Origin of the sequence: Streptomyces sp. NPDC056480 (genome assembly GCF_042795405.1) — a bacterium.
Classification (GTDB): Bacteria; Actinomycetota; Actinomycetes; order Streptomycetales; family Streptomycetaceae; genus Streptomyces.
The window spans coordinates 55,544-100,197 of sequence record NZ_JBHTSA010000017.1 but is presented as its reverse complement, the minus strand read 5'-3'; the positions used below and the strand labels follow the sequence as shown (position 1 = coordinate 100,197).

Annotated in this window: 44 protein-coding genes (1 of these 44 cut by a window edge); 19 read left to right on the top strand and 25 right to left on the bottom strand. The window is 72.9% G+C overall.

What is annotated here, in order from left to right:
- Positions 1–44: 44 nt before the first annotated feature.
- Both ACFQ79_RS10925 and ACFQ79_RS10920 read right to left on the bottom strand, forming a co-directional pair.
- On the bottom strand, positions 45–698 hold the full coding sequence (locus tag ACFQ79_RS10925; RefSeq protein WP_319311540.1) for a DedA family protein: 654 nt from the start codon (positions 696–698) through the stop codon (positions 45–47).
- 195 nt (positions 699–893) lie between these two features.
- A complete protein-coding gene (locus tag ACFQ79_RS10920) occupies positions 894–1,346 on the bottom strand; it encodes a DUF4442 domain-containing protein (protein ID WP_383581331.1) in 453 nt (150 codons plus the stop codon).
- Positions 1,347–1,451: 105 nt separating this feature from the next.
- Between ACFQ79_RS10920 and ACFQ79_RS10915 the strand changes: the two genes are divergently transcribed.
- Both ACFQ79_RS10915 and ACFQ79_RS10910 read left to right on the top strand, forming a co-directional pair.
- A complete protein-coding gene (locus ACFQ79_RS10915) occupies positions 1,452–2,621 on the top strand; it encodes a hypothetical protein (RefSeq protein WP_383581329.1) in 1,170 nt (389 codons plus the stop codon).
- A 175-nt stretch (positions 2,622–2,796) separates the two neighbouring features.
- Positions 2,797–4,251 (top strand): MFS transporter, encoded by a 1,455-nt coding sequence (locus ACFQ79_RS10910; protein WP_383581327.1) that lies wholly within the window; start codon positions 2,797–2,799, stop codon positions 4,249–4,251.
- On the opposite strand, the gene ACFQ79_RS10905 is transcribed toward ACFQ79_RS10910, so the two are convergent.
- Positions 4,213–5,058 carry a spermidine synthase gene (locus ACFQ79_RS10905; protein ID WP_383581325.1) on the bottom strand — a complete coding sequence of 282 codons (846 nt, stop codon included), beginning with the start codon at positions 5,056–5,058 and terminating at the stop codon, positions 4,213–4,215. The two genes, ACFQ79_RS10910 and ACFQ79_RS10905, sit on opposite strands and share 39 nt — an antisense overlap.
- A 34-nt stretch (positions 5,059–5,092) precedes the next feature.
- Positions 5,093–5,830 carry a DNA alkylation repair protein gene (locus ACFQ79_RS10900; protein WP_383581323.1) on the bottom strand — a complete coding sequence of 246 codons (738 nt, stop codon included), beginning with the start codon at positions 5,828–5,830 and terminating at the stop codon, positions 5,093–5,095.
- A gap of 149 nt (positions 5,831–5,979) precedes the next feature.
- Between ACFQ79_RS10900 and ACFQ79_RS10895 the strand changes: the two genes are divergently transcribed.
- Entirely contained in the window at positions 5,980–6,741 is a 762-nt protein-coding gene (locus tag ACFQ79_RS10895) for a TVP38/TMEM64 family protein (RefSeq protein ID WP_383581320.1), read from the top strand.
- 130 nt (positions 6,742–6,871) lie between these two features.
- Here the strand turns inward: ACFQ79_RS10895 and ACFQ79_RS10890 are convergent, their stop codons facing one another.
- Positions 6,872–8,041: a thiolase family protein gene (locus ACFQ79_RS10890; RefSeq protein ID WP_383581317.1), complete on the bottom strand. Its 1,170-nt coding sequence runs from the start codon at positions 8,039–8,041 to the stop codon at positions 6,872–6,874.
- A 135-nt stretch (positions 8,042–8,176) separates the two neighbouring features.
- On the opposite strand from ACFQ79_RS10890, the gene ACFQ79_RS10885 reads away from it, so the two are divergent.
- Both ACFQ79_RS10885 and ACFQ79_RS10880 read left to right on the top strand, forming a co-directional pair.
- Positions 8,177–8,647 carry a winged helix-turn-helix transcriptional regulator gene (locus ACFQ79_RS10885; protein ID WP_383581315.1) on the top strand — a complete coding sequence of 157 codons (471 nt, stop codon included), beginning with the start codon at positions 8,177–8,179 and terminating at the stop codon, positions 8,645–8,647.
- An 81-nt stretch (positions 8,648–8,728) separates the two neighbouring features.
- Entirely contained in the window at positions 8,729–9,601 is an 873-nt protein-coding gene (locus tag ACFQ79_RS10880; protein WP_383581312.1) for an undecaprenyl-diphosphate phosphatase, read from the top strand.
- Between the two features lie 92 nt (positions 9,602–9,693).
- Here ACFQ79_RS10880 and ACFQ79_RS10875 read toward each other — a convergent pair whose 3' ends face one another.
- Positions 9,694–10,287, bottom strand: a complete 594-nt coding sequence (locus tag ACFQ79_RS10875) for a flavin reductase family protein (protein ID WP_383581310.1) — start codon at positions 10,285–10,287, stop codon at positions 9,694–9,696.
- A gap of 79 nt (positions 10,288–10,366) precedes the next feature.
- Between ACFQ79_RS10875 and ACFQ79_RS10870 the strand changes: the two genes are divergently transcribed.
- Positions 10,367–10,813 (top strand): nuclear transport factor 2 family protein, encoded by a 447-nt coding sequence (locus ACFQ79_RS10870; RefSeq protein ID WP_383581308.1) that lies wholly within the window; start codon positions 10,367–10,369, stop codon positions 10,811–10,813.
- A 130-nt stretch (positions 10,814–10,943) separates the two neighbouring features.
- Positions 10,944–12,779, top strand: coding sequence for an apolipoprotein N-acyltransferase (gene lnt, locus ACFQ79_RS10865; protein WP_383581305.1), 1,836 nt, complete (start codon positions 10,944–10,946; stop codon positions 12,777–12,779).
- Here the strand turns inward: lnt and ACFQ79_RS10860 are convergent.
- Both ACFQ79_RS10860 and ACFQ79_RS10855 read right to left on the bottom strand, forming a co-directional pair.
- Complete coding sequence (locus ACFQ79_RS10860) at positions 12,703–13,608, bottom strand: Gfo/Idh/MocA family protein (protein ID WP_383581303.1); 906 nt, start codon at positions 13,606–13,608, stop codon at positions 12,703–12,705. The genes lnt and ACFQ79_RS10860 overlap by 77 nt on opposite strands.
- A 59-nt stretch (positions 13,609–13,667) precedes the next feature.
- Positions 13,668–14,870, bottom strand: coding sequence for an FAD-dependent monooxygenase (locus ACFQ79_RS10855; protein ID WP_383581301.1), 1,203 nt, complete (start codon positions 14,868–14,870; stop codon positions 13,668–13,670).
- A 101-nt stretch (positions 14,871–14,971) separates the two neighbouring features.
- Here ACFQ79_RS10855 and ACFQ79_RS10850 point away from each other — a divergent pair, with 101 nt between their 5' ends.
- The 3 genes from ACFQ79_RS10850 to ACFQ79_RS10840 all read left to right on the top strand — a co-directional run bounded on the left by ACFQ79_RS10850 (position 14,972) and on the right by ACFQ79_RS10840 (position 16,979).
- Complete coding sequence (locus tag ACFQ79_RS10850; RefSeq protein ID WP_383581299.1) at positions 14,972–15,802, top strand: TetR/AcrR family transcriptional regulator; 831 nt, start codon at positions 14,972–14,974, stop codon at positions 15,800–15,802.
- Complete coding sequence (locus ACFQ79_RS10845) at positions 15,799–16,326, top strand: DinB family protein (protein ID WP_383581297.1); 528 nt, start codon at positions 15,799–15,801, stop codon at positions 16,324–16,326. The genes ACFQ79_RS10850 and ACFQ79_RS10845 overlap by 4 nt, the downstream gene beginning before the upstream one ends.
- A 164-nt stretch (positions 16,327–16,490) precedes the next feature.
- Positions 16,491–16,979, top strand: coding sequence for a hypothetical protein (locus ACFQ79_RS10840; RefSeq protein ID WP_383581295.1), 489 nt, complete (start codon positions 16,491–16,493; stop codon positions 16,977–16,979).
- Between the two features lie 40 nt (positions 16,980–17,019).
- On the opposite strand, the gene ACFQ79_RS10835 is transcribed toward ACFQ79_RS10840, so the two are convergent.
- The 8 genes from ACFQ79_RS10835 to ACFQ79_RS10800 all read right to left on the bottom strand — a co-directional run bounded on the left by ACFQ79_RS10835 (position 17,020) and on the right by ACFQ79_RS10800 (position 23,743).
- Entirely contained in the window at positions 17,020–17,601 is a 582-nt protein-coding gene (locus ACFQ79_RS10835) for a dihydrofolate reductase family protein (RefSeq protein ID WP_383581293.1), read from the bottom strand.
- A gap of 111 nt (positions 17,602–17,712) precedes the next feature.
- On the bottom strand, positions 17,713–18,186 hold the full coding sequence (locus tag ACFQ79_RS10830; RefSeq protein ID WP_383581291.1) for a hypothetical protein: 474 nt from the start codon (positions 18,184–18,186) through the stop codon (positions 17,713–17,715).
- 70 nt (positions 18,187–18,256) lie between these two features.
- The gene (gene ung, locus ACFQ79_RS10825) at positions 18,257–18,940 is read right to left on the bottom strand and encodes a uracil-DNA glycosylase (RefSeq protein WP_383581288.1); all 684 of its coding nucleotides are present in this window, start codon (positions 18,938–18,940) and stop codon (positions 18,257–18,259) included.
- A gap of 111 nt (positions 18,941–19,051) precedes the next feature.
- Positions 19,052–20,629 (bottom strand): ABC transporter substrate-binding protein, encoded by a 1,578-nt coding sequence (locus ACFQ79_RS10820; protein ID WP_383581286.1) that lies wholly within the window; start codon positions 20,627–20,629, stop codon positions 19,052–19,054.
- A 148-nt stretch (positions 20,630–20,777) separates the two neighbouring features.
- Positions 20,778–21,545 (bottom strand): SDR family oxidoreductase, encoded by a 768-nt coding sequence (locus ACFQ79_RS10815; protein WP_383581284.1) that lies wholly within the window; start codon positions 21,543–21,545, stop codon positions 20,778–20,780.
- A gap of 28 nt (positions 21,546–21,573) precedes the next feature.
- On the bottom strand, positions 21,574–22,335 hold the full coding sequence (fabG, locus tag ACFQ79_RS10810) for a 3-oxoacyl-ACP reductase FabG (protein WP_319311502.1): 762 nt from the start codon (positions 22,333–22,335) through the stop codon (positions 21,574–21,576).
- 182 nt (positions 22,336–22,517) lie between these two features.
- Entirely contained in the window at positions 22,518–22,901 is a 384-nt protein-coding gene (locus ACFQ79_RS10805; protein WP_073902014.1) for a DUF3037 domain-containing protein, read from the bottom strand.
- Complete coding sequence (locus ACFQ79_RS10800; RefSeq protein ID WP_383581281.1) at positions 22,898–23,743, bottom strand: HipA family kinase; 846 nt, start codon at positions 23,741–23,743, stop codon at positions 22,898–22,900. The genes ACFQ79_RS10805 and ACFQ79_RS10800 overlap by 4 nt, the downstream gene beginning before the upstream one ends.
- Before the next feature lie 349 nt (positions 23,744–24,092).
- Between ACFQ79_RS10800 and ACFQ79_RS10795 the strand changes: the two genes are divergently transcribed.
- From ACFQ79_RS10795 to ACFQ79_RS10760, 8 genes are all read left to right on the top strand, one after another.
- Entirely contained in the window at positions 24,093–25,445 is a 1,353-nt protein-coding gene (locus ACFQ79_RS10795; protein ID WP_383581279.1) for a lysine N(6)-hydroxylase/L-ornithine N(5)-oxygenase family protein, read from the top strand.
- Entirely contained in the window at positions 25,438–25,779 is a 342-nt protein-coding gene (locus ACFQ79_RS10790; protein ID WP_383581277.1) for a cupin domain-containing protein, read from the top strand. Before ACFQ79_RS10795 ends, ACFQ79_RS10790 begins: the two co-directional genes overlap by 8 nt.
- Positions 25,776–27,032, top strand: coding sequence for an ATP-grasp domain-containing protein (locus ACFQ79_RS10785; RefSeq protein WP_383581275.1), 1,257 nt, complete (start codon positions 25,776–25,778; stop codon positions 27,030–27,032). The genes ACFQ79_RS10790 and ACFQ79_RS10785 overlap by 4 nt, the downstream gene beginning before the upstream one ends.
- A complete protein-coding gene (locus ACFQ79_RS10780; protein WP_383581273.1) occupies positions 27,029–27,991 on the top strand; it encodes a class I SAM-dependent methyltransferase in 963 nt (320 codons plus the stop codon). Before ACFQ79_RS10785 ends, ACFQ79_RS10780 begins: the two co-directional genes overlap by 4 nt.
- 55 nt (positions 27,992–28,046) lie before the next feature.
- The gene (locus ACFQ79_RS10775) at positions 28,047–29,264 is read left to right on the top strand and encodes an FAD-dependent oxidoreductase (protein WP_383581271.1); all 1,218 of its coding nucleotides are present in this window, start codon (positions 28,047–28,049) and stop codon (positions 29,262–29,264) included.
- Positions 29,265–29,429: 165 nt separating this feature from the next.
- Positions 29,430–31,043: a class I tRNA ligase family protein gene (locus ACFQ79_RS10770; protein WP_383581268.1), complete on the top strand. Its 1,614-nt coding sequence runs from the start codon at positions 29,430–29,432 to the stop codon at positions 31,041–31,043.
- Positions 31,044–31,256: 213 nt separating this feature from the next.
- On the top strand, positions 31,257–32,531 hold the full coding sequence (locus ACFQ79_RS10765) for an ATP-grasp domain-containing protein (RefSeq protein WP_383581266.1): 1,275 nt from the start codon (positions 31,257–31,259) through the stop codon (positions 32,529–32,531).
- Entirely contained in the window at positions 32,528–33,739 is a 1,212-nt protein-coding gene (locus tag ACFQ79_RS10760) for an MFS transporter (RefSeq protein WP_383581263.1), read from the top strand. The genes ACFQ79_RS10765 and ACFQ79_RS10760 overlap by 4 nt, the downstream gene beginning before the upstream one ends.
- A 249-nt stretch (positions 33,740–33,988) precedes the next feature.
- Here the strand turns inward: ACFQ79_RS10760 and ACFQ79_RS10755 are convergent, their stop codons facing one another.
- The 3 genes from ACFQ79_RS10755 to ACFQ79_RS10745 form a co-directional block, all read right to left on the bottom strand.
- On the bottom strand, positions 33,989–34,930 hold the full coding sequence (locus tag ACFQ79_RS10755) for a hypothetical protein (RefSeq protein WP_383581259.1): 942 nt from the start codon (positions 34,928–34,930) through the stop codon (positions 33,989–33,991).
- Between the two features lie 37 nt (positions 34,931–34,967).
- Positions 34,968–36,467, bottom strand: a complete 1,500-nt coding sequence (locus ACFQ79_RS10750; protein WP_383581256.1) for an APC family permease — start codon at positions 36,465–36,467, stop codon at positions 34,968–34,970.
- A gap of 263 nt (positions 36,468–36,730) precedes the next feature.
- Positions 36,731–37,873, bottom strand: coding sequence for an agmatine/peptidylarginine deiminase (locus ACFQ79_RS10745; RefSeq protein WP_383581253.1), 1,143 nt, complete (start codon positions 37,871–37,873; stop codon positions 36,731–36,733).
- 183 nt (positions 37,874–38,056) lie between these two features.
- On the opposite strand from ACFQ79_RS10745, the gene ACFQ79_RS10740 reads away from it, so the two are divergent.
- On the top strand, positions 38,057–38,695 hold the full coding sequence (locus tag ACFQ79_RS10740) for a TetR/AcrR family transcriptional regulator (protein WP_383581250.1): 639 nt from the start codon (positions 38,057–38,059) through the stop codon (positions 38,693–38,695).
- Positions 38,696–38,729: 34 nt separating this feature from the next.
- Here the strand turns inward: ACFQ79_RS10740 and ACFQ79_RS10735 are convergent, their stop codons facing one another.
- The 6 genes from ACFQ79_RS10735 to ACFQ79_RS10710 all read right to left on the bottom strand — a co-directional run.
- Positions 38,730–39,611: an ABC transporter ATP-binding protein gene (locus tag ACFQ79_RS10735; protein WP_383581247.1), complete on the bottom strand. Its 882-nt coding sequence runs from the start codon at positions 39,609–39,611 to the stop codon at positions 38,730–38,732.
- On the bottom strand, positions 39,604–40,638 hold the full coding sequence (locus ACFQ79_RS10730; protein WP_383581245.1) for an ABC transporter ATP-binding protein: 1,035 nt from the start codon (positions 40,636–40,638) through the stop codon (positions 39,604–39,606). The genes ACFQ79_RS10735 and ACFQ79_RS10730 overlap by 8 nt, the downstream gene beginning before the upstream one ends.
- Entirely contained in the window at positions 40,635–41,489 is an 855-nt protein-coding gene (locus ACFQ79_RS10725) for an ABC transporter permease (protein ID WP_383581243.1), read from the bottom strand. Before ACFQ79_RS10725 ends, ACFQ79_RS10730 begins: the two co-directional genes overlap by 4 nt.
- On the bottom strand, positions 41,486–42,445 hold the full coding sequence (locus ACFQ79_RS10720) for an ABC transporter permease (RefSeq protein WP_383581241.1): 960 nt from the start codon (positions 42,443–42,445) through the stop codon (positions 41,486–41,488). The genes ACFQ79_RS10725 and ACFQ79_RS10720 overlap by 4 nt, the downstream gene beginning before the upstream one ends.
- Positions 42,442–44,115 (bottom strand): ABC transporter substrate-binding protein, encoded by a 1,674-nt coding sequence (locus tag ACFQ79_RS10715; protein WP_383581239.1) that lies wholly within the window; start codon positions 44,113–44,115, stop codon positions 42,442–42,444. The genes ACFQ79_RS10720 and ACFQ79_RS10715 overlap by 4 nt, the downstream gene beginning before the upstream one ends.
- Positions 44,116–44,211: 96 nt before the next feature.
- Positions 44,212–44,654 carry the 3' end of an agmatine/peptidylarginine deiminase gene (locus ACFQ79_RS10710; protein WP_383581237.1) on the bottom strand. The gene runs 571 nt beyond the window's last position, so the window shows 443 of its 1,014 coding nt (coding positions 572–1,014); the start codon falls outside the window, past its right edge — the gene reads right to left on this strand; its stop codon occupies positions 44,212–44,214.

The following is a 44,654-nucleotide window of genomic DNA, read 5'->3' as shown; positions in this document are numbered from 1 at the left end:
GACGGGTGCCGCCCTCCCTCACGTACGTCCTGGTGCGTCCGGCCTCAGTCGGCGACCGCGACCGGCGCCGGCTCCGGGGCCTCGGCCTGCTCCGCCGCCGCCTTCTTGGCACGGTTCTTGATGATCAGCATGGAGGCGACGCCGATCAGCACGGCGAGGACGAGTCCCAGCCACGAGAAGCGCTTGAGCCAGGCCTCCGCGACGATGCCGACCGAGTAGATGACGGCCGTCGTGCCGCCGGCCCACAGGATGCCGCCGAAGACGTTGGCGATCAGGAACTTCCAGTACGGCATGTGCAGGACGCCCGCGAGCGGCCCGGCGAAGATGCGGAGCAGGGCGATGAAGCGGCCGAAGAAGACCGCCCACATGCCCCACTTCTGGAAGGAGCGCTCGGCGAGCCCGATGTTGGCCTCGCTGAAGTGCTTGGGGAACTTCTTCCCCAGCCAGGCGAGCAGCGGCCGTCCGCCCTTGCGGCCGATCGCGTAGCCGATCGAGTCGCCGATGATCGCGCCGGCGGTGGCGCAGGCGCCGAGGACGTACGGGTTGATGTCACCGTGCTGCGAGGCGAGCAGCGCGGAGCTCACGAGCACGATCTCGCCGGGCAGCGGGATGCCCAGGCTCTCCAGCCCGATCACCACGCCGACGAGGACGTAGACCGCGATCGCGGGGATCGTCTCCAGCCACTCCTGGACGTGCAACGCGGCTTCCTCCCGTTTCGACTGCCCTGCCGCGCCCGGCCCCTGGTCGGGGGCGCCGGCGCCGGCGTGCACCGCGGCGGGCACGCCGGGGCAGCCTACCCGGTCGGGGTGGACGGCCCGTGCCGCCGGCCGCCCGGAACGCGGCCGCCCCCGCACCCCGGGAGGGGGTACGGGGGCGGTCCACGGCGTCCCTGGTCAGGCGTTGGGGCGCAGGGTCCAGACGACGGTCATCTCGCCGGTCACGGCGCCGTCCTCGCGGGTGATCTCGATCTTCACCGGGAACTCCGGCCGCTGCCCGGCGTCGAGTTCGGCGACGACCTCGGCGGCCGGGCGGCCCAGCGTGGCGGTGGCCGTGACGACGCCCATCGCGAGCTTCTTGTAGCCGATCTCGGCCTTGACGGCGAGCGGTACGGCGCGGCTCAGCTGGTCGCCGAACGCGGCGAGCACGATGGCACCGCTGGCGGACTCGGCGAGCGTGAACATCGCTCCGGCGTGCGGGCCGCCGACGTGGTTGTGGTAGGCGGGCTGGTCCGGCAGGCGCACGACGGCGCGCTCGGCGGTGGTCTCCAGGAACTCCAGGTTCAGGGTTCCGGCCATGGGCACCGTGGCGGCGAGCATCTCGCCGACGGTCATCTGGTCTGCGCTCATGACCGTGATGTTACCCACGAGTAGCAGCCTTGGCCATCCCTCCCGTGCGCGCTGTGCGGGGGCGGGCGTGGCCGGGGCGCCTCCGCACCTCTATGGTTACTGGCCATGTGGCCAGGACAGCAGCCGCCCGGGGGCGAGCAGAACCCGCAGGACCAGAATCAGAACCCCTATCAGCAGTCGGGGTACCAGCAGCCGAACCCGTATCAGCAGCCGCCTGCCCAGCCCGGGTATCCGCAGCCGCCGACACAGCCCGGCCATCCGCAGCAGCCGCCGACGCAGCCCGGCTACCCGCAGCAGCCGCCCGCGCCGCCCGGCTATCCGCAGCAGGGGTACGGCCAGCAGCCGGGTTACGGCCAGCCGAACCCGTACCAGCAGCCGACGCTTCCGCAGCAGTACGCGGTGCCGGGGCCGGTGCAGCCCGGCGGACCCGACGGCGGCAAGAAGAAGACGACGCTCGTGGCGATCGTCGCCGCGACCGCCGTGGTCGTCGCCGCCGGTGTCACCGGATTCCTCGTCCTCGGCAAGGACGACGACAAGAAGACGACCGCCGACGACCAGAAGCCGAACCCGTCGGCCTCCGCGACCGTGGACCCGTCGGCCGACCCGTCGACGGTCCCCTCCACGGAGCCGAGCGACAGCCCGTCGGGGATCGACAACCCGCGTGACGGCGCGGCCCAGCAGCCGACGATCCCCGGCTGGAAGGTCGTCTACAACCCGAAGTACGGCACCCTCTTCGACGTACCGCCGGAGTGGGAGGTGCTGAAGCCGGGCATGATCACCTTCTTCGAGGACGAGAAGAAGAACGACGGCAGCCCGCTCGTCACCATGTCGTCGCCGTCGCGCCTCAAGAGCGAGTGGTGCACGTACGACACCGACAAGAACGGCACCATGGAGACCTGGGGCCTGAGCACCGCCGGCACCAAGGGCGGCCAGGGCGCCAAGAACACCGCGGACGCCTCGCGCAGCGAAGCCGGCACCTGGGTGTGGGGCGGCTACGCGCAGCACATGCCGCAGAGCACCATCAAGATCACCAAGCCGGTGCCGTACAAGACGAAGTCCGGCCTCACCGGCCACATGGCGATGGCGACGGCGCCGGGCGTCAAGAAGCGCAACAAGTGCGAGACGGACGGCAAGTCGATCGCCTTCACCTTCAAGAACGCCAAGGGCGACTTCTCGACCTGGGTGCTCTACGGGGCCGACGGCGTCAAGGACGAGCTGCCGGACGCCACCATCAAGCAGATCCTGTCGACGGTCCGGCTCGCTCCGGCGTCCTGACCGGACGGCTTTCGCAGGTCCGACCCCGGCACGTGGTCCGTCCACGCGCCGGGGTCGACCCGTCCGGAGCTCCGTACGGCCCCGGACCGGCCTCTCCGGGCGCCGTCCGGCCCCCAGGGCGCCCCGTCCGGATATCGGGTTGGCATACGGACGGCCCGCCAGGGATAGTCCCGGGGTGAACAGTCCCGCCGCCGCCCCCCACCGCGCCCCCCTCGGCTCGCGCCGCCCCGAGTGGGCCGGGCGCAACTACGTCCTCCTGACCGCCGCCACCATCGTGACCAACCTCGGCACGCACGGCGCGCTGATCGCCACGACCTGGGCGGTGTTCGAGACCGGTGGCGACGCCGGCGACGTGGGACTCGTGGCGATGGCGCGGTTCCTGCCGCTCGTCCTCTTCCTGCTGATCGGCGGCGCGGTCGCCGACCGGGTGCCCCGGCACCGGGTGATGGTCGCCGCCAACGTCCTCAACTGCGTCTCCCAGGCCGTCTTCGCCGCCCTCGTGCTCGCGGGTACGGCCCAGATCTGGCAGATGATGGTGCTCACCGCTCTCTGCGGCACCGGCCAGGCCTTCTTCAACCCGGCGGCCGAGGGCATGCTGATGTCCAGCGTCACCGGCGAGCAGGCGAGCCGCGCCTTCGCCGTCTACCGGATGGCCATGCACGGCGCGTCCATCGGCGGCGCCGCGCTCGGCGGCGCGCTCGTCGCGTTCGTCGGGCCCGGCTGGGTCCTCCTGATCGACGCCGTCGCCTTCGCGGTCGCGGGCGGGCTGCGCGCGTTCCTGGACGTGAGCGGCATCCCCGAGCGCGCTCCCGGCGGCGGCCTCTTCGCCGATCTGCGGGAGGGCTGGCACGAGTTCATCGGCCGGCCCTGGCTGTGGTCGATCGTCGCCCAGTTCTCCGTCGTGGTCGGGCTGATCGGTGCGGTCGAGTCGGTGTACGGGCCGCTGGTCGCCAAGGCCGAGCTGGGCGGCGCGCGCCCGTGGGGCATCGCGCTCGCCGCGTACGGGGTGGGAACGCTCGCGGGCGCCTTCCTGATGGCCCGCTGGAAGCCGCGCCGGCTGCTGTTCGTCGGCACGCTCTGCGTCTTCCCGATCGCGCTGCCGTCGGCGGCGCTCGCCGTACCGCTCGACGCGGTGGGGCTCACGGCCGCGATGTTCGTCAGCGGTGTGGCCATCGAGGTCTTCGGCGTCTCGTGGATGACGACGATGCACCAGGAGATCCCGGAGGAGAAGCTGTCCCGGGTGTCGGCCTACGACTGGTTCGGCTCGACGGCCCTGCTGCCGCTGACGACGGCGCTCGCGGGACCGGCGGAGAGCTCGTTCGGCCGGAGCACGGCGCTGTGGGGCGCGGCAGGGCTGATGGTCCTGGTCACCGCGCTCGTCCTGCTGGTGCCGGACGTACGGAACCTGACCCGGCGTCCGCACACGAAGGAGCCGGTCGGCGCGAAGACGCCGGCAGCGGCCGCCGACTCCGTACCCGCTGCGACGGTCGCACCGCTCGCCGCCGCCCCCGCGTCGGCCGGTGCCCCGGCCGGTGGCGGCTCAGCCGGTGCCTCGGCCGATGTGTCGGCCGATGTGTCGGCCGGTCGTGCCTCAGCCGATGCCGAAGGCTCCGGCCGGCGGAACGGGTGACGGGACGGCCCCGGCGTCGAGGACCGGTGCCGCGGCGCCGGTGAACCGGTCGAGCGTGTCCCCGTGTTCCACGCGCGCGGGGAAGGCGTCGGCCGCGGCCCGGCGGGCGAGGTGGGCGGTGTCGATCTCACGGCCGGAGGCCACCAGGACCGCGTTCCCGAAACGACGGCCGCGCAGCACGGCCGGTTCCGCGACCAGCGCGAGCTCGGGGAAGACGGCCGCGAAGGTGGCGAGCTGGGAGCGGAGGAAGGCGAAGGGCGCTCCGTCGGCCAAGTTGGCGGCGTAGACGCCGTCGGGTCGCAGGACGCGACGGACCTCGCGCGCGTACTCCACGGACGTGAGGTGGGCGGGTACCCGGGAGCCGCCGAAGACGTCGCCGACGACGAGGTCGGCCGAGGCGGCGGGGGCAGCCTCCAGCCAGCGCCGGGCGTCCGCACCGTGCACGGTGATCCCGGCCCCCTCGGGCAGCGGCAGGTGTTCGGCGACGAGCGCGAGCAGGCCCCGGTCGGCCTCGACCACGTCCTGGCGCGAGCCGGGCCGGCTGACGGCCACGTAGCGCGGCAGGGAGAGCGCCCCGCCGCCGAGGTGCAGGACGTCCAGCGGTTCGCCGTCGTCGGCGGCGCCGTCGACGACATGGGCGAGTCGGCGCGCGTACTCGAACTCCAGGTACGCCGGGTCGTCGAGGTCGACGTACGACTGGGGTGCGCCGTCGACCGTGAGGAGCCAGGCCCGCTCCCGGTCCACATCGGGCATGAGGCGCGCGGTGCCCTGGTCGACCTCGCGGATGACGGGAATCTGCTCGTTCACGCTCTCATTGTGCAGGGGGTCGCCGCGGGGACCGTCAGAGGTGCTTGAGGGCCTCGCGGACCGAGAGGGGCGAGAGCCGGGCGGTGTGCGCGGCGACGAAGGCGCGGACCTCGGCCGGGGCCGTCTTGCCGTACTCGCGCAGGCTCCAGCCGATGGCCTTGCGGAGGAAGAAGTCGGTGTCGGCCGCGCGGCGCAGACAGTGGGCGAAGAGCCGGTCCGCGTCGGTGGCGTCCTTGAACCGCAGCTGGTGGAGGATCGCCGTCCGGGCCACCCACAGGTCCTCGTCCTCGATCCACTCGTCCATGCGCTCCCCGAGGGCGGGATCGGCCGCGACCAGACCGCCGACGACATGGGCGGCGAGGTGGTCGACCGTGTCCCACCAGGAGACGGTGGTGACGAGCCGTCGGGCGACCGGCAGGAACCCCGACGAGCAGCGCTTCACGTGGCGGCGCAGATAGTCGACGGCGAAGTAGTGGTACTCGCGCTCGGGCAGTGCGAAACAGCGCAGGGCGACGGCGGCGCAGTCCTGCTCGTCAGGGCGGGGCGTGCCGTCGAGGACGGTGCGGGACAGGGCACGGCGCTCGGGGGTGCGCAGCCCGAGGAAGGGGGCGACCCCCTTCATGTACGCGACCATCTCCTGCGCCCGGAAGGGGTTCCCCGCGGCCGGGTAGACGGTGGTGAGCCGCTCGAGGAGGGTGTCGGCGAGGGCGCTGTCGGGGATGCCGGCGGGGACGTCGGCGGGGCCGCCGGCCGTCGGCGCGGTCTCGGTCATGCGGCCCTCCGTGTCGTGGGCTGTCCGCCCGGGTCGTGGAGTGTCGGCCCGGGGTCATGGGGTGTCGGCCCGGGGTCATGGGCTGTCGGCCCGGCGGGACATGACGCACATTACGGCGATCATACGGACGCGTCCGTTACTCTCCCCGAATGCTCGCTCCCGTGCCCCGGCCGCCGGGCTCCCTCGCCCTCCGCTGCTCCCGGGCCCTGCTCGCGCCCCGCGCACGGCTCTCGATGCTCGCGCTGCTGCTGCTCTCCGCGGCGGCCCTCGTCGTGCTGTACGAGCCGCAGCGGCTGCTCTCCTCGGGCTGGCCCCGGCAGACGGACGGCACGGGCGCGGTGATGCTCTTCGCTCTGGCGTACGGCGTGTGCACGGCGGCGTTCGTCCCGCGTCCGGTGCTCAATCTGGCGGCGGGCGCGCTCTTCGGCTCTGCCTTCGGCCTGACGGCGGCGATCGCGGGGACGGTGCTCGGCGCCGGGATCTCCTTCACCCTCGGCCGTTTCCTGGGGCAGGAGGCGTTGCGGCCGATGCTGCGGGGCCGGTGGCTGACGGCCGCGGACGGGCAGCTCAGCCGGCACGGGTTCCGTTCGATGCTGGCGATCCGGCTGTTCCCGGGGGTGCCCTTCGCGGCGGCCAACTACTGCGCCGCCGTCTCCCGGATGGGGTACGTGCCGTTCCTGGTGGCGACGGCGCTCGGCTCGGTGCCCAACACGGCGGCGTACGTCGTGGCGGGGGCGCAGGCGGGCGAACCGGGCTCCCCTGCGTTCCTCGTCTCGGCGGGCTTCATCGCCCTGTCCGCGCTGGCGGCCGCCGTGGTCGCCTGGCGGAAGCGGCACCACCTGAGGGCCCCCGCTCCGGCCGTGGCACCGGAGCCGGAGCAGACGCCCGAGACGGTGGGCAGCCCCCGCTAGCAGCCCCCGCCAGGAGGGGGCGTCCGGGCAGCGGGGGTGCGCCGCGAAGGCCGGTCCGCGAAGGCCGGTCTGCGAAGGCCGGTCCGCGGAGGTCCGAGGGCCGGGCCGGTGTGGTGTCCGACCGCTGAGGTCAGAGCGCCTCGACGATCATCGCGTTGGCCAGGCCGCCCGCCTCGCACATCGCCTGGAGCCCGTAGCGCGCGCCCCGGGCCCGCAGTGCGTGGACGAGCGTGGTGGTGAGGCGGGTGCCGCTGGCGCCGAGGGGGTGGCCGAGGGCGATCGCGCCGCCGTGGACGTTGACCTTGGCCGGGTCGGCGCCGGTCTCCTGCTGCCAGGCGAGGACGACGCTCGCGAAGGCCTCGTTGATCTCGAAGAGGTCGATGTCGGCGAGGGAGAGACCCGAGCGCCGCAGCACCTTCTCCGTGGCGGGGATGACACCGGTGAGCATGAGCAGCGGGTCGGAGCCGGTGACGGCGAAGCTGTGGAGCCGGGCGAGGGGCCGCAGGCCGAGGCTCTCGGCGGTGTCGGCGGCCATGACGAGCACGGCGGAGGCCCCGTCGTTGATCGGACTGCTGTTGCCGGCGGTGACGGACCAGTCGATCTGCGGGAAGCGCTCGGCGAACCCGGGGTCCTCGAAGGAGGGCCGGAGCCCGGCGAGGATCTCGGGGGTGGTCGCCGGGCGCACCGACTCGTCGCGGCGGACGTCCTCGTACGGGGCGACCTCGGCGTCGAAGAGTCCGGCCGCCCAGGCGCGTGCCGCCTTGGTGTGCGACGAGGTGGCGAAGGCGTCCATGGCCTCGCGGCCGATCGACCACTTCGCGGCGATGAGTTCGGCGCTGACGCCCTGCGGGACCAGGCCCTCGGGGTAGCGCTCGGCGACTCCGGGGCCGAAGGGGTCGGCGCCGGGCGGCACGTTGGACCACATGGGGACCCGGCTCATGGACTCGACGCCGCAGGCGACGGCGATGTCGTACGCCCCGGAGAGCACGCCCTGGGCGGCGAAGTGCACGGCCTGCTGGGAGGAGCCGCACTGCCGGTCCACGGTGGTGGCGGGCACGGACTCGGGGAATCCGGCACCCAGCCAGGCGTAGCGAGTGGTGTTCATGGCTTGCTCGCCGACCTGGTCGACGGTGCCGCCGATCACGTCGTCGACGAGGGCGGGGTCGATGCCGCCGCGCTCGATCAGGGCACGCAGGGTGTGCGAGAGCAGGGCGACGGGGTGGACGTGGGACAGGGCTCCGCCCGTCTTGCCCTTTCCTATCGGCGTCCGGACGGCTTCGACGATGACGGCGTCGCGCATGACAGGCTCCTGAGTTGGATAAGTGGACCAACACTCATCGGTAACATAGCCCAGTGAGTTTGCTTTTCAAACCCATCTCGATCAATGAGTTGGACTTCCCAACCGACCGAGCCCGCGCTGCCCTAGGCTTGTCCCATGAAGGCCGCACCCCGCCCCTGCTCGATCGCCGACACCCTGGCGCTCGTCGGCGAGAAGTACTCCCTGCTCGTGCTCCGCGAGGTCTCCCTCGGCGTCCGACGCTTCGACCGGATCGCCCGCAACACCGGCGCGCCCCGTGACATCCTCACCACCCGCCTCAAGCGGCTCGTCGAGGCCGGAATCCTGGAGAAGGTGCAGTACAGCGAACGCCCCCAGCGCTTCGAGTACCGGGCCACGGCGGCCGGCGAGGAGCTCCAGCCGGTCCTGGTGACCCTGATGGCCTGGGGCGACCGCCACCTCAACGCCGACGCACGCCCGGTGGTCCTCGAGCACCGGTGCGGCGAGGTCCTCAGCCCCCGGATCGTCTGCGCCCACTGCGGGGACGAGGCCGACCGCGACAGCGTCACCGCCCACGTCCGGGCACCGGGCTGGACCACCGCGGGCCCGACGGCCCCTCAGGAGGCCTGAGCGCGGGCCCGTCATCTGGGGACGGTACGCTGCGCACGACCTTCTGACCGCACACGTACATAACGGGACGGCCCTAGCCCCATGAGTTGGTTCGAATCGTTCATCCTCGGACTCGTCCAGGGGCTGACGGAGTTCCTTCCCATCTCCTCCAGCGCGCACCTCCGCCTCACGGCGGCGTTCGCGGGCTGGGAAGACCCGGGTGCGGCCTTCACCGCCATCACCCAGATCGGCACGGAGACCGCGGTACTGATCTACTTCCGCAAGGACATCGCCCGGATCGTCTCGGCCTGGTTCCGCTCCCTCACCGACAAGGCGATGCGCTCCGACCACGACGCCCAGATGGGCTGGCTGGTGATCGTCGGCTCGATCCCGATCGGTGTCCTCGGCATCACGCTCAAGGACCAGATCGAGGGCCCCTTCCGCGACCTGCGGCTGATCGCCACCACCCTGATCGTCATGGGCATCGTCCTCGGCATCGCGGACCGGCTCGCCGCCCGCGACGAGATCGGCGGCCGCCACCGGGCGATCCGCGAGCGCAAGACGCTCAAGGAACTCAGCGTGAAGGACGGCCTGATCTTCGGCCTCTGCCAGGCGATGGCCCTGATCCCGGGCGTCTCGCGCTCGGGCGCGACGATCTCCGGCGGCCTGCTCATGGGCTACACCCGCGAGGCGGCCGCGCGCTACTCCTTCCTCCTCGCCATCCCGGCGGTGCTCGCCTCGGGCGCGTACGAACTGAAGGACGCGGGCGAGGGACACGTCTCCTGGGGTCCGACGATCTTCGCCACGATCATCGCCTTCGCGGTCGGGTACGCGGTGATCGCCTGGTTCATGAAGTTCATCACCACGAAGTCCTTCATGCCGTTCGTGATCTACCGGATCCTGCTCGGCATCCTGCTCTTCATCCTGGTCGGTACGGACGTCCTGAGCCCGCACGCGGGCGAGTCGGGCGACTGACGAAGCCACGGCCGCCTAGGCCGGCCCACGGCGGCGACGCCGCCCGACCGAGAAATGCCGGGCCCTGCTCTCAGGGCCCGGCATTCTTCGTCTCAGCCCCGGTAGGGCACGCGGGCGATCTCCTTGATGCCGCCCAGGGTGCCCCACTCGTTCTTGCCGAGCCGGGTCAGCGGGCGCATCAGCGCCATCTCGGGGTGGCCGTCGAGGAGCACCGACTCGTCGATCGCCGCGTGGACGACCCGGCCGAAGACGACCGTCGAGTCGCCGATCCGCAGCGTGCTGTGCAGCTCGCACTCGAGCGCCACCGGCGACGCCGCCACGCGCGGCGGCTTCACGCGGAGGCTCGGCTCGCGCTCGACGCCACAGGCGTCGAACTCGCTGACCCCGCGCGGAAAGTCCGTCGCCGTCGCGTTGATCTGCTCGAAGAGCCCCTCGGGGGCGAGGTTGACGACGAACTCCCCCGTCTCCTCCACGTTGCGCAGCGAGTCCTTGCGTCCGACCGAGGTGAACTGCACGACCGGCGGCGTGACCGAGGCGATGGTGAAGAAGGAGTGCGGGGCCAGATTGTCCGTACCGTCCGCCGAGGACGTGGAGACCCAGGCGATCGGCCGGGGCACGACGGTGGCGGTGAGCAACCGGTAGAAGGAGGTGCGGTCGCTCAGTTCGGGATCGATGTTCACGCGCATCCGGCCAGTATGACCGCGTCCGGCAACTCCCCCACGTACGCCCCTTGGCCCCTGGCCCGGCCTGCCCGACACTGATCCGATGACGCAGCGCGTGGACCTCGCGACCGTGATGGACCGACTCGCCGTCGACGACCTGATCACCGGGTACGCGGCGGCCGTGGACGACGCCGACTGGACCGCCTACCGGGCGCTGTTCTCCCCGGACGGCCGGGCCGACTACCGGGGTTCGGGCGGCGTCGAGGGCCCGGCGACCGAGGTGGCCGACTGGCTCGCCGAGACGTTGACGCTCTTTCCCGTACGCCAGCACCTCATCGTGAACCGCCGTGTCCTCTTCCGCGGGCCGGCCGGGTACCCGGAGAACGGGGACACGGCGGAGATCCGCGCCGACTACGTCAACCCGATGCGCTTCACCTCCGGCGAGGACTTCGTCTGCGGGGGCCGCTACGCGTTCGGGGCGGTGCGAACCGCAGACGGCTGGCGGCTTACCTCGGTCGTCGTCGACGAGCGCTGGCGCCGGCACGGCTGACCGCCACGCCCGGCCCCGCTGCCGCCGCCGCCCCCGGGGGATCCTTCCGCCCCCGGTCACCACGACGGACCGCCCGAGCCGCGCCGAACCCGGTCACGCCCGACACTGAAGGCAAGGGCGGAGGCATGCCATGCGAAATCCGTTCGTACGACGGGGCCAGGCCGACGAGCAGGGTCGGGACCGGGACCAGGACGAGGAGTGGGACCGGGACCGGGACGAGGACTGGGACCGGGACCGGGACCGGGACCGGGACCGGGACCGGGATCCGGGCCGAGACCCGGGCCGAGACCCGGGCCGAGACCCGGCGCCGGGCCGGGACCAGGCCCCGGGCCGTGTCCCGGGAGGCCGGAGCCGGCGGCGCGGCCTCGTCCGTTCCCTGCTCGCCGTCGGCTGCGGCGCGCTGCCCGCGCTCGCCTTCCCCGCCCCCGGACTCTGGTGGTGGGCGTATCTCGCGCTCGTCCCCTGGCTTCTCCTGATCCGTACGGCTCCGGGAGCACGCCGGGCCGCCCTGGACGGCTGGCTGGGCGGGATCGGCTTCGTGTTCGCCGTCCATCACTGGCTGCTGCCCAGCCTGCACGTCTTCCTCCTCCCGCTCTCCGCGCTGCTCGGCCTGCTGTGGCTGCCGTGGGCCTGGCTCGTGCGGTCCCTGCTCGGTGGTGCGCCGTCGGCGCTGCGGGCCGCCACCGCCCTCGTCGCGGTGCCCTCCGGCTGGCTGCTGATCGAGCTGGTGCGCTCCTGGGAGGGGCTGGGAGGTCCCTGGGGGCTGCTCGGGGCGAGCCAGTGGCAGGTGCCCGCGGCGCTCCGGCTGGCCTCGGTCGGCGGGGTGTGGCTGGTGACCGCGCTCGTGGTGGCGGTGAACACGGCCGTGGCCCTGCTCGTGGCCGCGCCGGGGCTGCGCACGGTCGGGGTCGCGGGGCTCGCGGGCTGCGCGCTCGTGGCGGGTACGGCCGCCTGGGGGGTGGGGACACCGCGCGTGAGCGGGACGGTGCGGGTGGCCCTCGTACAGCCGGGGGTGTTCGACGGTGCGGACGGGGCGGAGCGGCGGTTCGACCGTGCCGAGGAGCTGACCCGCTCGCTCGCCGGGCAGCGCCTCGACCTGGTGGTCTGGGGCGAGAGCGGTGTCGGCGCCGATCCGGCCGGCCGGCCCGATCTCGCCGCCCGGCTCACCGCACTCTCACGGGAGGTCGACGCGCCGCTCCTGGTCAACGTGGACGCGCGGCGGGCCGACCGGCCGGGCATCTTCAAGAGTGCCGTCCTGGTCGGTCCGGCGGGACTGACGGGTGACCGCTACGACAAGATGCGGCTCGTGCCGTTCGGCGAGTACATCCCCGCGCGCGGTGTGCTGGGCTGGGTGACGTCGTTCGGCAAGGCCGCCGACGAGGACCGTCGGCGGGGCACCACGCCGGTCGTGATGCGGCTGCCCGCCACGGGCTCCGGCAGCGGGGACGGTACGCGCGACGCCGTCGGGGACGTCACCGGAGGCAGCGCCCGGGAACCGCTGATCGGCCCGCTCATCTGCTTCGAGTCCGCCTTCCCCGACATGAGCCGGAACCTCGTGCGCGACGGGGCCGGCCTCCTCGTCGTCCAGTCGTCGACCAGTACCTTCCAGGAGAGCTGGGCGCCCGCCCAGCACGCGTCCCTCGCGGCGCTCCGGGCCGCGGAGACGGGCCGGCCCGTCGCCCACGCGACGCTCACCGGGGTCAGCGCGGCGTACGGCCCCGACGGCCGCAGGATCGGACCGGTGCTCGGTACGGACGCGAGCGCCGTCGCCGTCCGCGAGCTGCCGCTCTCGGACTCGACGACGGGCTACGTCCGCTGGGGCGACTGGCCGTTGTACGGGGCGCTCGCCGTGGTGGGCGCGGTGTGCGCGGCCGAGGGCGCCGGCGCGTTCAGGAGGCCTGGATCAGCGCCTCGCGCACGACGCGCTCGCACAGCTCGTGGGTCCGCAGGGCGTCCCTGGCACTGAGCACCCGCCCGTCGCGTACGGCGTCGAGGAAGGCCAGTACGGCCTGCTCGATACCGCGCTGGCGGGGCACCGGCACCCAGTCGCCGCGCCGCCGCAGGGTCGGCTGGCCCTTGTGGTCGACGACGTCGGAGAGGTTGACGACCTGGCGCTTGGTGTCCTGCCCGGAGACCTCGAGGATCTCCTCGGTGGAGCCGTTCATCCGGTTCATCATGCCGATGGCGGTGAACCCGTCGCCGGAGAGCTGGAGCACGACGTGGTGCATGAGCCCCTCGCGGATCCGGGCGCGCACGTCGACGTGCTCGATCTCGCCGGGGAGCAGGAACCGCAGGGTGTCGACGACGTGGATGAAGTCGTCGAGCACGAAGGTGCGGGGGTCCTCGGGCAGGCCGATGCGGTTCTTCTGAAGGAGGATCAGCTCGCGCGGGTGCTCGGCGCACTGGGCGTACGAGGGGGCGAGGCGCCGGTTGAAGCCGACGGCGAGCCCGACGGACCGCTTCTCGGCCAGTTCCACGATCCGCTCGGACTCGGCGTACTCGTAGGCGAGGGGCTTGTCGACGTACGTGGGGACGCCCGCGTCCAGGAGCCGGCCGGCGATCTCGGCGTGCGCCGCGGTCGGCGCGTGGACGAAGGCGGCGTCGAGTCCGGCGGCGAGCAGCGAGTCGAGGTCGCCGTGGCGCTGTGCGGCGGGCAGGTGGAGGGTTTCGGCGACCCGGTCGAGCGTGGCGCGGGTGCGGGTCTGAAGGTGGAGTTCGACCCCGGGGAGGGTGGCGAGGACCGGAAGGTAGGCCTTCTGCGCGATGTCGCCGAGTCCGATGCAGCCAACCTTCACGGGTTCTCCCTTGTCGTGTCCACAGGCCCCGTACGGGTGGGCCGTTCGCGCTGGTCAGCTTACGCGGACCGGGCCGGGGCCATCGGCGGCCGCCAGTCGGCGATGCCGTCGAAACCGCGCAGGACGAGCCCCGGGCCGAACCGGGAGACCGCGCTGACGAGCGTGGCGCGCAGCGCGACGGCGGGGCGGGCGGCGAGCAGGGTGACGGCTCCGGTGCGGGCGGCCTTGCGGACGATCGCGGTGGTACGGGGAAGGCGGTCGGCGGTGTACGCGGCGAGGGCGCGGCTCGGGACGAAGTCGGGTGCGGGGCCGACGCGGTGGGCGCCGATGTGGTGGGCGAGGACGACGGCGTCCTCGATCGCCTGGTTTCCGCCCTGGCCGAGGCTCGGCATCATCGCGTGCGCGGCGTCGCCGAGGAGCGCGACCCGGCCCCGGTGGAAGGCCGGCAGCGGGTCGGGCAGGTGGTGGACGTCGTGGCGGAGGACCTGTGCGGGGTCCGTGGCGGCGAGGATCTCGGGGACGGGGTGGTGCCAGTCGCCGAACAGGCGCAGGAGTTCGGCCTTCTCGTCGTCGGGCGCCCGGCCGCCGGCGGGGGCGGCGGCCATCGCGTACGCGTAGGTCCTGCCGTCCTTGAGGGGCTGCGTCCCCCACAGGCGCCCGGCGCCCCAGGTCTCGTGCGGGGCGAACGGCCGCTCGGGGGCCGGGACGACGACCCGCCAGGTGGTGCAGCCGGCGTACCGCGGGCCGGGGTGCCCGGGGAAGAGGGCGTGCCGCGCCGCGGAACGGATGCCGTCGGCGGCGACGACGAGTGCGGCCTCGATCTCTCCGTCGGGGGTGGCGAGGCGGGCGGGGCGGTGGTCGTCGCCCGGGTCCACGAGCGTGGCGGCCGCTCCGGTGCGGACGGTCCCGTCGGGGAGGGCCGAGGTGAGGATGTCGACGAGGGTGGCCCGGTGGAGGAGGACGAGTGGCCCGCCGAAGCGAGCGGCGGCGGCCCTGGCGTTCGTACGGGCGAGCCAGCGGCCGTCGGGGGCGCGCATGCCGCCGTCGCCCTGCCAGGCGGCGAGGTCGCGGACGCGGTCGCCGAGGCCGATGACGTCCAGGGCGCGCTGGGCGTTGGGGGCGAGGCCGATGCCGGCGCCGACGGGGGCGAGGTCGGCGGCCCGCTCAAGGACGGTGACCTGCCGACCGCTGCGGTGGAGGGCGACGGCGGCGGTGAGTCCGCCGATGCCGGCTCCGACGACGACGGCACGGTGCTGTTCCATGGCTGCTCCTCGATCGGGTGACTACAGGTGTAGTACGTCCGGTGGTGCGACCGTACTACAGATGTAGTGATGCGGGTAGTGGCCGGTTGTAGGTTGTCCTCATGACCTCAGCGACGCCCTCCGCTGCCCCTCCCGGCCCTGCCGGATCCACCGGCGCTTCCGCCACCCCCGGCACATCCGGCACTTCCGCCACCCCCGGCACTTCCGACTCCCCCGTTTCCCCCGCCTCCCCCGCCTCCCGCGCGGACCGGATCGGCGACGCCGCCCTCGACCTCCTCGTGGAGCGCGGGATGCGGGGCCTGACCCATCGGGCGGTGGACGAGCGGGCGGGACTGCCGCAGGGGTCGACGTCGAACCACGCCCGCACCCGCCAGGCACTCCTGGAGACGGCCGTACGACGTCAGGTACAGCTGGAGTCCCGGGTCCTGACCCCGGACGAACTCCCGGGCGCCGCCGGGCCCGGGGCGGCGGAAGGGGCGCGGACCGGGGCGCCCGAAGGGGGCCTCGCGGGGGCGCCCATCGGCACCGACACCCTCGTGGACGTGCTCTCCCTCGCCCTGCACCGCTATCTCACCGATCACCGCGCGCTGCTCGTCTCCCGCTACGAGCTGGCCCTGGAGGCGACCCGGCGCCCCGAGCTGCGCGCCTTCTTCGACGCCGCAGGTTCCGTCTTCCACGGCCCTCTGATCGCGATGACGGCGGCGGCCGGATCGCCCGATCCCGAGCGCCACGCGCTCTCCCTCATCGCCTGGTGCGAGGGGCTGATGTTCTCCTGCGCCGCCGGGTCCTTCCACGCGGCCGTGCCGAGCCGCGCGGAACTGCGCACCGGGTTCGACGAGTTGCTGCGCGGCATGCTCGGCGGCGGCACCGTCCCGGGGCGCGGGGAAAGCGCTGGCGCGGCCGGTGATCGTGGGGGACGATGCCGCGCATGACCACCGAACGCACCGAAACCGTCCCCCGCGTCGACCCGTCCACCACCTCGGGCGAGCGCGAGGCGCTGGAGCAGTGGCTCGACTTCCATCGCGCGACCCTCGCCAGGAAGTGCGAGGGGCTCGACGACGCCCAGCTGCGCACCCTGTCCGCCCCGCCGTCGGAGCTCAGCCTGCTCGGCCTCGTCCGCCACATGGCGGAGGTCGAGAACGGCTGGTTCCGCAACGTCCTGGCGGGCGAGAAGGCCGGCTGGATCTACTCGACCGAGGAGGACCGCGACCGGGACTTCCACCTCACCGACGAGGACACCTACGAGGAGGCCCACGCGACCTGGCAGGCGGCGATCACCCACGCCCGCACCGTGGCCGCCACCCGCGGTCTCGACGACCTGGGCGAGGGCGAGCACCACAGCGGGAAGCGGTACAACCTGCGCTGGATCTATCTGCACATGATCGAGGAGTACGCCCGGCACAACGGCCACGCGGACCTCGTCCGGGAACGGATCGACGGCGCGACCGGCGACTGAGCGTCCCCGCGCCGGGGACCGGTCGGAATCCGGCCGCGGGACCGCACGGCCGCTCGACCGGATGACCAGGCGGGTCAAGGCGGGTCCCGTGCCGCTCACCCGTGCGGGGCATTCCCCTCCGGTAGGGGCGCGAAGATCACCGCCGGGCCAGCAGAGTTGCGCGGGTGCATGGAACCCGAACAACAGCGAAGATCCTGGTCGGGGCGGCCGTGGCCGCCCTCGCGGGCTGCGTCTCGGTGGACACCCCGCCGACGGCGCCCGCTCCCGCGTCCGCCGCGGAGACCGTACGCCCCGGCCAGGACGTGGCCCCGCAGATCGTCGAGGGACCGGCCCTGGAGGCCCTCGAAGCGGCGCTCCCCGCTGCTCCCCCGCCGTCCGCCACGCCCCGCGCGACGCCCTCGCCCGAGGCGCGCCGCCGGGAAGCGGCTCCGCCCCGCCCGGAGGCGTCGCGCCCCGAGTCCGTACCGCGGCAGCGCGAGCGTCCGCGCCCGGAGACCCGGCCGCCGCTGCCCGGACTGCCGGCGGAACCGGCCGGGCTGCCGAAGATCCCGCCGGTCTCCCGGGCGGACGTCTGCGACCTGGGCGAACGGTACGGCGGCTGGGCGCCCGGCAGCGACCCCTCACGCATCTGCCACGGCACGTACGGCCGTTGAGGCTCCCGGGCGCACGTCTACGCGTACCCGCCCGGGCCGGTCAACGGCGCACCCGATAGCGCAGGTGAAGCACCCGGTCGCCCTGGATGACCTCGTCGGGATCCTCCAACAGGTGCTGTGCGCGGACCGACCCGAAGTAGCGCTTGCCGGACCCGAACACGACGGGTACGACGTCCATGCGCACCTCGTCGACCAGGCCCGCGGCCAGGACCTGGCCACCGACGTCACCGGCCGCGACCTCGACGATGCGGTCTCCCGCGAGCTCCCGCGCCTTGGCCACGGCCGCCTCGATGCCGTCGGCGAAGTGAAACGGGGCCTCGGGATCCCAGCCCCGGGGCGCCGGCCGGTGCGTCACGACGACCACGTGGTCGATCCCGCCCGGCGGCTTCCCGGCCCAGCCGTCCGTCAGGTCGAAGACGTGGCGGCCGACGATCGTGACGCCGATCCGGTCCCAGTACGGCCGGGTGTAGTCGTAGGACGTCTGCGACACCTTCAGCTCGCCGCTCCCGTCCAACGGGACGTCACCGCTGGACAACCAGTCGAACAGCGGTCCGGGCAGGTCGCTCTCGTCCGCGACGAAGCCGTCCACCGACACCGAGCCGTACATGACCACCTTGCCCACAGGGCTCTCCTCCGCTTCGGGATGCCTCGAATCTGCTTGGGGTGCCTCGAACCGGTGGGTCGTCGCGAGCCGGTCCGCCCCGGTGGGGAACCGATCGGCCGGCCCCGGTTCTCACACCCCCCGGAGCCGCAGCTCCAGGCGCTCGATCGCGGCCCGGACCCCGTTCCCGTAGCCGTCGTCGTCGAGGTGGTCCGAGGCGGCGCGGGCCCGGTCCAGATGGACCCGCGCGGCGTCGGGCCGCTGGAGCTTGACGTAGTCGGCGGCCAGGTTGAGGTGGAGGGAGGGGTACAGCGCCCGGAGGGCGATCGCGGAGCCGTGCTCGGCGAGCCGCTCGCCCGCCAGGCCCTCCGCCGCACTCAGGGCCCGCAGGTCCCAGGCCAGCTCGGTGTCGGGGTCGTCCTGGGCATCCGCCATGTAGTGCGCGAGGGTGCATCGGTGCAGGGGGTCCCCGTCCGGGCCGATCTGCTGCCAGAGCAGCCCGAAGCGGTTGCGTGCCTCCTCGCGATCGCCGCCGTGGAGCAGCATCATCGCCTGCCCGATCCTGGTCATGACCCCGTCGTCCGACACCTGCTGCTGCTCGGTCACCGCGACCTCCACCCGCTCACCCACTGGGAGAGCCGACGCTAGCCGCACCGGGGCCGGATCGGGCCGAGGCTCAGCCGAGGTCCGGGATGCGCCAGTCGATCGGCTCGTGTCCCTGGGCCGCGACGGCCGCGTCGATCTGGGTGAAGGGCTTCGATCCGAAGAACTTCTTCGCCGAGAGCGGCGAGGGGTGGGCGCCCTTGACCACCACGTGCCGCTCCTCGTCGATGAGGGGCAGCTTCTTCTGGGCGTAGTTGCCCCAGAGGACGAAGACGGCGGGGTCGGGGCGCGAGGCGACGGCGGTGATCACCGCGTCGGTGAACTTCTCCCAGCCCTTGCCCTTGTGCGAGTTCGCCTCGCCGGAGCGGACGGTCAGCACGGCGTTGAGCAGGAGGACGCCCTGCTGGGCCCACGGCATCAGATAGCCGTTGTCCGGGACGGGGTGGCCGAGCTCGGCCTGCATCTCCTTGTAGATGTTCCGCAGGGAGGGCGGGGTCTTCACCCCGGGCTTGACCGAGAAGCAGAGACCGTGCCCCTGCCCCTCGCCGTGGTACGGGTCCTGACCGAGGATCAGGACCTTCACCCGGTCGTACGGAGTGGCGTCGAGGGCGGCGAACACCTCGTCCTTCGGCGGGAAGACCGGTCCCCTGACGCGCTCCTCCTCGACGAACTCGGTGAGCTGCGCGAAGTACGGCTTCTGCAGCTCCTCGCCGAGAACACCCCGCCAGGACTCGGGCAGCATGCTGGTGTCGGTCACGGTCAACAACCTCCGGTGGACGTTCCTGTTACTCGTCCCCGAACCTACCGGGGGCCACTGACAGTGGCCCCCGCAGGTTCCCGGCTCCCGGCTCCTCGCCGGCCCCGGGTCCTACCAGCTGGCCCGGCGGCTGAGCTCCCAGAGCTGCATGACGGTCTGCGGGTCGAGCGCGCCCTCGCCGCCGCCGATGTCGTCACGGGCCGCGATGTACAGCTTGCCCTGCCACAGGGGCAGCAGCCGGACGTCCTGGACCATGATCTCCTGGGCCTCCACGAACTCGTCCGTGACGGTCCCGCGGTCGCTCTCGCGGCGGGACTTCGGGAGCAGTTCGCCGGTGATCCTGGGGCTCACGTACGGCGTGCCGAGGACGTTCTCCTTGCCGACGAACGGCGCCACGAAGTTGTCCGGGTCCGGGAAGTCGGGGAACCAGCCGCGGCCGAAGACCGGGTACTCGCCCTTCTGGTAGCCCGCCTGGAAGTCCTTCCAGGGCTTGCCCTCGATGGCGACCTCGAAGAGGCCGGTCTCCTCCAGCTGGCGCTTGAGTTCCTTGAACTCGGCGGCCGTCGAGGAGCCGTAGCGGTCCGTCGTGTACCAGAACTTCAGCTCGACGGGCTCGGTGATGCCGGCCTCGCGGAGGATCTTCTTGGCCTTCTTGGCGTCCGGGTCCCCGAAGCGGTCGAAGAACTTGGTGGTGTGAGCGGCGATTCCCTTGGGCACCATGGAGTACAGGGGCTCGGCGGTGCCCTGGTAGACCTTGCTGACCAGTTCGTCGCGGTCGACGATCTGGGCGATGGCCTTGCGGACCGCGGGCTTGGCGATCGTGGGGTCCTGGGTGTTGAAGACCAGGTAGCGGATGTCGGCGCCGGTCGACTCGACGATCTGCAGACCCTGGTTCTCGGGCTTGTCGTCCTGGAGTTCGACGACCTCCTCGGCGGTGAGGCCGCGGTAGGTGGCGTCGATCTCCTTCTTCTTGAGCGCGGCGACCATCGCCTCGGACTCGTCGAAGTACCGGATGGTCACGCCGCCGTTCTTGCGGTCGGCGAAGCCCTTGTACGTGGGGTTCTTGGTCAGCTCCGCCGACTCGTGCTCGGTGTACGAGTCGAGGACGTACGGGCCGGAGCCGGTGAGCTTGCCGTCCGCGCGGAGCCGGTCGGCCGGGTACTCGGCCGGGTCCACGAGGGACATCGCCGGCGTGGCGAGGACCATCGGGAAGGTGGCGTCCGACTTGTTGAGCCGGAAGACGACGGTCCGGTCGCCGACGGTCTCGATCTTGTCGAGCGAGCCGAGCATGCCGTTCGGGCCGCCCTTGTGGTTGATCGTGCGGATGCGCTCGATCGAGTACTGCACGGCCTTGGCGTCCAGCTTGTGCCCGTTGGAGAACGTGAGGCCCTCCAGGAGCTTGCACTCGAAGACCCGGCTGGAGGTGTCCGAGAACTTGCAGTCCGCGGCGTCGGAATCAGGGGTCGTGCTGCCTGTCGGGAAACTCACCAGGGTCTGGAATACATTCCGGAAGAGCTCCCAGGAATTGTCCCAGGCGGCAGCCGGGTCAAGCGTGGTGGGAGAGCTCGTCGTACCGACGACGATTCTCTGATCCCCGGCCGAATCACTGTCAGAGAAGACACTGCATCCGGTTACCAGGGATATGGACACAAGGGCTGCAGCGGCCTGCAGACTGGTCCGGTTGAACACGTGCACGCTCCTCGTTCAGCCACGGGTCGGCCGACGATACCGCAGCACCCCGTCAGGTCAATGTTCGAGCCTGACGGGGCACTTAAGGCATTCGACGTATAACCGGGTTCAATCCGGACACGAAATCCGGAAAGTGTCCGATTATCGGTCACCCGACTCCGGCGTTCAGGAAAATCCCGCCGTCGACCACAAGGGTCTGGCCAGTGATCCACTCCGACTGCGACGAGGTCAGGAAGGCGGCCGCGCCGCCGATGTCCTCGGGCTCGCCGAGCCGGCCGAGCGGGTAGGCGGCGGCCGCCTCCGCCTCCCGGCCCTCGTACAGCGCCTGCGCGAATTTCGTCTTCACGACCGCCGGGGCAATCGCGTTGACCCGCACGAGCGGGGCGAATTCATGGGCCAGCTGAATGGTCAGATTGATCATCGCGGCCTTGCTGATGCCGTACGCGCCGATGAAGGGCGAGGCGGAGACACCGGCGACCGAGGCGATGTTCACGATCGCCCCGCCGTGCTCCTTCTGCCAGGCGTGCCAGGTCCGCTGGGCGAAGCCGAGCGCCGAGACCACGTTGGTCTCGAAGACCTTGCGGGCCACCCCGAGGTCCAGGTCGGCGATGGGACCGAAGACCGGGTTCGTGCCGGCGTTGTTGATCAGGAAGTCCACCCGGCCGAAGCCGTCCATCGCCGCCTCCACGGCGGCGGCCTGGTGCGCCTCGTCGTGGGCCTTGCCGGGGACGCCGATCGCCCGGTCGGCGCCGAGGCGCTCCACGGCCTCCTTGAGGGCCTCCTCGCCGCGTCCGGTGATGACGACCCGGTCGCCGCGGGCGACGAGCGCCTCGGCGATGCCGTAGCCGATGCCCCGGCTGGCGCCGGTGACGAGGGCGACCTTGCCGGAAAGCTCCGGCCGTGCCTGTGCGGTCATGTCTGCCTGCTCCTCTCGATGCCGGTCGTCAGTTGAGCGGGCCGCCGGCCACGTACATGACCTGGCCGGAGACGAAGCCGGCGTCGTCGCCGGTGAAGAACGCGATCGCGTTGGCGACGTCCTCGGGGCGGCCGACCCGCTGCACCGGGATCATGGACGCGGCGGCGGCCTGGAAGTCCTCGAAGCCCATGCCGACGCGCTCGGCGGTCTGCGCGGTCATCTCGGTGACGATGAAGCCCGGGGCGACGGCGTTGGCGGTGATGCCGAACTTGCCGAGCTCCTTGGCGAGGGTCTTGGTGAGGCCCTGGAGACCGGCCTTCACGGCCGAGTAGTTGGCCTGGCCGCGGTTGCCGAGGGCCGAGGAGGAGGAGAGCGACACGATCCGGCCGAAGCCCGCGTCCACCATGTGCTTCTGGCAGGCCTTCGCCATCAGGAAGGCGCCCTTGAGGTGCACGTTCATGACGAGGTCCCAGTCGGACTCCGACATCTTGAAGAGCAGGTTGTCGCGGAGCACACCCGCGTTGTTGACGAGGATCGTCGGAGCGCCGAGCTCGGCGGCGACGCGCGCGACGGCCGCCTCCACCTGGGCGCTGTCGGAGACGTCGCAGCCGACCGCGAGGGCGGTGCCGCCCGCGGCGGTGATCTTCTCGACGGTGTCCTTGCAGGCCGCCTCGTCGAGGTCGAGTACGGCGACGGCGCGGCCCTCGGCCGCGAGGCGGAGCGCCGTGGCGGCCCCGATACCCCGTGCGGCACCCGTGACGACGGCTACGCGCTGCTCGGTGGTGGACATGCTTGGTTCTCCTCGCCCTTGGATCGTCCCTGGTCGCGGTCGAACCGGTCACCCGCTCCTGCGTCCCGCACATGAGCGACCGCTTAGTATCGTCCGCAGAACGAGACGCTAGAAGCCCTGGCACCCGGTGTCAACGGCCCACCGGGTGCACCCGGTCACTCCCCGTCGCCGGGCGAGGGCGGTCAGCGCACGAGGAGGTCGAGCAGCCGCTCCACCTCGGCCTCCGGGTCCGCGGTGAGGCCGGTGTGGACGGGCCCCGGCTGGACGACCGTGGAGCGCGGCGCGATCAGCCAGCGGAAGCGCCGGCCGGCGTCGTCGCCCGCGGCCTGGCCGGCGGCGTCACCCCCCAGGCAGACCCCCTCGACCGCGCGCAGGGCGGCCCGCACCCCGGTCACGTCGGCCGCCGGGTCGAGCACCGACAGCTTCGCCTCGTCCAGGTGCGTCCGGGCGGCCACGTAGGAACGGGCGCGGCAGTAGACGACCACGCCCGCGTTGAAGCACTCGCCGCGCTCGACCCGCGGCACCACGCGCAGCAGCGCGTACTCGAAGACATCGCGGTCGGTCACGGGGTGCTGTCCTTCTCGGTGGAGTGCGTCCGGGGCGCGAGGCGCTCGGCGAGCCAGCCGGGCGGCTGCTGCGGCCTGGTCTCGGTCCGCGGGCCGAGCGTGATCCGCTCGTGGATGGTGGCGGCGCGCGGCAGCAGCGCCGCGACGTAGGCGGCCCGCACCTCGTCCGTGCCGGCGAAGCCGGGCTCGTCGACGAGCCACTCGTCGGGCACGTCGGCGGCGATCTCGTCGAGCAGTTCGCGGGTGACGAGCGGGGCCAGCTCGGCGGCCGCGGCGGCGATGTCCGGCGCGTAGCGGGCGAGTACGTGGTCGGAGGCGTCGTACGGCTTGGCGGCGGACGCCTGGGCGCCGGGCCAGTTGTGGTGCCAGATCATGGTGGCGCCGTGGTCGATGAGCCACAGGTCGCCGTGCCAGACGAGCATGTTCGGGTTCCGCCAGGAGCGGTCGACGTTGTTGATCACCGCGTCGAACCAGACGACCTTGCCGGCCTCGACGGGATCCACCTCGTACGCCAGCGGGTCGAAGCCCAGCGAGCCGGGGAGGTAGTCCATGCCCAGGTTGAGTCCGCCGCTCGCCTTGAGCAGCTCCTGCACCTCCTGGTCGGGCTCGGAGAGTCCGATGACGGGGTCGAGCTGAATCGTGACGAGCTCGGGCACCCGCAGTCCGAGCCGGCGGGCGAGCTGCCCGCAGATGACCTCGGCGACCAGGGTCTTGCGCCCCTGGCCGGCGCCGGTGAACTTCATGACATAGGTGCCGAGGTCGTCGGCCTCGACGATCCCGGGGAGCGAGCCGCCCTCACGCAATGGCGTGACATAGCGGGTTGCAATGACCTCTGTTAGCATTTTCCCAGGCTATCCCAGGGCTGAACCAAGCAATCAAAGGTTCAGCCCCTTTTTGCGTTCCCGCGCGACGGCGATCTCGCCAATTTACACCGGGGAGTGGCCGGGCCGACACGCGGCGCCACCGGAACCCCCTCTTTAACTGGATTTTCAGTCAGTGACAATGCGCCGGTCCGGCACGCCGTCCGCCCGCACCCCTCCGGCAAGGAAGGGGCGCCGACATGATCCATGTCTGTTGACTGTGCTCCACGCCGCGCCGCGGACCGCCCTTCCGGCATGGACACCGTTGTGTCCAGAGGGAGTTGACAGGCATGCACATCACCGAAGACCGGCCATGGGAGCTGGGGCTCCCGTGACCGACGCCTCCCGCGGGACCCCCCGCTCGTCACCCGACCTCGTCGGCATCGGCATCGGGCCGGCGAACCTGGGGCTCTCCGCCCTCCTCGACCCCGAACAGGACCTCGTCACCCGGTTCTTCGAACGCCGGCCGCGCTTCGGCTGGCACGACGGGACGATGCTCCCCGACGCGAGTCTCCAGGTCTCGCCGCTGAAGGACCTGGTCACCCTGGTCGATCCGACCTCCCGGTTCTCCTTCCTCAACTTCCTCGCCGAGGAGGGCCGGCTCTACCGGCACCTCGTCGCCTCGCGGAGCGGAACCCCGCGTGAGGAGTTCGAGCAGTACTACCGCTGGGCGTCCGGCCTGATGCCACAACTGGAGTTCGACACCGCCGTCGAGGAAGTCGCCCTGGAAGGAGGGACGTTCGTCGTCTCCGGCGCCGACGGCCCGCTGGCCACCACCCGCACGATCGTGCTGGGCACCGGCAAGGAGCCGTACATCCCCGGCTGCGTCGCCCCGCGGGGCGACCACGTGATCCACTCCGCCGACATCACGCGCCGGCGACCCGCCACGCGCGGCAGGAAGGTCGTGGTGATCGGCGGGGGCCAGTCCGGCGCCGAGATCGTGCACTGGCTGCTGGGGGACGACGAAATGCTCCCCTCCTCGCTCGTGTGGTCCACCCGGCGGGACGGCTTCCTCCCCCTGGACGACTCCGCGTTCAGCAACGAATGGTTCTTCCCCGGCTACGTACGCCACTTCACGCGCCTGCCCGCCGCACGCCGGGCGGAACTGCTGCGCCGTCAGCGGATGGCGAGCGACGGCGTGTCGTCCGAACTCCTCGACGCGATCCACGCGCAGCTCTACCGTCTCGACGCCCTGCGTCCGGGAAGCTGCGCCTACCGGCTGAGCCCAGGGCAGGAGCTGGTCGCCGTGGAGGGCGGCCCCGACGGCCCCCTCAGCGTGGTCACCCGGGACATCGACACCGACAGCGTCCTCCAGGAGCGGGCCGACGTCGTCGTTCTCGCCACCGGCTACCACTCCCCCTTCCCGGGCTTCCTGGAGCCGTTACGGGACCGCATCGCGACGGCCGGAGACGGCGACGGCGCGGACTTCCGGGTGCGGGACGACTACTCCATCGAGTTCGACGCCCCCGACGGCCTCCGGATCTTCGTCCAGGGGGCGGCGACCCGCACCCACGGAGTGGCCGACGCCAACCTCAGCCTGATGGCCTGGCGGAACGCGGTGATCGCCAACGCCGTCGCCGGACGCGAGCTCTACCGGACGGAACGGGACACCACGACGGTCGCCTGGTCGTCGACGCCCGCCGCAGCCGTCCGCACCCCCCACGAAAGGACCACCCATGCATGACGCACCCCTCTCCGGGGGCGGCCCCCTCACGTGCCTCCCGGAGATCCCCGGGCCGGACGGGATCACCCTGCGCGAGCACGACCTGACCGGAGTCCCCGCCCCCTTCTCCTCCTCGGTGTTCGTGGTGCCGCCGGGCGCCGCGACCGATGTCGACGTCCACGGCGTCGTCGAGACGTGGTTCATCGGGGCCGGGGAGGGACACGTGGAGTACGCGGGTGACGCGTACCCGGTGCGCACGGGCGACTCCTTCCACTTCGCGACCCGCGAGCGGCACCGTGTGCGGAACTCCGGCACCGGTGCGCTGACCGTCTTCTCGGTGTGGTGGTCGGCATGAGCACGATCCTGGTCCTGGGCGGGGCCGCGCCCGAGGGAGCGGGCCACGGACGCGATCTGAGCCTGCGTGCCCTGAGCCAGTTCAAGGCCAGGGGCAGCCGGGTCGTGGTGACCGACACGCCGGACGCGCTCGCCGCCGCGCCCGAGTACGCCGCCCTCGCGGACGAGACGCACCCCCTCGACCACACCGACCCCGAGGCCTGTGTGGCATGGGCCCTGGAGTACGGCGAGCACCATGCCGTGGACGCGGTGACGGGATTCCGGGAGTACTCGGTCCTCGCAGTCGCCCGGGTCGCCGATGCCCTCGGCCTCCTCGGCAACCGGCCCGAACTCGTCCGCACCGTCCGCACCAAGGACCTGTGCCGGCGGCGGCTGGGAGAGCTCGGCTTCCGGCAGCCGGCCTCCGCGCTCTGCGCCTCCGCCGAGGACGTCACCTCCTTCCTCACCCGGCACGGCGGTCCGGTCGTCGTCAAGCCGCGCGACGCCGCGGGCAGTGAGGGCGTCGTACGGGTGGACCGCGCCGGCGACGTGGCGAAGGCTCTGACCGCGGCACGGCGCGGGGCGGAACACGAGCCCGTGCTGGTCGAGGAGTTCGTCGGCGGGCCGGAGTTCAGCGTGGAGGGCGTCTTCGTGGACGGCACTCCGCACGCCCTCGCCGTCACCCGCAAACTGCTCGCACCGGGCACGTTCGTCGAGGCCGGACACACGACCCCCGTCGTCCTGCCCTTCGGGGGACACACGGAGATCGCCCTGGAGGCGACGCAGGCACTGCGGGCGCTCGGGCTGACCCACGGGATCTTCCACGTCGAGTGCTGGCTCACCCACCGGGGCCCCGTCCTCGGCGAGATGCACGTGCGGCCCGGCGGCGACTGGCTGCACGCCATGGTCGAGTGGGCCTGCCCCGGACTCGAGCTCTTCGGTGCCCTCCACGACGATCTGCTCGGACTCCCGGTGCCGCTGCCGACCGGGCCGACGCGGGGCGCCGCCGTGCGCTTCGTCCTGCCGGAACCGGGTGTGGTCACCGGCGTCGACGGCTGGGACCTCCCGGCCGCGCGGCCCGGGCTGATCCACGCCGAACTCTCCGTCGCCCCGGGGGACATCGTCCCGCCCGCCGCCTCGTCCGCCGACCGCGTCGGCACGGTCTGCCTCGGAGCGGAGAGCGCGCAGGCGGCGGATCGCGGGATCGAGGCGTTCCTCGACGGCTTGAAGGTGCGCACACGGGCGACACGGACGACGGAAGAGGGCATGGCATGAGCGACGGATCGTCCACCGGCTCCGCCGTGGCGGAGATCGCCGAGGAATGGGACTCGTACCAGGAGGTCCCCGCCATCGACGCGGCGTACGCGGAGGCGCTCGGTGACCAGTTCGCCGGGCAGTTCAGCGGGGCGACCCCGGACTACCTGGAGCGCCTCGCCGCACGGCTGGGCTGGTCGGAGGGCACCCGGGTGCTCGACGCCGGATGCGGCACCGGCGGGCTGACCGCCGCGCTCGCGGGGCGGACGGGCTGCGAGGCCGTGGGCCTCGACGCCAGCCCCGCCGCCGTCCGGGTCGCCCGCGCGCGCCTGGCCGGTGGCGCCCGGGACGACCGGACCTCCGACGGCAGGGTGAGCTACCTGGTCGGCGACATGGCGGCCCCCGACGTGCCGCCACGGTCGTTCGACGCGGTGCTGGCCATCGGTTCGGGGTACTGGTCGGATCCGGCCGTGGCCGTACGCAACTGGCGGACGGTCCTGCGCGGGGCGCGTCCCGCGGTGGTCGTCGTGATCAGCCGCATCCTGCGCCCGCAGACCTCCCGGGACATCGAACTCACCCTCCAGGAAGGCCTCTTCGCGCCGTGCCCGGACTGGGAGGGAGCGCTGGCCGCGGCGGGCTTCCACGTCGAGGTACGGGATCTGACGGCGAACGACGCGGAGTGCGTGGAACGGCTCCACGCGGCGCTCGCCCGTCGACTGCCCGAACTGCGCGCGCAGATGGGGCAGCGGGTCGGCGAGCGGTACGTGGCCGAGGTCGAGGTGCTGCGGGATGAGCACAGGGCCGGGCGGATGCGCCGTACGGAGATCGTGGCCACGCTCGTCGGCGCCCTCGATGCCGATCCCGATATCGATGTCGATCCCGAGGCCTATCCCGATCCCGAGGCCTATCCCGATGCCGATGCCGATGCCGATGCCACCGCTCCTGCCGATGACGACGGCCGTGCAGTCGATGAGCGCTGACCCCGCTCGCACCGGGTGTCCGGAGCGGGAGACGGGGACGGGAACGGGGACCAAGGTGGAGACGGGGACGGAGTCGGAGACGGATGTCGCGGTGGTCGGCGGTGGCATCATCGGTGCCGCGATCGCCCTGCGCGTGTCCGCCGCACATCGCGGCCGTCGCATCACGGTGCTCGACCAGGGGGACACGGCCCCCGGCTCCGGCTCGGCCACCCGGCGCTCGCTGGGCGTCCTGGCCCCGTGGGCGAGCACGCCCGGCCAACGGCGGCTGCTGGAGCGCGGCGCGGTGTGGACGGAGGACCCGGCCGTCCGTGCACTGCTCCGGCCCCACCTGCGGCGGGTGCCGGTCCTCGTCGTCGCCCGAGCCGCCACGCTGGACACGATGGCCCGGCACACGATCGGCACGCGTATGGATCCCGCGTCCGGCGAACTGACCGGCGCCGCCCGTGCGGCCTGGGGCGAACCGCTCCTCGGGCGGGGCGACGGGCTGGCCACCGTCCGCGGTGGAATCACCGTCATGGACACCGCCGGTGCCGCGGCGGCCCTGCTGGACGCGGTGGCCGGTGCGCACGGCCGCGTCAGGCTCGGCGCGCGGGTGACGCGGATCGAGTCCCGGAGCGGTTCACAGCGACTCCTGCTGGCCGACGGGGGCCTGGTCTCCACCAGCCGGACGGTACTGGCCACCGGTGCGTGGCCGGGACCCGAGGTCGCCTCCCAGGGCCCGGAGCGACCGCCGTGGCGCACCAAGAGGATGGCCGCGCTGCGCATCGACCGCGACCTGCCGCCCGGCGCACCCCTGCTCTGCTTCCCCGACGACGACCTGTTCCTGCTCCCCGCGCCGGACGGCACCGGCGCCCCCGGAGGGGGGTGGGCGAGCTTCCGGTGCGAGGAGTGGGACGTCCCGCCCGGCACCGGAGGCGACGGGGGCGGCCCACGAACGGAGGGCCAGGCCGGTCCCCGAACGGGCGACCGGGCCGGCCCGCGGACCGGGGACCAGGCCGGCCCGTGGACCGGGGACCAGGCCGGCCCGTGGACCGGGGCCACGTGGAGCCCGCGCACCCTGGCGGCGGGCCGGGCGGTACTCGCCGGGCGCCTGCCGGGACTCGCACCCGCTGCCGTCCCCGGCCCGGCCGCGGTCGACGGCTACACCCCGGACCGCACGCCGCTCACCGACCGGCCGGCCCCCGGTGTCGTCCGGGCGGCGGCCGCCTCCGGTGGCGGCGCCCGCTTCTCCTGGGGCATCGCCGACCGGGTCCTGGAGCTGCTGGCGCTGTGACCTCCCTCCGCGCCCCCCGCGCTCCCGCGCGGGCCGAGTCCGCCGCGCCCCGTCCCGTCTCCCCCGCCGCCTGAACTCCCCCGCGCCCGTGGCCCCGCGCCTCGGGCCCGGGGGGCACCACCTTCGTGTCGCCTTCGCGCCCTCCCTCATACGTACGGACTCCGCATGCCCGACCATCTGATCCTTGCCGCCCTGCCCACCCCCAACGGGGAGCTCCACCTCGGACATCTCGGCGGTCCCTTCCTGGCGGCCGACGCCCTGGCCCGCCATCTGCGCGCCGAGGGCCACCGGGTCACCACCGTCTCGGCCACCGACGGCTGGGAGTCGTACGTCCTCGACGCCGCGCGGCGCGAGGACCGGACGCCGGAGGAGACCGCCCTCGACTACCACGCCCGCATCCGGGACGCGCTGCACGCGACGGACTGCGCACCCGACGTCTTCCTCGACGTCCATGACGAGCCGGCCGCACGGGACCACCGCGCCTGGCACCACTGGCTCGCCGAGCGGCTGACCGAGCGGGGACGCGTCGAGCCACGCGACGAGCGGCTGCTCGCCGAGGCGTCCACCGGCGAGGAACTCGTCGCGTACCGGCTCGCCGGGCGCTGTCCGGCCTGTGGCGAAGGCGTGGCCGGATACGCCTGCGAGGCGTGCGGGATGTGGTTCCAGCCCGGCGGTGTGCGAGACCCCCGCGCCCGCCACGCCCGCACCCGCGTCACCGAGACCGACACCCGCTCGGCGTTCCTCCGGCTGGACTCCGACTCCCTCCTGTCCATGGTCCGTGCACGGCGGGTGCCCGACGGCTACGTCGACCTCGTCCGCCGGTACCTGGAACTCAACGGTCACACCTGGCGGTTGACCCACCCGCTCGGCTGGGGCGTCCCGTGGACCACGGGCGGCGACCTGGGGCCCCGGCAGGTCCACTCGACGTACGCCCTCGGCACGACGGCGATGTTCCTGCTCGCCGGCCGGGAGCACGCCCGCCGGCACGGCCTGCCGGGCAACCCCCTGCTGCCGGGTGGCGGGGACCGGCCCCGGTTCACCCTGTGTTTCGGCATGGACGGCGCGCTGCCGCTGCTCATGCAGCTCGCCGTGCAGGAGGCCGCCGACGTGCCGTCCGCACCGGACGCGTACCGCTTCAACCAGTTCATGACCCTGGACGGGGAGAAGTTCTCGACCAGCCGTCACCACGTCATCCGCGTGTCGGACTACGTGGCGGCCGGGCTGGACACGGACGCGCTCCGCTTTCACCTGGCGCGTCTCGACCCGGGTGAGAAGCCGACCGACTTCACGCCCGAGGCGTTCGCCGACGACGTGGCGGTGACGCTGGTGGGCCGCCTCGGCCGGGTGCTCGACCTCTGCGAGGCCACGGCCCGTCACCGCACCGGCCCGCCCGCCGCACGGCCCACGGATCCGAGCCGCGCGCGCGTGCTCGGGCGGTACGAGGAGACGGTGCGGCGGCACAGGAGGGCCTTCGCCACGGGGGACCTCGCGGAAGCGGCAGCGGCGGTCGACGACTGGCTGGCCGTGGCGCCCGCAGCGGCCGAGGCCGCGGGGGCGACCGCCGCCCTCGCCGTACTGGCCGCGCTCGGCGCGCCCCTCATGCCGCGGTGGGCGGCACGGGTCTGGGCCTGTCTTTCGCTCCCCGGTACCCCGGCGCCGGACGCGGCCGGAGCCCTTCTCGCCGCCGACGACGGCCGTCGCCCCATGTCCGGGCGGCTGCCACGTTTCGAGCCGGTGAGCGCCCCGGTCGTACGGGAACTCACCACACGGCCCCGCTGATCCGCACGGCCCCGCCGCACGGCCCGGCCCCGCCGAATCCGCCAGCCCCGGCAGCCCCGCCGAACGCCACAGCTCCGCCGGACCCGGCAGCCCCACCGAAGGCCACAGCCCCAGCAGCCCCGCCAGCCCCACCGAACGCCACGGCCCCGCCGGACCCGGCGTGACGGACCGTCGCCCCGCTCGCCCCTCCCTCCCGCACCTCACGGAGTACGTATGCCTGCCGTCCTGTTCGTCAACGCCCGCCGGTCGCCGCTGGAGGTCAACGCCACCGCCCTCGCCGCACACCGGCTCGGCTACGACGTGATCGTCCTCGCCGACCGCCGGCCGCCCTTCGCCTCCGAACTCGTCGCCGAGACCCGGGTCGTGGACACCTTCGACTCCGCGGCCGCCCGCGCCGCGGCCCTCGACCTCACCCGCCGCCACGACGTCCACGGCGTCCTCACCTGGGGTGACCGCGACGTCGAGTTCGTCGCCGCGCTGGCGGCCGAGCTCGGCCTGCCCGGACTGCCGGTCGAGGCCGCCCGTACCGTCCGCAACAAGTACCTGACCCGCGAGGCCCTCGCTACGGCCGGCCGGCCCGACCTGATGCCCGCCTATGCCCGCGTCCACGACGAGGCCTCGCTGCGCGCGGCCGTGGCGCGGGTGGGGTTCCCCGCGATCCTGAAGCCCACGAGCGCCTCCGGCAGCCGCGGCATCCACCGGGTCGACGACGCCTCCGGCCTCGACGAGGCGTACGGGCTGCTGCGGTCGTTCACACGGCCCGAACGCGATCCCATCTTCCGCGCCCGGCCCGGCGAGCTGATCCACGAGGAGTTCGTCGACGGCACCGAGCACAGTGTCGAGGGCCTCGTCGTCGGCGACCGGCCGCAGATCGTCGGCATCACCGACAAGTGGGTCGCTCCCGACTACTCGATCGAGTACCTACAGGTCCATCCGACCGCGCTGGACCCGGTCCGGCGGCAGGCCGTCGAGGCGCTGACCGAGGTCACCGTGCGGGCCACCGGCCTGCGCGACTGCGCCTTCCACCTGGAATGCCGTGTGCTGCCGGACGGCACGGTGAAGCTCATCGAGGTCGCCGGGCGGATCGGCGGCGGGTACATCACCTCCCATCTGATCCCGCTGGCCACCGGCATCGACTTCTACGCGGCGGCCATCGCCGTGGCCACCGGGAACGCTCCCGACCTCACCCCGCGCACGGCGTTCCACGCCGGCTCACGGCAGCTCATCAGCCCGCGGTCGGGCGTCTTCGCCGGATTCGGCGGCCTCAACGCCGTCCTCGAACTCCCCGGCGTGGAACACATGGCCCTCGACCAGGCCGTCGGCACCCCGGTGGCCCTGCCACCGGCGGACTACATGAGCTGCGTCCTCGGCTCCGTCGTCGCGCGGCGGGGCAGCCACACCGCCGTGCGCGAGGTTCTGGAACGCGCGGCGGACGCGGCGAGTCCGGTCCTCACGGAACCCTCGGACGACGCCGGGGCCTCACGATGAGCGCGGACGCGCCCTCCCGCTCCCGGGCGGCGGAAGGCCGTGCGGCGCACAGGGCCGTGCTCGCCCAGTGGACCCTGGCCTGCTGTGCGGTGTGGGCCCTGCTGACCGTGCTCCCGCTGCACCTCACCCAGACCCGTCATCTGAGCGCGGGCACCGTGGCGGCCCTGGTGACGGAGGGCGTCGTCTGCCTGCGCCTGATGCGCGTCCTCGCGGGGCAGGCGCTGGGCAGGCTGCGGCCCGCCACGGCGATCCGGCTCGCGCTCGGACTCGGCGCTGCGGCGTTCGCCGTGCTCGCGGCGGCCGGCGGACATCCCGTGGCCCTGGCCGCCCTGCTCCCGGTCGTCGGCCTGGCGTTCGGGATGAACGCGATGGCGCTGAAGCTCATCGCTGCGGCCGCCCCCGCCGCCGGCCGGACGAGGGGCTTCGCCGCGCAGGCCGTGGCCGTCAACATCGGCATGGCGCTGGGCCCGCTGGCAGGTGTCGCCGTCCAGCAGCGGTTCGGGATGGCCGCCTTCTGCCTCGCGGCGGCGGGGGCCAACCTCGTGGCACTGGGTCCGGTGCTCGCCGTACGTCCTCCCGAGGGTGCCGACCGGAAACCCGCCGGTGTGCCCCTGCGCGCACAGCTGTCGCTGCTGGGAAGGGACCGGGGACCGCGCGTACCGCTCGCGCTGATCGCCCTCGGGTTCGTCCTCTACACCCAGCTCTTCGCCACGCTCCCGCTCCATGCGAGCACCATCCTGGGGAGCGACGGCTCCCTGGGCACGGTGTTCCTCGTCAACGGGCTGCTGATCATCGTGCTCCAGCTGCCGCTGGTCCTGCTGACGGATCGGCTGGGGCTCTCGCCTGGCACGCTCTGCCTGCTGGGCTTCGGCTGCTTCGCCGCGGCCTTCGCCTGCCTCGGCGCGGGGTGGGGAGCGGTCGGGCTGTTCACCGGGGTCGTGTGCGTGACCTTCGGCGAGATGTTCCTCATGCCGTCGCTCGACGTCCTCGTCGGCGCGTCGGGCCCCTCGGACCGCCACGCGGTGTACTTCTCCCTGGCGGCGCTGGCCACGGGGCTCGGGGAGGCGCTCGGCAGCTTCGTCGGCGTCCGGGTGGCGAACGCGCCCGGGCTCGGGGCGCCGTGGCTGTACGCCGGACTGGCGACGCTCACCGCCGTGGGGGTGGGGGTCGTCGCGGCGGTGCGGGTGTCACGGAGCCGCCGGACCTGACCTCGCCGTCGGCGGCGCGGGCCGGGCCGGTCTTCCGGGGCCGGGCGTTCCGCACGGCGGGCGGCTCGCGCGTCCGGCCTTCGGCACGGCACGCGGCCCACCGGTTCGGTCTTCGGCACGGCGGGCGGCGGTCCGCCTGTCCGGCGTACGGCACGGCGGGCGGCGGTCCGCCTGTCCGGCGTACGGCACGGCGGGCGGCGGTCCGCCTGTCCGGCCTACGGCGCGGCGTGGGGCGAGCCCGTTCGGCGTTCACCGTGCGTCCGTCGCTGTCCTGTCGCGCCAGCGGACGAAGAGCTGCTCCGCGTCGCCCGTACAGGACCAGGGCACGTCGGTCGCCCGGTTGCCGAGGAGCCGGAAGACGGCGCCCGCCCGGTCGTCCATTCCGGCCATGACCAGACCGTGCGCCAGATGGTTGAGGTCGGCGACGTCCTGCGCCCCGGGCACCCGGTGGGCGATCCACCGGTCGAGCGCGAGGCGGAGGTCGCCGCGGGGGTGCTCGTCGCTCCAGTGGTGCGTCAGGCCGAGGACCGGCCTCGCCTCCGTCTCCACCCGGTACCGGTAGTGCTCGGCACGGGCGACCTGCGGGAGGATCGCGAGCGGCGATCCGTACGGGGCGGAACTCGCCACGTCCCAGGCGAAGTTGAGGGCCGCACCGTACGAGCCGTGCCAGCGGGCGGACAGATGGCGCAGTGCCTGGTGGTGGGCCTCCCGGTGGTACGGGTCCCGGGCGAGGATCTCCTTCCACCAGGCCGACATGTCGGGGTGCCCGCCGGGGTGGAGTCTGCCGAGGGTGAGCAGCGAGACCCACGGCTGGGGGTCCGCGGGTGCGAGCTCGACCGCGCGGTGGCAGAGCCGGGCGGCGCGCCCCAGCCGCTCGGCGTCGGGGGTCCGCCCGGCCCGGGCCGCGGCGAACATCCGCATCACCTCGGTCTCCGCCCGCAGGACGGCGGCGTCGGGGTTGCCCGGCTCCGACGCCTGCCACAGGTCGACGGTGCGTCTCCCCGCCGCGGCGTCGGCCAGCAGGCGGATGCGGTGCGCCCTCCCGTCCCAGTCGCCGGGCCTCCGTTCGAGCAGGTCGCGGGCGCCTTCCCAGCGGCCGAGGAGCATGTCCTCACGGCCCTCGGCGAGTGCCCGGTCACCGAAGGCCGGGTCGTAGACGGGTGCCGGTGTGCGGCGCGGTCGGCCTGCCATGTCGGTTCTCCCTCGTGCGGATACGGGGCGAGGCGGTTCAGAAGTCCGACAGGAGGCTGTCCCGCCGGCCGTCGGCGGGGCCGGTCGTCGGCAGCGCGTCGGTGGTGGCAGCGTCCGCCGTGCCCGTGCCGTTCGGGTGGAGCGGCCTCGGGCGGAAGAAGGACCGCTCGCCCCGGAGCCACGCGACGCCCAGCGGAATCAGCCCGACGGCCAGCGCGCCGAGGCCGATGGCCAGTTGCGTCCCGGACAGCGTCCGGACGGAGGCGGCGAGGACCCAGACGTTGAAGGCCACGCCGAGGAGCGGCCACACCGCCAGGAGGAGCAGGTTGCCGGCGGAGGCGAACAGCACCCGGCGGAAGGCCACGGCGACGGCGATGCCGGCCAGCGCGTAGGAGAAGGCGATGAGGAGGCCGATGCCCTGGAGCGCGTCGTCGAGGATGCCGACCCCGGGGTCGATGAGCACCACGAGCGTCAGGGTCGTCACCGTGACCGCGCAGACGGCCAGCGTGGATGCCACGGGGGTCCTCCGCCGGGGGTGGACGCGGCCGAGGAACGGGGGGACCGTACGGTCCCGGCCCATGGCGAAGAGCGTGCGGGTCGCCTGGAGGAGGGTGGTCTCCAGGGTGGCGGCCATGGACAGCGGTACGGCGAGGACGAGCAGGGTGCCGCCCACCCCGGGCCAGGCCGCCTCCCCGAGCCGGAGCAGGAAGCTTCCGTCCGTCGTCACGGCGTCGGGTCCGAGGAGCACGCTCGCGCCGACGGTCAGGGTGAGGAGCGTGGCGGCGACGACCAGGAGGCCGATGAGACCGCCGAGTCCGGAGCCGCCCCGGCCGCCGCGGGTCTCCTCGCTGAGGTTCGCCGTCACGTCCCAGCCCCAGTACAGGGCGCCCACGATCAGGGCGCCGGCGGTGAAGGAGTGGGTGGAGTCGAAGTGCTCGAAGCCGAACCAGGAGAGGGAGAACGTCGCCGCGTGGACGTCCCGCGTCAGCGCGGCGAGGGCCACGGCGATCAGGAGGGTCAGCTGGACTCCGAGAGCGACGGCCCGCGCCCCGGCGGCGATCCGGGCACCCGATGCGACGAGGGCGGCCATCAGGAGGAACAGGCCGAGGCCGACGCCGGTGGCCAGGATGCCGTTTCCGGCCAGGTCCTCGTCGAAGAGGGACAGGGTGGCCCTGCCGGCGGGGGTCGTGGAGGCGATGACGAAGAGGGTGGTCGCGGCGACCACGGCCCATCCGCTGAGGAAGCCGAGGACCGGGTGCAGGGTCCGGGCGACCCAGGAGTACGTGCCGCCGGCGTTGACGTCGAGCCGTCCCAGGTGCCGGAAGGCCAGGGCGATGCCGACCATGGGGATCGCGCCGTAGAGCAGGGCGGCGGGGGCGGCCGGGCCGACCGCCGCGATGAGCGCGGGAATCAGCGCGACGGCGGTGTACGCCGGTCCGCAGCCCGCGACCGCCATGACCACGGAGTCGAACGTCCCGAGGGCTCCGGCCCTGAGTCCGCCCTCGCCGTTGCTGTTGTTGCCGAACCGGTCGATCACCCGTGCGCCTTTCCTCAGCTGTGCCGGCGAGCGGTCGCCGGTCGGTCGGTCCGTCGGTCCGTCGGCCGGAACGTCGGTCGGTCCGTCGACCGGAACGTCGGTCGGGCCGGTCCGTCGGTCCGGTCCGTCAGCCGGCCCGTCGGCCGGAACGTCGGTCGGTCGGGATGTCCGGTCGGGGCGGGCGGGGTTCGCCCCGATCCGACCGGACTCCCGCCAGGGTCTCCGCGGGCCTGCTCCGGCCCTCGGTCGCCGTGCCCCGCTCGCTAGCGGACGGGCTGCTGCTGGGTGACGCAGTGGATGCCGCCGCCACCGGTGCCGAGGCGGTCGATGTTCAGCTGCTCGATGACCCGGTCGGGGTAGAGGTTCTGCAGGGTCGCCTTCGCCGCCTGGTCCGCGCGGGTGTCGCCGAAGTGGGCACTGATGACGGCGCCGTTGCAGAGGTAGAAGTTGGCGTACGAGGCGAGGAACTCCGGGTTGGCGGAGCGGATCTTGTTGTAGTCCGGGCCCTGGAGCCGCATCGTGTCCATCGGGACGCCGCTGGAGGTCGTCGAGGCGGACAGGATGCTGAACTGCTGGCGCGCGTCCCGGGCGTAGGCGTCGTTGTCGGACGCGAGCGGCATCTGGACGAGGGCCTCGCCGGGGGCGAGGAAGCGGGACGTGGCGTCGACGTGGTCGTCGGTGATGTCCTGGCCCTTGACGCCGTCGAACCAGATGACCTTGGAGGCGCCGTACGCGGCGCACATGACCGCCTCCAGCTGCCGCTCCGTCCTCCCGGGGTTGCGGTTGCGGTTCACGAGGCTGCTGCGGGTGGCCATGAGGGTGCCGGCTCCGTCCTGCTCGATGGCTCCGCCCTCACCGACCATGTCCGCGTAGGTGATCGGCACGCCCGCGTACGACGCGACGCGTCCGGCGACGAGGGCGTCCTTGGCGTGGGTCTGCTTGTTGCCCCAGCCGTTGAAGTTGAGGCCGATCGCGTCGAGGCCGCCGGCCCCGTCGGTACGGAAGACGGGCCCGGAGTCGCGCATCCAGCAGTCGTCGACGGGGATGCTGCTGATGACGGTGACCGTGGAGCCGCACAGCTGGCGGGCCTTGGCGGCGCTGCCCGAGTTGGCGCACATCACGACGGGCTCGTACTTCGCGACGGTGCGGGCGATCAGGGCGATGTCCGCCTGGACGCCGCTCAGCTTGTTGCCCCAGATCGACGTGCTGTCCGGCCAGGCCATCCACGTACGGGTGTGGCGGACGTCCTCGACCGGGACCCGGAAGGTGCCCGCGGCCGTGGCGGCCCCGGCCTGGAAGCGGGTCGTGGCGAGGGCGGCGCCGGCGGCGGTCAGACCGGCCGCGGCGAGGAATCCGCGGCGGCTCAGGGCGCTGCGTGCGTGTCGGCTGGATTCGGGACGGCTCACTTGTGCCTCCTGCTTGAACTCCCCGCGGAGGGTCCGCGGTTGGCCAGAAATGTAAAACTGACCGAGCGCTCGGTCAATATTGTGCGCAGCATTCCCCGGAACCGCTGGAGCTCGTCCCTCACCGGGTGTACGAAGCATCGAAACCCGCAGATGGCGGGCGTGGAGCCTGGTTAGAGTGAGGCCATGGCAGCATCCGCGAAGGACTCTCCGAACCCGACCGCTCCCCCGACCCGCCCGGCCGCACGGTCACGGGCCTCGGTGAAGGGCGAGCAGACCCGGACCCGGTTGATCGCGGCCGCCCGCACCCTGCTCGCGGGCGAGATGAGCGAGCGCTTCACCACGCGCAACGTGGCGGCGCTCTGCGGGGTTTCGCACGGAATGTGCCACTACCACTTCCAGGACAGGACCGACCTGATCCTCGCCGTCGTCGCGGACATCCGCCCCGAGTGGATCTCGCCCCTCGAGGAGGCGGTCGCCGCCCCCGGCACCTTCGCCGAGCGCGCCGAGCGGGTGCTCGACCTGCTCGGCAGGCCGGAGAAGACGGACCTGGCCCACCTCCACTCGGCGCTGCACTGGCACGCGTTGAACGACGACCGGGTCAGGGAGTCCCTGGAGGCGGAGTACCGCCGCTGGCGCGCCTGTTTCGTCGCGCTGTTCCAGGTCCTCGCCGACGAGCGCGGTGGCGGTCTCGACCCCCGGCCGTTGGGCGAGGGCGTCGCCGCGGCCGTCGACGGTCTGGCCGCCGTCGAGTCCCTGGACGCCGATGTCGACGCCGGGGCGGTCCTCCGGACCCTCGTCCACACGCTCGCCGCCGGCGTCTGAGGCGGCCCGGCCGCCCTCGGCGCCGGCCGCCGCCCTACAGCGCCCGGCGGGCGGCCGCGATCCGCTCCGGGTCCCAGCCGGGGCGCGGCACGGACTCCAGGAGCAGCCGGGTGTACGGATGCTGCGGCGCGGCGAGCACCTCCGCGGTCCGCCCCGCCTCGACGACCGCGCCGTGCCGCATGACGATGACGTCGTCGGTGACGCACCGGACCACGCCGAGGTCATGGGTGATGAAGAGGTAGCCGATCGAGGTCTGCTCCCGGATGTCGGCGAGCAGATTGAGGATCTGCGCCTGCACGGACACGTCGAGTGCGGCGACCGCCTCGTCCAGGACGAGGACGGCCGGCTCCACGGCGAGGGCCCGGGCGATGGCCACGCGCTGCCGCTGGCCGCCCGAGAGCCGGCGCGGCAGCGCGTCGGCCGCACGCGTCCCGAGACCGACCTGGTCGAGCAGTTCCCGCACCCGCCGGTCATGGTCACGCTCCGGGAAGTGGAGCCGTAGCGTCTCGCGGAGGGCCGCCTCCACGCTGGTCCGCGGATCGAGGGACTGGAGGGGGTCCTGGAAGACCATCTGGACCTCGCGGGCGCGGGCGAGGCGCTGTGCGCGGCCGCGGCGTCGCTCGGTCCGGGACCGGCCCCGTACGTACACCTCGCCCTCGTCCGCCCGCTCCAGGCCGACGACGATCCGGGCCGTCGTGGTCTTGCCCGAGCCGGACTCCCCCACGATGCCCAGGGACCCGCCGTGCGGCAGCGTGAAGGACACGTCGTCGACGGCCCGTACGGCTCCGTAGCTCCGGCGCAGGCCCTGGACGACCAGGACGTCGTCGGCGTTCTCGCCGTACCGGGCGTCTCCGGTGTCCTCCGTCGTGGCCCCGGCGCTCACCGCGTCCTCGGCGGTCTCGGTGTTGTCAGGCATCGACGGCGCTCCCTTCGAGCCGGTCGCTGTGGTGACAGGCGGCCTGGTGTCCCGGCCGGCCCGGGGCGGGCAGCGACACCGGGGCCTGCTGGTCGCAGAGTTCGGTGGCGAGGGCGCAGCGGGCGGCGAAGGCGCAGCCGGTGAGCGTCACCCGCAGGTCGGGCGGCTGCCCGTCGATGGCGGCGAGCCGTCCCCGCGGGTTCTCCAGGCGGGGGGTGGAGGCCAGGAGCGCCGCCGTGTAGGGGTGGCGGGGCCGCGCGAAGATCTCCTCGGCCGGTCCGCTCTCGGCGATCCGCCCGGCGTACATCACGTACACGCGGTCGCTGATGGCGGCCGCGAGGTCGAGATCGTGGGTGACGAACAGCAGCCCGGTGCCGAACCGCTCGCGCAGCCTGCCGAGGAGGGCGATGACCTCGGCCTGGGTGGTGACGTCCAGGGCGGTCGTCGGCTCGTCGGCGAGCAGCAGGGCCGGGTCGCCCATCAACGCGGCCGCGATCATGACGCGTTGCAGCATGCCGCCGGACACCTGGCTGGGGTACTTGGCGAGCGCCGTGGCGTCCAGGCCCACCGCTTCGAGGAGTTCGACGGCGCACGCGGTGGCCTGCGCGGCGGTCATCGTCCGGGTCGCGCGGACGCTCTCGGTGAGGAAGTCGCCGATGCGCCGGAGCGGGTTGATGGCCGCCCGCGGGTCCTGGAAGACCATGGCCACGGTGCCGGTGCGCAGGGCGCGCAGCCGGTCGGCGTCGAGGGTGAGGACGTCCTGGCCGTCGACGAGGACGGTGCCCTCGGTGACGGCGCCCGGCGGCAGCAGGCGCAGGGCGCTGCGTGAGGTGAGGCTCTTCCCGGAGCCGGACTCGCCGACGAGCGCGACGGTCTCCCCGGTGGCGACGGTGAGGTCGATCCCATCGAGGACGGGTCGGGCCGTGCCGGGCAGGGCGATGCGGAGCCCCCGGATGTCGAGGGCCGGCCTGTCGGAGGTGCCCGCCGGGTCGTCGGGCGTGTTCACCGGCCTGTCGGATGTGTTCATCGGTCTCTCCTGGCGACGCGGTCGGCCCAGCGCTCTCCGACCACGTTGAACGCGACGACGGTGAGCACGATGAGGACACTGGGCAGGATCGCGGACAGCGGGTAGCCCTGCTGGACGGCCGTCTGCCCGTCGAAGACCATGCGACCCCAGTCGGGGGTGAGCGCCGGTACGCCCAGGCCGAGGAAGGAGAGGCCGGCGAGGTCCATGAGGGCGTAGCCGAAGTTGATGGTGGACTGGGCGAGGACGATGGGGGCGATGTTGGGGAGGATGTGGCGCAGGCAGATCTGCAGGGCCGAGTGGCCCTGGACCAGATAGGCGCTGACGTACGGACGCTCGCGCTCGGCGAGGACCAGCGAGCGCGTCAGCCTGCTGACGTAGGGCAGGTAGGCGAGGGCGAGGGCGATGACCGGGGCCAGGAGCCCCTCGCCGTAGATCGAGATGATCAGGATCGCGAGCAGCATCCCGGGGAACGCGAAGACGAGTTCGGTGCTGCGGGAGAGGACCGAGTCGAGCCAGCCGCCCCGCCAGGCCGCGGCCGTGCCGACCACGACTCCGGCGAGGGTGGAGAAGAGGACCACGCCGAGGGGGCCGAGCAGCGAGGTGCGGGCGCCGAGGAGCAACCGGGAGAAGGTGTCGCGGCCCGCCGCGTCCACGCCGAGGAGGTGCTCGGCGGAGGGCCCGGCGAGCGCGTTGCCGAGGTCGACGGCGTTGGGGTCGTACGGCGCGGCGAGGGAGGCGAGGAGCGCCCCCGCGACGACGAGGACGACGAACCCCAGACAGACGAGGTGGAGCGGCGACCGGGCCGTACGGATCTTGGCGAGGCCGGGCCGGCGGGTGAGGACGGCGGTCATGCGGAGGAGCTCCTCGATCCGAGGGTGATCCGCGGGTCGACCAGCGGGAGCAGCAGGTCGACGATGAGGTTCACGATCATGAACAGGGCGACGATGATCAGCGAGATGGCCTGGACGGTCGGGAAGTCCTTGGTGGTCGTGGACAGTTCGAGGAGCTGCCCGATACCGCCGATGCTGAACGCGGTCTCGACGAGGATCGTGCAGACGAGCAGGGTCGAGACGATCAGTCCGCCGGTGGTCAGGACGGTGCCGAGGGAGTTGCGGAACACATGGCGGCGGATCACCTGGCGCTCCGGGACGCCCCGGCTGCGGGCCACGGTGACGTGCTCGCTGTCGAGGGCCTCCAGCATCGCCGAGCGGGTGACCCGGGCGAGCATGCCGATCAGATAGAGCGCGAGCGCGATCGCCGGCAGGGTCAGGTGCCAGACGGTGTCGAGGAAGCCGTCTCCGGCGCCGCCGCTCGGGAACCAGCCGAGTTTCACCGCGAACAGGGCCTGGAGCAGGACGGCCGCGACGAACGACGGGGTGCCGACGGCGAACGTGGTGGTGACCAGGACGGCCGAGTCGGTCGCCCCGCCGCGTACGGCGGAGACCCAGCCGAGCACCAGGCCGATGACCACGACCACGATCAGGGCCATCGTGATCAGGAGCAGCGTGGTCGGCAGCCGGTCGGCGAGGAGCCGGGACACGTCGACGCGGTACGTGATGGACCGCCCGAAGTCTCCCTGGACCATGTCCCCGAGCCAGCTGAGGTAGCGGACGAGGAAGGGGTCGTCCAGGTGGTACTGGGCGTTGATCGCGGCGAGCGCCTCCGGCGAGGCCGAGCGGCCCGAGAGCAGGAAGCTCGCGGGGCTGCCCGGCGCCAGGTACATCGCGCCGAAGACCACGAACGACGCCACGAGGAGGGTGACGGCCATCTCCGTCACCCGTCGGACGGCGAATCTCGCGAAGTTCACGGCGCGGCCCCCACGTCGGCGGCCCACGGGTAGTACATGTACGAGATGGTGGTGGGAGCGCCGGTGATCCTCTTGTTGAGGAAGACGGCGGTGGGCCATTCGGCGACCGGGATCCACAGCAGGTTCTCGACGGCGTGCTTCTGCAGCTCCGACTCGATCGCCAGGCGCTTGTCCGGGTCGTACTCGGCGGTCGCCCGTGCGACTCCCGCGTCGTACGCCTCGTCGCTGTACCCGGCGAAGTTCATGTAGGCGCCGGTCTTGAAGTTCTGCAGCAGGTCGAGCGGGTCGGTGATCGAGTCGTAGTAGGTGAGCGGGAACATGTCGATGCCCTCGCGCGCCTCGGGGTCGGTGAAGAGGGCGGTGAACGCGTTGGGCGCGATGGTCTTGAGCCGGATGTCGAGACCGATCTCGGCACCGGCGGCCTGCACGGCGGTGGCGAGCAGGGAGACGTCCTGGCCGATGGAGCTGGTGGCGACGGTGAGGGTCTTCCCGGTGGCACCCGCCTCCTCGACCAGTGCCTTGGCCTTCGCGATCTCGGGCGTGATCCGCGGGAGGCCGTCGAGGGCGGTCTTCCTGGTCTGCTCCGAGCCGGCCGCCCAGGCGGCACGGGTGGTGAGCGAGTTCGTGACGGTGCCCGCGCCGCCGAGTCCCGCCTTCACGAAGCCGGAGCGGTCCAGGGCGAGGGAGAGAGCGCGGCGGACGCGGACGTCGCCGAGCGGGCCCTTCATGTTCGTGATGTTGACGTTGACGGTGCTGAGTCCCTCGCCGAAGTAGAGGGTGCCGACGCCGCTGCCCTTGAGCCGGCCGTAGCTCTCCGTCGGGATGAGGTAGCCGCCGTCGGCCTCACCGCTGAGCATGGCGTTCGTACGGGCGGACGGGTCGGTCATGAACCGGAAGACGACCTTGCCGGACCTGGCCTTCTTCCCCCAGTAGCCGTCGAAGCGGTCGAGTTCGACGGACTGCCCCTTGTTCCAGGTGCCGAGGGAGAACGGTCCGGTGCAGGCGAGTCCGCCCGAGGTGCCGTAGTTCTTGCCGGCCGCCTCGACCCCGGCCTTGGAGGCGACCACACCGGCGGCGGTCGCCATGTACTGGGGGAACTGGGAGTCGGGCTTCTTGAGCTTGACGGTGACCTGGAGCGGGCCGGTCTTCCGTATGGAGGCGACGTTCTCGAAGTTCTGCGCCCAGGCCGCCGCGTTGGCCGGGTCCCGCTGCCGGCCGAGGCTGAACACGACGTCGTCGGCGCTCATGGTCCGGCCGTCGTGGAAGCGCACCCCGCTCCGCAGGTCGTACACCCAGGTGGTCGGGTCGGGGTTGGACGCCTTCTCGGCGAGCCCCGGTTCGAGGGTGAGGCCCGGCGTCCAGCGCATCAGGCTCTCGCAGACGTTGGAGAGGATCGTGTTCTGCGGGTAGTCGAACGCCACGGTGTAGTCGAGCGTCGGCGGTTCGGCGTACACGGCCCACGTGAAGGAGTCGATGTCGCCCTTGGCGACGGGCGTGGTCTTCGAGAGGGTGACACCGCCGGCGCTCGCCCCGTTCTTGGGCGGTCCCGAGCAGGACACGACGAGGGCGGCCGTCGTCAGGAGGGCGGCGGCCGCGGCGCGGCGGCGGCCGGACGGACGGCCCCGTGAGACGCTGCCGCGTCTGCCGGTGCGGGGTACGGGTGTGGTCATCGTCGCGCTCTCTTTCCGTACGGGCTGTGCGTACGCGATGGGGGAGGCTGCCGGACCGCGGGGACGGTCCGGCAGGAGCGATCGGTCCGGTCCGGGTTACGCGAGGGGGCGGGCGACGGGGATCTGCTGGGTGATGCAGTGCACTCCCCCGCCACCGAACGCGATCGCGAGCGCCTGCACGCCGACCACCTTGCGGCCGGGGTAGGCCTCGGCGATCACCGCGAGCGCGTCGTCGTCCTGGGGCAGGCCCGCCACGGGGACGACGACGCCGCCGTTGGCGACGTAGTAGTTCAGGTACGACACCTCGATCTCGCCGTCGGCCACGTCGGCGAACGCCGCCTGCGGCACGTCGACGATCTCGAGCGACCGGCCCCGGGCGTCGGTGGTGACCTCCAGGACCGCGCGGTTGGCACGCATCCGGGCGTAGTCGGGGTGCGTGGGGTCCTCGGGCAGCGAGACGACGACCTTGCCGGGAGCGGCGAAGGCGCAGACGCCGTCGACGTGACCGTCCGTCTCCGTGTCCAGGAGACCTCCGTACG

Coding starts and splice junctions, on each gene's coding strand:
- ACFQ79_RS10920 (WP_383581331.1), bottom strand. CDS start 1,346: ATGAGCGCAGACCAGATGACCGTCGGCGAGATGCTCGCCGCCACGGTG.
- ACFQ79_RS10915 (WP_383581329.1), top strand. CDS start 1,452: ATGTGGCCAGGACAGCAGCCGCCCGGGGGCGAGCAGAACCCGCAGGAC.
- ACFQ79_RS10900 (WP_383581323.1), bottom strand. CDS start 5,830: ATGACCGAGACCGCGCCGACGGCCGGCGGCCCCGCCGACGTCCCCGCC.
- ACFQ79_RS10895 (WP_383581320.1), top strand. CDS start 5,980: ATGCTCGCTCCCGTGCCCCGGCCGCCGGGCTCCCTCGCCCTCCGCTGC.
- ACFQ79_RS10890 (WP_383581317.1), bottom strand. CDS start 8,041: ATGCGCGACGCCGTCATCGTCGAAGCCGTCCGGACGCCGATAGGAAAG.
- ACFQ79_RS10885 (WP_383581315.1), top strand. CDS start 8,177: ATGAAGGCCGCACCCCGCCCCTGCTCGATCGCCGACACCCTGGCGCTC.
- ACFQ79_RS10880 (WP_383581312.1), top strand. CDS start 8,729: ATGAGTTGGTTCGAATCGTTCATCCTCGGACTCGTCCAGGGGCTGACG.
- ACFQ79_RS10875 (WP_383581310.1), bottom strand. CDS start 10,287: ATGCGCGTGAACATCGATCCCGAACTGAGCGACCGCACCTCCTTCTAC.
- ACFQ79_RS10870 (WP_383581308.1), top strand. CDS start 10,367: ATGACGCAGCGCGTGGACCTCGCGACCGTGATGGACCGACTCGCCGTC.
- lnt (WP_383581305.1), top strand. CDS start 10,944: ATGCGAAATCCGTTCGTACGACGGGGCCAGGCCGACGAGCAGGGTCGG.
- ACFQ79_RS10855 (WP_383581301.1), bottom strand. CDS start 14,870: ATGGAACAGCACCGTGCCGTCGTCGTCGGAGCCGGCATCGGCGGACTC.
- ACFQ79_RS10850 (WP_383581299.1), top strand. CDS start 14,972: ATGACCTCAGCGACGCCCTCCGCTGCCCCTCCCGGCCCTGCCGGATCC.
- ACFQ79_RS10845 (WP_383581297.1), top strand. CDS start 15,799: ATGACCACCGAACGCACCGAAACCGTCCCCCGCGTCGACCCGTCCACC.
- ACFQ79_RS10815 (WP_383581284.1), bottom strand. CDS start 21,545: ATGACCGCACAGGCACGGCCGGAGCTTTCCGGCAAGGTCGCCCTCGTC.
- fabG (WP_319311502.1), bottom strand. CDS start 22,335: ATGTCCACCACCGAGCAGCGCGTAGCCGTCGTCACGGGTGCCGCACGG.
- ACFQ79_RS10800 (WP_383581281.1), bottom strand. CDS start 23,743: ATGCTAACAGAGGTCATTGCAACCCGCTATGTCACGCCATTGCGTGAG.
- ACFQ79_RS10790 (WP_383581277.1), top strand. CDS start 25,438: ATGCATGACGCACCCCTCTCCGGGGGCGGCCCCCTCACGTGCCTCCCG.
- ACFQ79_RS10785 (WP_383581275.1), top strand. CDS start 25,776: ATGAGCACGATCCTGGTCCTGGGCGGGGCCGCGCCCGAGGGAGCGGGC.
- ACFQ79_RS10780 (WP_383581273.1), top strand. CDS start 27,029: ATGAGCGACGGATCGTCCACCGGCTCCGCCGTGGCGGAGATCGCCGAG.
- ACFQ79_RS10770 (WP_383581268.1), top strand. CDS start 29,430: ATGCCCGACCATCTGATCCTTGCCGCCCTGCCCACCCCCAACGGGGAG.
- ACFQ79_RS10765 (WP_383581266.1), top strand. CDS start 31,257: ATGCCTGCCGTCCTGTTCGTCAACGCCCGCCGGTCGCCGCTGGAGGTC.
- ACFQ79_RS10760 (WP_383581263.1), top strand. CDS start 32,528: ATGAGCGCGGACGCGCCCTCCCGCTCCCGGGCGGCGGAAGGCCGTGCG.
- ACFQ79_RS10755 (WP_383581259.1), bottom strand. CDS start 34,930: ATGGCAGGCCGACCGCGCCGCACACCGGCACCCGTCTACGACCCGGCC.
- ACFQ79_RS10740 (WP_383581250.1), top strand. CDS start 38,057: ATGGCAGCATCCGCGAAGGACTCTCCGAACCCGACCGCTCCCCCGACC.
- ACFQ79_RS10735 (WP_383581247.1), bottom strand. CDS start 39,611: ATGCCTGACAACACCGAGACCGCCGAGGACGCGGTGAGCGCCGGGGCC.
- ACFQ79_RS10730 (WP_383581245.1), bottom strand. CDS start 40,638: ATGAACACATCCGACAGGCCGGTGAACACGCCCGACGACCCGGCGGGC.
- ACFQ79_RS10725 (WP_383581243.1), bottom strand. CDS start 41,489: ATGACCGCCGTCCTCACCCGCCGGCCCGGCCTCGCCAAGATCCGTACG.
- ACFQ79_RS10715 (WP_383581239.1), bottom strand. CDS start 44,115: ATGACCACACCCGTACCCCGCACCGGCAGACGCGGCAGCGTCTCACGG.